The organism is Kitasatospora sp. NPDC050543 (assembly GCF_044457565.1).
Lineage (GTDB): Bacteria > Actinomycetota > Actinomycetes > Streptomycetales > Streptomycetaceae > Kitasatospora.
Genome location: NZ_JBITGZ010000010.1, coordinates 1 through 57,671, shown reverse-complemented (window position 1 = coordinate 57,671; position 57,671 = coordinate 1). Strand labels below are relative to the sequence as shown.

Genomic DNA, 57,671 nt, shown 5'->3' with positions numbered 1-57,671 from the left:
GCGATGCTCGGCGCCCTCGCGGAGGCGCACGGAGCGGGGATCGTCCACCGGGACATCAAGCCGGACAACATCCTGCTGTCCAAGGACCGGGTCGTCCTCACCGACTTCGGCATCGCCCATCTCGCCGACGCCTCCACCAGGCTCAGCCACAGCGGTGCCGTCATCGGCACCCCGATGTACATGCCGCCGGAGCAGCTGGAGGGCAAGCGCCCCACGCCCGCCAACGACCTGTGGGCCCTCGGAGCCACGCTCTACCACGCGGTGGAGGGGCGTCCGCCGTTCGACGCGGAGGGCCTGCACGCCCTCGCCATCGCCGTCTTCACCCGCCCGCACCGGCCGCCGACCGAGGCCGGCCCGCTCGGCCCGGTGCTGGAGGCGCTCCTCACCAAGGACCCGGCACAGCGCGTGAGTCTCGCCGGGGCGGTCGGGCTGCTGGCGGAGGCGCTCCGGGAGTCGGGCACGACCTCGACGCCCCTTCCATCGCCGACGCCCCTCCCACGGCCGGCTCCGGTCCCCGTCCCGACCCCGCACCCCGCCCCGGAGCCCGTGGCGCCGGACCCCGACGACAGCCCCGCTTCGCACCTTCCGCCGCCGGAGAGGCGCGGGACCCCGCCGGTGCCTCGCGCATCCGATCCGGCGCCGCCGCCGCTCGGCACGCCGGCGCCCGGCCCGCACGGCGCGCCACCGGAAGGCCAGCGTCCCGACGCGGGCACGCCGTCCATTGCGTCGACGCCGTCCATTCCGTCCACGCCGTCCAGGCCCTCCCCGGCGGTGGGCGGCGCGGGGTCGTTCCCGTCGGTGACCTACCGCCGGCCGGACCTCACGGCGGCTGCGTCACGGCGGCCCTCCGTGGCTCGGCGGGCAACCGTCGTGGCCGTGGCCCTGGTCGTGGCCGCCATCGGCGGCATCGTGGCCAAGACCTTCGCCGGGGACGACTCGGCGGGTGCGAGCGGCGGGACGGGTGGGGCGAGCAGCGCGGCCGCGAACGGCGGCGGCCCGGCCGCCGCCGTCACCGTGGCGATCGGGCTGGACGCGCCGCTCAGCGGCAGCCTGGCCGCGTTCGGGCTGAGCCTCAAGAACTCCGCCGAGCTGGCGGTGAGGACCGCCAACCAGACCCGGTACGTGCCCGGAGTGACCTTCGAGCTGAAGGCCCTGGACGACCAGGCGCAGCCCGCGAAGGGCGAGCAGAACGCGGGCCAGTTCGTCGGCGACAACAAGGTGCTCGGGGTGGTCGGGCCGCTCAACTCCAGCGTCGCCCAGTCCATGCTGGGCGTGCTCGACCAGGCGGGCCTGGTCGACGTCTCGCCGGCGAACACCAACCCGGTGCTGACCCAGGGCGCCGACTGGGCCAAGGGCAGCAAGTCCCGCCCGTACAAGACCTACTTCCGTACCGTCACCACGGACGCGGCCCAAGGGCCGTTCGCCGCCCAGTACCTCTACAAGGAAGCCCGGAAGACCAGGCTCTTCGTCATCGACGACAAGAAGAGCTACGGCGCCTCCCTCGCGGCGGGCTTCAGCAGCGAGTTCACCAGGCTCGGCGGGTCGGTGGTGGGCACGGAACACACCAACCCCGACGACCGCGACTTCCCGACCCTCGCCGCGCGGGTCAAGACCTCCGGGGCCGACGCCGTCTACTACGGCGGGGACTACCCGGCTGCGGCGGCGCTCTCCCAGCAGCTCAAGCAGGCGGGCGCGAACGTCCCCCTGATGGGGGGCGACGGCATCTACGCCCCCGAGTTCATCAGCCTCAACCCCAAGGCCGAGGGGGACCTGGCCAGCTCCGTCGGCGCCCCGCCGCAGGAGCTGCCCAGCGCCAAGTCGTTCCTGTCCCAGTACCGGGCAGCCGGCTATCCGGAGGATCCCGGTTCGTACGGCGGCTACGCGTACGACTCGGTCTGGGCCGTCATCGAGGCGGTCAGGAGCGTGGTGGCCGCCAACGGCGGCGCGCTGCCCGTCGACGCCCGGGCCAGGGTGGTCAAGGCCATGGCCGGTGTGGCGTTCGACGGCGTCACCGGCCGCGTCGCCTTCGACGAGTACGGCGACACCCTCAACCGGCAGCTGACGGTGTCCACCGTCAGGGGCGGCTCCTGGGCCACCGTCAAGACCGGTACCTACACGCCCTGACCACGGCCCCCGGGACCTGCCGGGTCCGCGGCACCCGGATCCGGCAGCGATCGGGTGGGGGACGGACAGGAGTGGGTACGCGCTGGCGCCGGATCACGCGGATCGTCGCGGAGACCTACGAGTTCGAGAGGGCCTCCGGATCGCGGTAGACGCCCGGTGCGCCCATGACGACCCGCGCGCCGCCGGCGGGCGCCAGGATCTCCCACTGCGCCGCGTCGAAGCTCATCGGCGTCTTCTGCAGCACGGTGGCACCGGTACCCAGGTGTCCGGCGGCGACCAGCCAGCGCAGCTGGGACACGATGCTGTGGTGCTCGATCATCACGCCCTTGGGCCGGCCGGTGCTGCCGGAGGTGTAGATGACGTACGCCAGCGACTCGGGGCGGGGGCCGGCGGCGGCCCGCCCGGGCCATGGCTCTGGTACGGGATCGGGTGCGCGGCGGCGAGGCCACTCTCGCCGGGCCCGCCGTGTGCGTCGTGCCCGTCGTTCGGTGTGACGATCAGCGTGCCCTGCGGGGTCAGCTCGGCCAGCCGGGCCCGCAGGTGCTCCTGGGTGACGATCACCCGGGTCCGGCTGTCCTCGATCATGTAGCGGACCCGGTCGGCGGGGTACTCCGGGGACAGCGGCAGGTAGGCGGCGCCCGCGTACAGGATTCCCCAGGCCCCCATCATCAGCTCCAGGGACGGTTCGACGTACAGGCCGACGCAGTCGTCGGCGCGCACGCCCAGGTGGTACAGCTGGGCGCCGAGCACACCGGCGGCCTCCCCGAGCTGCCGGTAACTGAGGCGTTCGCCGCCACCGGTCACGGCCGTGGCGTCCGGCTGCGCGGACACCTGCTGCTGGAGCAGGTCCGGCAGGCAGACGGCGCGACGGGTGTCGTGGCGGGCGAGGACGGACTGTCCGGACATGGCGGCTCCCCTTGGTCGGCGATGGCGATGAGGTCACCCGGTGAACCGGGCTCGGTCTCCACCGCCACCCGTCGTCCCGGACGCCTGGGGCACGGGCCGTCTCTGCGGCCCGTTCCGGTCCCGGGCGCCGAGCCTTGGGAGCGCCCGGATGTCCCGGTACCGGAGCCGGCGGCGGGCCACAGGTCCCGGTGCCGGGCCGGGCCCGACCCGGCAGCGGGTGGGCCCACGCGAGCGGGCCGGCACCCGGGCGGCGCCGGGTGCCGGACACGCGGCCTCGGTGCGGGCCGCCCGGCGCGCCGGGGTGAGAGGCTGGCCGGATGGAACAGCGCGTACTCGGCCGCACCGGCCGACCGGTCTCCGTCGTCGGACTCGGCACCTGGCAGCTCGGCGCGGACTGGGGTGACGTCCGTGAGGAGGACGCCCTCGCCGTCCTGGACGCCTCCGTCGAGGCCGGTGTCACCCTCTTCGACACCGCCGACGTGTACGGCGACGGCCGCAGCGAGCAGCTGATCGGCCGCTACCTGAGGGGCCGTCCGGACGCGGGCGTGTTCGTCGCCACCAAGTTCGGCCGCCGGGCCGAGCAGCGGCCGGAGCACTACAACCTCGCGAACTTCCGTTCCTGGTCGGACCGTTCACGGACCAACCTGGGCACGGACCGGCTCGACCTGGTGCAGCTGCACTGCCCGCCGACCCCGGTGTACTCCTCCGGCGAGGTGTTCGACGCCCTCGACGTCCTGGTCGCCGAGGAGCGGATCGCCGCGTACGGCGTCAGTGTGGAGACCTGCGCGGAGGCGATGACCGCGATCGGCCGGCCCGGCGTCGCGAGTGTGCAGATCATCCTCAACGCGTTCCGCCTGAAGCCGCTGGAGCAGGTGCTGCCGGCCGCCGCGGCGGCCGGGGTGGGCATCCTGGCCCGGGTCCCGCTCGCCTCCGGGCTGCTCTCGGGGCGCTACACCACGCAGACCGCGTTCGCCCCGGACGACCACCGCACGTACAACCGCCACGGCGAGGCCTTCGACCAGGGCGAGACGTTCTCCGGCGTCGACTTCACGACGGGCGTCGAGGCGGCGGCGGAGTTCGCCGCCCTCGCCCCCGAGGGCGCCACCCCGGCGCAGACCGCGCTGCGCTGGATCGTCCAGCAGCCGGGCGTGACGACGGTGATCCCCGGCGCCCGCAACCCGGGCCAGGCCCGCGCCAACGCGGCCGCAGCCGCCCTCGATCCGCTGCCCGGACCGACCCTCGACGCCGTACGCGAGCTGTACGACCGCCGGATCCGCCCGCAGGTCCACGACCGCTGGTGACGCCGCCTCGCCACCCCCACCACCTCGCCACCCCCACCGCCTAGCCACCCCCACCACCCCACCACCTCGCCACCTCGTCGGCCCGGGCCACGGCCCGGGCCGACGTGTGTGCGGGGCACGGCGAGGGCGGAGAGGGCGTCGCGGAGGGCCGCCCGCCCGTAGGAGCCCGGGTGTTCGCCCGACGGCGGTGGTCACCGTGCCACCAGGTGATCTGTCGTCAAATCCGGTCAATTCACAGAACATTGCGCTCCGGATGTGGCCGATCTCCGGAGGATTTACGGCGCGTTCGCGCTCTTCCGCTCACGATCGCCGACTGACAGGCTGAGCCCGCTTCTGCAGCAACCGAGGAGGTTCCTTGTCCCGCATATCCCATCTGACGGTCGCGTTCGCCTGTACGTTAGCCCTCGTCACCGGTACCGCCGCCGCGGCCTCGGCGGCTCCCGCGCCGACCGCGGAGATCGCGGCGGCCGCCGAGCAGAGGGCCGAGCCGGTGGTCTGGACACCGTGCAACCCCGATCCCTCCAAGCCGGATCCGCAGATCTACGACTGCGCCGTCTACCCGGTGCCGCTCGACTACGACCACCCCTCGGGCGAGAAGATCGGCATCGCCATGATGCGCCGCCGGGCCGGCGACCCGGCCAGGCGGATCGGCTCGCTGTTCCTCAACCCCGGTGGCCCGGGCGGCAGCGGCTACCTCTGGGCGACCACCGGCCGGTTCGACCCCCAGGTCCAGGAGCGCTTCGACCTGATCGGCTTCGACCCCCGCGGTGTCGCCCGGAGCAACCCGCTCAGGTGCTTCGGGACCCAGGAGGAAGCCGACGCGGTGTTCAACCGGATGACCGGGGTGCCCGTCACCCGGGCGGAGATCGAAACCACGCTGGACGCCACCGAGGACTACACCGACTCCTGCAACAGCCACGCGGGCCCGCTGATCGAGCACATGTCGACCATGAACGTGGTCCGTGACCTCGACCGCATGCGCCAGGGCGTGGGCGACGCCAAGCTCACCTTCGCCGGCTTCTCCTACGGCACGCTGATCGGCGCCACCTACGCCAACATGTACCCCGGCAAGGTGCGCGCCGTGATCGTCGACGGCAACGTCGACCCGCAGCTGAGGCTGAGCAACGGCCTGGAGTACGACCGGCAGCGGGCCGCGGGCGGCTTCGAACTCGCCCTGGACGAGTACCTGAAGCGCTGCAAGGCCGCGGGGGCGCCGCGCTGCGCCTTCGGTGACGGAGACACCCGGGCCAAGTTCGACGCGATCCGCGACCACCTGCGCACCGGCCCGGTCGCCCTGGCGGACGGCTCGCAGGTCACGCTGAGCAGCTTCACCAGCCAGGTCGCCAACGCCCTGTACGCGCAGAGCCGGCTGGCACCGCTGGCCACCTCGCTCCAGGCGCTGTACGAGGTGATCCACCCCAAGGCCGCCTCGCCCAGCCTGACGGCCCCGCAGAACCCGGCCGACGCGAGCGTGCTGGCCAGGACGGTCCAGGGGGCGCTGCGGGAGGCCCCGGCGGACACGCCGTACACCGCCGACGACTCCTACTTCGGGGTCAACTGCCAGGACAAGCCGTACCCGTCGAACCCGAGGGTGTTCGCTAACCTGGCCCGGGCCTGGGAGCTCCAGGCGCCGACCTTCGGCCGGTACCAGGCGTTCGACGCGCCGGCGTGTGCGAGCTGGCCGGCGCCCGCCCGTGACGCGGAGCGGTACGCCGGCCCGTGGAACAAGAAGACCGCTACTCCCGTGATGGTGATCGGCAACCTCTTCGATCCGGCCACCCAGTACAAGTTCGCCGAGCGCATGCAGAGCCAGCTGGGCAACGCCGTGCTGGTCACCGTCGACTCGATCGAGCACTGCGCGGTCGGCCGGAGCAAGGCGCTGAACGCACTGGTCACGTCCTATCTGGTGGACCAGGCCGCGCCCAAGCCCGGTCAGCTCCTCAAGCCCGACGCCGAGCTGTTCCCGGCCGTCTGACGGGCGGACGGACTTCATACGCGCCCGTGCCGGCCGGGGAACGCCCGGGCCGGCACGGGCGCGTGCGGTCGTCCCACCAGGGAAGTTCGACCGCCGCCCTGAGCGGCTTCTCGGGACCGCCGGTGTCCGGCGTCCTTCGCTGTTACTGTCACGCCATGTCCAAGGTCGAGATCGATGTGGTGACCGCCGAGTTCTTCGGCGCCTTCGACAACCGGGGCGGCCGGGCCGCCGACGTGGCCCGGATCCGCAGGCTGGTCGTTCCGGGCGGCGTGATCGTCATGACCGGCCCGCAGTTCACGGTCTACACCGTGGACGAGTTCATCGAGCCTCGCCAACGGCTGCTGAGCGACGGCCGGCTGGTCGAGTTCAACGAGTGGGAGACCTCGGAGCGGACCGAGATCGCGGGTGACATCGCCTCGCGCTTCGGCGAGTACCGCAAGTCCGGGATCCTGGACGGCAAGCCCTTCGAGGGAGCCGGGACCAAGTCCATCCAGTTCGTCCGCACGTCGCAGGGCTGGCGGATCGCGTCGTTCACCTGGTTCGACCGGCCCTGACGCAGAGGTGCTCGGCTGCGGCCAGGGCAGCTCGGCCCGGTGCGCCGACGGGTACGACCGCGAAGCGTGGTGCCACGTCGACTCCGGGCCGACTGTCCGGTGTAATGGAAGTCAGCAGGATTCCTTGCAGGGCCGGAGGTGTCATGGGCACGCGAGATGCCCTGGCAGCCGCTCGGACGGCGCATCGCAAGCAGGAGTGGCAGGACGCGTACGAGACGTTCGCCGCCTGCGACCGGCTGGCGGCGCTGGGCGTCGACGACCTGGAGGCGTACGCCGAGGCTGCGCAACTCCTCGGCAGGGGAGAGGAGGCCGCGGACGCCCTCCAGCGCGCCTACCTCGTGCGCGCCGGGGCCGCGGACATCGGCGAGGCGATCCGCTGCGCCTTCTGGCTGCACGAAGTACTGCTGATGCGCGGCGAGTTCGCGCACGCGGGCGGCTGGCTCGCACGGGCCGCGCGGCTGGCGGAGTCGGACCCGGGGTGCGCCGAGGCCGGCTACCTGCTCATTCCGGAGGCCGAGCGGCAGTTCGACGACGGGGACTGGACGGCGGCCCACGCGACGGCGGCGAGGGCGCTGGAGGCGGCCGACCGGTGCGGTGACCGCGACCTCGCGGTCGTCGCCGCCCACCTCCAGGGCCGGGTGCGGATCAAGGAGGGCCGCGTCGAGGACGGGCTCGCGCTGCTGGACGAGGCCATGGTCGCCGTGACGGCCGGCGAGACCTCACCGCGGGTGACCGGATGGGTCTACTGCAGTGTCGTCGCCGCCTGCCAGGAGCTCCAGGAGGTACGCCGGGCCCGCGAGTGGACGGCTGCGCTGGACGCCTGGCTCGAAGCCCGGCCGCAGTTCACCGGCGGCTACTCCGGGCTCTGCCTCGTCCACCGCTCGGAGCTCCTCCAGCTGACGGGCGACTGGCCGCGAGCGGCCGTCCAGGCGCGGAACGCGTGCGAGCGGCTGACCCAGGGCTTCGGCGAGATGCTGGCCGGGATGGCCTACTACCAGCTCGGAGAGATCCACCGGCTGCGCGGCGACGAGGCGGACGCCGAGGAGGCCTACCGCCAGGCCTGCCGCTACGGCTGCGACGCCCAGCCGGGCCGGGCCCGGCTCAGCCTGGCGCGCCAGCAGCCGGAGGCCGCCGTCGCCGGGCTGCGCCGAGCCATGGCCGAGACGGCTGACCGGCTGCTCAGGGCCCAGCTGCTGCCCGCCTACGTCGAGGCCGTGCTGGAGGCCGGAGACAGCGAGACGGCGCGGGAGACGGCGGGCGAGGCGGCGGCGGAGCTGGCCGCGATCGCCGAGACCTACGACCGGCCCGCCCTGCACGCCCGTAGTGCCTACGCCCGGGCCGCCGTCGAGCTGGCGGAGGGAGCGGGGGCCGCGTCCCTGACGGCCGCGCGGCGGTCCTGGACGCTGTGGCGGGATCTCGACGTCCCGTACGAGGCCGCGCGAGCCCGGGTCCTGGTGGCCCTGGCCTGCCGGGCACTCGGTGACGAGGACACCGGCGACCTGGAGCTCGACGCGGCGGTGCAGACGTTCGCCGGGCTGGGCGCGAAGCCGGACCGGGCGCGGGCGCAGCGGCTGGTCCGCCGGCCCCGGGCGGCCGTCGGCGGCCCGGCCGGCCTCACCCCGCGCGAGCTGGAGGTGCTGCGACTGGTCGCGGCCGGGAAGAGCAATCAGGCCATCGCCCGCGAGCTGGTCCTGAGCGAGAAGACCGTCGCCCGGCACATCAGCAACATCCTCACCAAACTGGACGCCGGCTCGCGCACTGCCGCGGCGGCCTACGCCTATGAGCACGGCCTGACGCGGTGACGGCCGCGGCCCGCCGGCGCACCGGGCGGGCCGGCATCCGGGCCGTACGCGCCGCTTCCCGCAGCCCGCTCCTGCGCGTCTCCTGCGCACAATGACCCATGCCGTCCGGGGCCGATGTGCATGAATCTCCCGAAGCCGTGCGCCACCCAGCCCCGTAGCGTCGATTCCGAAGCCACCGAGACCGGGAACCGACGATGGACAGCTACGGAAGCCCCACGACGAGCGGAACGCCCGCCGAGCGCGGACTGCGCCGACTGGTCCTGCTCCTCGAAGCCGCCCACGGCCCCGACGATCCACGCCTCGCGCCGGCGCTTGAGGCTCTGGGAGCCTCCTGCGCCGCGCACGGCCGCCTCGCCGAGGCCGAGCGGCTGTACCTGCGGACGATCGCTCTCCTCGAAGGCCGCCGAACACCCGACGACCGCCGGAGCACCGACGATCCGCCGAGCACCGGTGGCCAGCGAAACCCGGACCGGCCCGACCCGGCCGGCCTGCCGGAGGAGGAGTGATGCACACCGAACGCCACGAGACAGTGATCATCGGCGCCGGCCAGGCGGGTCTCTGCGCCGGCCACCACCTGGCGCGGCAGAACAGGCAGTTCGTGATCCTGGACGGCGGCCGGCGGATCGGCGACAACTGGCGCAGCCACTGGGACTCGCTGCGCCTCTACAGTCCGGCCCGCTACGACGGCCTGCCCGGCATGCGCTTCCCCGCGCCCGGCTGGTCGTTCCCCGGCAAGGACCAGGTCGCCGACTTCCTGGAGGCCTACGCGCGACGCTTCCGGCTGCCGGTCCGGACGGAGACCCGGGTGCAGCGGGTCACCCGGGACGGCGACGGGTACGCGGTCACGACCGCTGACGGCCTGCTGCTGGCCGAGAACGTGATCGTGGCCACCGGGACCTTCGGCCGCACCCCGTACGTCCCCGGGTTCGCCGCCCGGCTCGACCCCGCCATCCGGCAACTGCACTCCAGCGAGTACCGGAACCAGGCCCAGCTGTGCGACGGGCCCGTCCTCGTCGTCGGAGCCTCACACTCCGGCGCGGACATCGCGTACGAGTCCGCGGGCGGCCACGCGACCGTGCTGTGCGGCCGGGACACCGGGCAGATCCCGTTCCCGCTCGAATCCCGTGTCATGCGCGTCCTCTTCCCGCTGCTCTGGCTACTGGCCGACCACGTGCTCACCACCCGCACCCCGATCGGCCGCAAGCTGCGCCCCGAGATCCGCACCCACGGCGGGCCGCTGCTCCGGGTCAGGGCCCCAGACCTGGCCGCGGCCGGTGTCGAGCGGGTCACCGCCAGGACGACCGGGGTGCAGGACGGCAGGCCGGTGCTGGAGGGCGGCCGCGTACTGGACGTGGCGAACGTGGTCTGGTGCACCGGGTTCCGGCAGAACTTCGACTGGATCGACCTTCCGGTGTTCCGGGAGGACGGCTGGCCGCAGGAGGAGGCCGGCATCGTGTCGGGCTCGCCGGGGCTGTACTTCACCGGCCTGGCCTTCCAGCGCGCGTTCAGCTCGATGCTGATCGGCGGCGCCGGCCGGGACGCCGAGATCGTGGTGGACCATCTGGTGGCGCGGGAGCGCGCCGCCCTGCCGAGCACCGCGGCGCAGGGCGTGGCCGCGGGTCGGTAGGCGGTAGGCGGTCGGCGGCGGCACCTCCGCCGGTGGTGCCGGCGGAGGCGGCCGCCTGAGCGGTCAGCTGGTGCGGCCGGGCGTCGGGTACTTGGTGGCGGGTGCGGCGGCGGGCGAGGGCACCTGGCGGTAGAAGATGTCGATGTCGACCTCCTCGCCGCCGACGATCATCGTGTCCCAGGCGCCGCTCGCGAGCAGGGTGCGGAGGGTCTCGCCCTTGAGCTTCCGCAGGTGGTCGCGGAGCGTCGCGTCGTCCGGCATCCCCGGGACCCGCGGTGCCAGGCGGTCCCGGATCCCCCGCAGCTGTTCCATCAGCGCGTCGATCCGCGATTCGCCATCCGGCCCGCCGTCCAGCCCGCCCTTCGCCTCGCCGTCGGCGGCAGCGTTCACCTTGCCGTTCGCCCGGTCGCCCGTCTCGCCGGCCTCGATGCTCCGGGCGATCTTGTCCTTGATCGCGCAGCTGTCGCCGTTCTCGTCGGTGGTCACCATCGAGTTCCAGGCGCGGCTCTTGTGCCGGTACTGGAGCATCGACATCGCCGCCTCGTGGCGGACGAAGTCGGCGTCGCGGAAGGGGTGCCCCCGCCAGGCGTTGCCGAGTGAACGGGCCAGCGAGATGGCGGACGCCAGGCCGCTGTTGAGCCCGCGCCCCGGCCAGAAGTGGATCGCGTTGGCGGCGTCCCCGAGCAGGAATCCGTACGTCCCGGGGGTGCCGGACGTGGCGGAGTAGAGCCTGGCGGTGAACCGCGGTCGCTGCACCATGTCGAGCCGGAACCCCGTGACGGCGCTCAGGTTCTCCTCGGCGACGCCGAAGAGGACCAGGCCCTCCAGCACCCGCTTCCACAGCGCCGAACCCTTGACCAGCGCGGGCAGGAACAGCGTGCCGTGGGTCGAGCAGCGGAAGTCGCCCTCCTCGTTGCGGCCCATCAGGCAGGGCCGCGAGGCGACGCACTGCTCGAACACCTGCCGGACGGGGTCGACCCCGATCACCTCCCGGGCCTCGGCGTCGGTGAGACGCATGTTCAGGAAGCCCTCGCCGCGCAGCGAGTTGAGCAGGAAGCGGTTCTGGGCCACGGTCAGCAGGACGGCCATCGGGTCCGGCAGGTCCGACTTCACCCGCAGGCCCAGCACGACGTCCTGGACGTGGTGGCCGTTCAGCGAGTAGATCGACGTGTCGGGGGTGCCGAACTTGTCGGTGAAGTGCTCCCTGGTCCGGGAGCGGCCGCCCTCGCAGATGGCGAGCACGTGGTCCTTGACCACCTCCTCGCGCTGTTCGGTCGGGTCGAAGTTGTCCGGAACCAGGCGGATCCGGCCGGACTTCTCGTTCGCCAGCTCCAGCAGCACGTCCTCGACGTAGGCGATCCGGATGTTGCGTGGCCCGTAGCCGCGCACCGAGTCCGGCCCGGCCGGCCACATCTCGGAGTACGAACCGGCGGTGAACAGCCGTGTCTGCACCTCCTCGGGGAGGTTGAGGTACTGGCGGCTCTGGACGGTCACGACCTGCTGGCGGCGGACGTTGCCCTGCGCCTCGCTCTTCCAGACGACCCGTGAGCCGTCCTGGGTCCAGCGCCCGTCGTAGATCGTGATGGCCACCCGCCGGCCCATGAGGTGCTCCAGCAGCAGGGCGAAGCCCAGGCCCACCGGACCGCCGCCCGAGACGGTGACGCTCAGGACGGGCTCCGGGGCGAGGGCCGTGGCGGCCAGGACATCCGTGACCGTCTCCATCGCGTCGGCGAGCTCGAAGCTGAAGACCTCGCCGCCGATGGTGATCAGGTCGCCGGACACCAGGACGTGGGAGGTCACCTGCTTCCCGTTCACCAGCGTCCCGTTGCGGCTTCCCCGGTCGTACAGCACGTAGCGCGCGCCCTCGCGGAGCACCTCCGCGTGCAGGCGCGAGGCGCTCCCGCTGGCGATCACCACGCGGCTGTCGCTGCTGCGGCCGAAGGTGACCGGTGTGTTGCCGACCGGGAACCGCCGCCCGGCCAGGGGCCCCTCACGTCCGATGATCGCAGCTGGCATGCTCACTCCGCTTCTTGGGTCTGTCGGTACTCGTCCTCGGTCGGCGGCCGGCCATCGGTGGGCCGCCGAAGGCGGCTGGCCAACGCTGGTGCTGCGGAAGGGGTTTCGGTGGGCTCGGGGTGGGTGCCGGGCGCGGGCCGGAGGCCGGTTGCGGCGGCCGCGCCCGGGAGGGGCACGAAGTGGAGGGGCGCACGGGACCCCGGGAGATCGTCGGGAGGCGCGGACGTCGTCGGGACGCCCGGCTCAGCGTGCCGTGCCGGCCCTGGTCACCATCGCAGGGGCCGGCGGCGCCGGCGGGGCCGGTCGGCCGGTTGACTCCAGGTGTGTGGGTGCCGCCTCATCGGCGAGTACGGTCCCGACAGTCGACAGCTCAACACAGACAGCCATGGCCCCCACGCCCGTCACTCCGTGCATCAACCGGTGACTCCAGGTTGTCGCCCCGGGCGGCCACGCGCAAGACCGTTTCGCCGGAAGTTGCAGACCGGTTGCACGGTGGTTGCACAGTCGCGAGGGCGATCCCCGCCGGACGGGTGTGGGCGCACGCCGCACGGCGCACCTCCCGCTGCGGCACGGCGAACCTTCGCTACGCCACGTCGGGCAGCGGCTGTTCCGTCCAGATGCACTTGCCGTCGAAGGCGTAGCGGGTGCCCCAGCGCTGGCTGAGCGCGGCCACCAGCTGGAGTCCGCGGCCGCCCTCGTCGGTGTCCCGGGCGCGGCGGATGTGGGGCGTGGTGAGACTGCCGTCCGAGACCTCGCAGATCAGGGTCCGGCTCCGCAGCAGGCGCAGCTGCACCGGCCCTCGGGCGTGCCGCACCACGTTGCCCACCAGCTCGCTGGCGATCAGCTCGGTGGTCATCAGGAGCTCGTCCAGCTGCCACTCGGTGAGTTGGCGCCGGACGTGCTCGCGGGCCTGGCCGGCGGCGACCGGGCCCTCGGGCAGCGGCCAGGACGCCACGTTCTCGGCGGCGAGCAGATGGGTGCGGGCCACCAGCACGGCCGCGTCGTCGTTCGTCCGCTCCGGCGCGGGCAGCAGCGCGGTGACGAGCGATTCGCAGAAGCGGTCGAGGCGCTCGGCCTCGGCCCGCTGGTCGCCGACGCCCGCGCCCCGATCCCCGGGCGGTCCGTGCCCGGGCGGTCCGTGCCCGGGCCGACCGTCCCCGGGCAGGCCCTCGGCGGGCGGACTCCCGGCGTCCGGGCTCCCGGGCGCCAGGCCTCCTGCGGGCGCGCCGGCGCGGCCGTCGGCGAGTGCCCCGGCCAGCTGCGCGACGCCGCTGTCGATGTCGCGCTCGGCCGACTCCACGAACCCGTCGGTGAACAGCACCAGCAGGCTCGCCTCGGGCAGGGTCAGTTCCGTCGTCTCGAAGGGCGGGGTGGCCGCGCCCAGCGGCGGGTTGACGACCAGGTCGGGGATGTACACCGTGCCGTCGGGGCGGACGATCGCGGGCGGCGGGTGGCCGGCGCTGCCGAAGGTGCAGGCGCCGGTCGCCGGATCGTAGAGGGCGTACAGGCAGGTGGCGTAGAAGTCGTCGCCGAGGTCGATGACCAGGTCGTTGAGGTGGGAGAACAGCTCGTCGGGCGGCAGTTCGAGCCACGCCAGCGTGTGCACGGCGGTGCGCAGCCGTCCCATCGTGGCGGCCTCCGCCAGGCCGTGGCCCATCACGTCCCCGATGACCAGCGCGACCCGCTCGGCGGAGAGCGGGATGACGTCGTACCAGTCGCCACCGAGCATGCCCTCACCGGCCGGGAGGTAGCGGGCGGCGGTGGTGACGGCGGGCAGCCGTGGCAGCGCGCTGGGCAGCAGGCCGCGTTGCAGCGCCTGGGCGCGCAGGTGCTCGGCGTCGAACAGCCGGGCCCGTTCCAGAGCCTGGGCGATCAGTCCGCTGAGCGCGATCAGCAGGGTGCGTTCCTCCGGCGCGAGGCGGCGGGGGCGGTCGAAAGAGAGCACGCAGCCGCCGACCTGACGGCCCGAGACCGCCAGCGGCACGAAGGCCCAGGCCCGCTTGCCGGTCTGCGCGACGAGTGCGCCCAGCCCCGGGTACTGCGACTCCAGCTCCTCGGGCGAGGCGATGAACTTGGGTCTGCCGTCGCGCAGGGCGTCGTCGATGGGGGTGCCGCGGGGGAAGACGTCCCGGGCCAGCCGGTCCAGGAAGGACGGCGGGTACCCGACCGCTCCCACGGCCCTGACCCGGTCGCCTTCGAGCGCCTGCACGATGAGACCGGAGGCGCCGAACAGCGGGAGCACGCGCTCGGCCGCGGCCACCACGTCGCGGGCGGTGAGCGCCTCGGCGAGTGCGACCGTCAGCTGCCCGATGTGGACGGACCGTTCGGTGGCCGCCCGCTCCTCGGCCGCATGCTCCAGCTCCAGCTCCCGCTTCTCGGTGATGTCGGCGAGGTAGACGGTGAGCCCGTCGGGCACCGGGATCAGCCGCAGGTGGTACCAGTGCCCGCCGCTCGGCAGTCGCCGCTCCAGCTCGGCCGGCCGGCGGTCGACGACGGCCTGTCGGCACGGCGCTTCGAGACCGGCCGCGCGGATCGCCGGGATGTCCCACAGGGTCCGCCCGACCAGCTCGCCGGAGGAGCCCAGGAGGTCCTCGGCCCGCAGGTTGAGGTACAGGATCCGCCAGTCGGCGTCGACGGCGATGAAGCCGTCGCTCATGTGCCGCAGGGCGCGACCGGCCGACTCCATGGAGGCCTGGGCCTCGGTGGTCTCCCAGAGCCGCCCCATCATGTGCGCGGGCCTGCCGTCCTCGCCGACGACGGTCCGGCCACGCACCTCCACCCACCCGACGGTGCTGTCCGGGCGGCGGATCCGGTGCCGGACGCTGTACTCGGCGCCGTTGCGCAGCGACTCCTCGGCCTGCGCCAGCACGGCGGGCAGGTCCTCGGGGTGGATCAGCGCCCGCCAGGTCTCGATCCGGCCGTCGAACGCGTCCGCGGGTATGCCGATCACCCGGGTCATGGTGTCGTCCCAGAGCAGATCGCCGGTGCGGATGTCCCAGTCCCAGGCACCGACCCGGACGGCGTCGAGCGCCTGCCGGAGCCGCGCGGCGTCCTGGTCCCGTCCAGGCCCGTGGGCGGCGGGCTCACCGTTCGCCGCGAGATTCGGCTCGCGGCGGGAATCCGGCCGGCGGGGCTCGGTGGGCTCCTCGGGTCGCTGCACGCCGGAGGCGGGTGTCGTGCCCACTCTCATGCCTCCGATCTGCCGGCATGATCCCTGGTGGCCGCCGGGAGCGGCCGAATCCCCCTGGAAGCCCCAGATTGCACTATATCCCCGTAACCAACTGTGCAGTCCGGCTACGGAGGGTGTCCGCGAGCCGGCCGAGGGGGCGGCCGAGGGACGGCCGCGCTGCCCGGCATGCGCGCGGGCCCGATCCGTGCGTCCCTGAAGAGACCGCAACAGAGGAAGGGACCGCGTCGTGGGCGAGTACGTGATGGTGCATCTGAACGGTGGCACGGACCGGACGGCGACCGCCGTCCACCGGGCGCTGGGCGGAGCCTTCACGCCGCGGGCCGACGGGCCCGAGGGCCCGGCCGCGGACGCGCCCGGACCGGACGCGCCCCGATCGTCCTGGAGCCGCAGCTACCGGGTCGACGGACCGGGGCGTCCGATCGGCCCCGAGGACCGCCTGACCGGCGAGATCGACGCCGAGCTCGTCGGCGCGGCCGACCGCGTCGAGCAGGTGCTCGCCGCGCTGCGCACCTTTGCCGACGTGGGGGAGCCCACCGCCGCCGACCGGGGCGGGGAGGTCCGGACGCTGGTCCACCTGGGCCCGGCCTGAGCGCGAGGGGCGGGGGACCGCCGGGACGTCGTGCGCGCCGGCGCCCGCGGGTGACCGGCCCGGCTCCCTCAGCCGGCGGCGCGCCGGTGCTCCAGGATGTCGATCGCCTCGCGGTCGGAGACCTCGCGGAAGTCCTCGTACCAGGGGCCGACCGCATGGAGGTACCGGCCGCGGTGGAGACAGAGCAGGTCGTCGGCCTCCGGGGCGAGCTCGTCGGCCACCCGGGCGTCGCACACCGGCACGGCGAGGATCAGCCGCGCCGGCCCGGCGCGCCGCACGAAGCGCAGCGCGGCGCGCGCGGCGGCACCGGCGGTGAGGCCGTCGTCGACCAGGACCACGGTCCGCCCTTCGAGCGGTGGGGCGGGGCGGCCGTGCCGGTAGAGGCGCTCGCGGCGGTGCAGCTCGGCCCGCTCGCGGGTGACGTCGGCGTCCAGATCGCGCGGCCGCAGGCCGAGGGTCCTCAGGGCGCGCCGGTTGAACAGCGGCGGGTCGCTGGCGGCGATCGCACCTATCCAGGCGTCCGGCTGGCCCGGCGCGCCGATCCTGCGGGCGATCAGGACGTTCAGCGGGGCCCCGAGGGCGCGGGCGACCTCCGCGGCCACGGGCACGCCGCCGGGCGGCAGGGCCAGCACGATCGGGTCGGGCAGCCCCTGGCCGGCGGCCACCTCGGTGAGCCTGGCGGCCAGTCGGCGGCCCGCGTCCTGGCGGTTCGCGAAGCGTGTGGGCATCTCGTCCTCCGCACCTGGCGATCGCGGGGTGCGGTTGTCCCGGCGGGTCACGAGCGGTTGTCGAGCGCTCGCCGAGCGGTCACCGGCCGGGGCGACCCAGCGGTCGGCCGGCCCGGTCGGGCGGCCGACGGGCCCGGTGCGGGACATCCGTACCGCGCCTGTGCGCCTGCCCTGGGCTCCCGCGGTTGAAACCGGCGCCGAGCCCGGGGTGAGCCGGGTGCCGGGGCGGCCGCGGGCCGGGCGAGGCACCCGGGCGCGGCGGTGCGCGGTACGTGCTTCCGCCCCCGCCCGGTGCTACTCGGCGTCGCGGGCGATCGCCAGGGCGAGCGTCTGAAGGACCTCCTCCGTCGGCTCCACGGGGTCGGTCTCGTCGTACGCGTCCGCGACCGCCTCGAAGGCCAGGACGAATCCGGTGATCAGGGCGCTCAGCGGCTGGGACAGCTGGCCCAGCACGGACAGCCCCACCTCCTCGGCGTCCGCGTCGACGGGCACGAAGAAGTGGTCGGGGATCACCTCGCCGAGCAGGTCCGAGACGTAGTCGGCTCCGACGCCGCTGCGCAGGGCGGTGAGTGCCGCGATGGCCTTCAGCTTGATCTCGTTCTCGGTCATGGAGCGAGGGTAAGAGCTATCGCCCGGGATCCGGTGGCGGCGCAGTGGCTGCCCGGCCGTGAGCCGATCACGGCTAGTTCCCAAGATCGGCTTTCGAACACATCACGCCCCCTTATGGCCCAATTCACACCTTCGAGTGAGTTTCGCCGAGTGAAGGTCCGATGCTGCGCACCGGAACCATCGGGGCGTAATCGAACGTGCTCGCGCCGGTGCAACGGTGCCGCAACAATCGGTCCGGAACAGCGTGAAGAGGTAGATCTTCCCTCTGCCGCAAATGCTCTGACGTCTCGTCAGTTCTCTCGTCCAAGGACAAGGACCCGGATCAGCCATGACCACTGAGACCGTTCAGCAGGCCCCGCAGAACCAGCAGAGCCTCAGTACCTCCGCCGCGAGGAACCTGGCCACCACCACCAAGACCGCGCCGCAGATGCTCGGGATCACCCCCCGCTACCTGCTGCGCGCCCTGCCGTGGGTGGACCTGGAGGCCGGTGTCTACCGGGTCAACCGCCGCCGGGGCTTCATCCTCGGAGACGGGCTGATCACCACCTACACCGACGGTGGCGGCGAGGCCCGGGTGGTCGCCGAGGACCTCCGCGAGATCGCCTTCCTGCGCGAGCTGACGAGCCCGCTGCTGAGTGCCCTCGCCGGCGGGTTCGTCCAGCGCGAGGTCGGGGCCGGCGAGCTCATCGCCGATGCCGGCGCCCCCGCCGGGCAACTGCACGTCATCGCGTTCGGCCGCGCCGAGAAGCGCGCCACCGGCCCGTACGGCGACGACGTCCTGCTCACCATGCTCGGTGACGGCGACTTCTTCGACGCCGCCGCCTGGGCGCGCGGCGAGACGATGCCGTACCAGGTCAAGGCGGTCACGCCGTGTACCGTGCTCTCGCTCGACCAGCGGATGCTCGCCGAACTCGCCGACCGGGAGCCCGCGTTGCGCGCCCAGCTGGAGGCGTACGCCGCCAACGGCCAGGGCCCGGCCGACCGCGAGCACCCGATCAACCTGACGTCCGGCCACAGCGGCGAGCCCGAGCTGCCGCAGACCTTCGTGGACTACGAGGAGAGCCCGCGCGAGTACGAGCTGAGCATCGCGCAGACCGTGCTGAAGGTGCACACCCGGGTCTCCGACATCTACAACTCCTCGATCGACCAGGTCCAGGCGCAGCTGCGGCTGACCGCCGAGGCGCTGCGCGAGCGCCAGGAGTGGGAGATGATCAACCACCCCGAGTTCGGCCTGCTCGGCAACGTCGTGCCCAGCCAGCGGGTGCACACCCGGACGGGTGCGCCGACGCCCGACGACATGGACGAGCTGCTCGCCCGGGTCTGGAAGCAGCCCGCCTTCTTCCTCGCCCACCCCAGGGCGATCGCCGCGTTCGGGCGCGAGTGCACCCGGCGCGGGGTGCCGCCGCAGATCGTGGACCTGTTCGGCAGCCCGTTCCTGACCTGGCGCGGGGTGCCGCTGCTGCCCTCCGACAAGCTGGACCTCAAGGGCTCCGGCGACGCGGCTCCCGGGACCACCAACATCCTGCTGATGCGGGTCGGCGAGGCCGAGCAGGGCGTGGTGGGCCTGCGCCCGGCGAAGGTCCCCGACGAGGTGGAGCCGGGCCTGTCGGTGCGCCCGATGGGTGTCGACCGCCAGGCCATCACCTCCTACCTGGTGACCAGCTACTTCTCCACCGCGGCGCTGGTGGACGACGCCATCGCGGTGCTCCAGAACGTCGAGGTGTCGAACTACTATGACTACTCCTGACGGATTCGGGCGCAGTGCCGGAGCGGGTCAACTCGCCGCTGCCCCCGCGGGGTTGGCGGGCCTGGCCCCGGCGCATGGTGCTACGCCGGCCGGCTCGGCACCCGGGGGAGCGGGCCTGCCCCCCGGACTCCCGCAGGCCGGGACGCTGCCGCGGCCGGACTCCTGCCCGCCGCCCGCGGCGCTCGCCCACGCGGCGGGCGGCAGCCCGTACTGGCTGCCGCAGCAGCAGGCCGCGCCGCCGACCGTGACGCCGCCGACGGCTCCACCGTCGGCGCCGCCGACCGGCTTCGACGTCGAGGCCGTCCGGCGGGACTTCCCGCAGCTGCACCGGGAGGTGAACGGCCGCCCACTGGTCTGGCTGGACAACGGGGCCACCACCCTCAAGCCCCGCCAGGTGGTCGAGGCGGTCGCCGAGCACTATTCGATGGGCACCTCCAACGTCCACCGCGGCGCGCACAGCCTGGCCAAGCAGGCCACCCAGGTGTACGAGGAGGGGCGGCAGGCGGCGGCCGGCCTGCTGGGCACCCGGGACGAGGGCGAGATCGTCTTCGTCCGGGGGACGACCGAGGCCGTCAACCTGGTGGCGCAGAGCTGGGGCCGCGCCAACCTGGGGGTGGGCGACGAGATCCTGGTCTCGGCCGCCGAGCACCACTCCAACCTGGTGCCCTGGCAGCTGATCGCCGAGGAGCGCCGGGCCAGGATCAGGCCGATCCCGCTGCTCCCCGACGGACAGCTCGACCAGGACGCGTACCGGGATCTGCTCGGTTCCCGGACCAGGATGGTCGCGCTCACCCACGCCTCCAACGTGCTGGGCACCGTGCCGCCGGTGGCGGAGATGACCGCGCTCGCCCACCGGTACGGCGCCAAGGTGCTGGTCGACGGTGCGCAGGCGGTGAGCCACTTCCCGGTGGACGTCACCGCGCTGGACGCCGACTTCTACACCTTCTCGGGGCACAAGATCTTCGCCCCGACCGGGATCGGCGTGCTCTTCGGCAAGCGCGAACTGCTGGAGGCCATGCCCCCGTGGCAGGGCGGCGGTAACATGATCGACTCGGTGGGGTTCGAGGAGACCACGTACGCCCCGATCCCGCACCGGCTCGAAGCGGGGACGGGCCATATCGCGGGGGTCGCGGGCCTGCGGGCGGCGCTGCACTACCTCGCCGGACTGGACCGGGAGGCCGCCGCCGCGCACGAGGAGCAGCTCACCGCCTATGCGATGGGCGCCCTGGCGACGGTGCCCGGGCTGCGGCTGATCGGCCACGCGCCGGGGAAGATCGGGGTGCTCACCTTCCTGCTCGCGGGAACCGACCCGATGGCGCTGGCGGGCGAGCTCGACCAGCAGGGCATCGCCGTGCGCGCCGGGCACCACTGCGCGCAGCCGGCACTGGCCGCCTTCGGCCTGCAGAGTGCGGTGCGGGCCTCGCTGGCCCTGTACAACACCGTGCAGGACGTGGACGCCCTGGTGGCCGCGCTCCAGGGCATCCAGGTGAAGTCGGCAGCCGAAGCCGGATAGTCGGGCCCGGGTCGGCCGGTCGCGGCCGGGCCCCGCCGGTGGTCGACGCTCCGCCCGGCACGTCCTGTGCCGGGCGGAGCGGCCGTCGAGGGGCCGGCTCGGCGGGGCGCCGTGCTGTGCTGCGCGGCGCCGTACGGCGACCGGATCACCGGTGCGGGCGGCGGTGCGGCGCTGCGGCCTGCGATCATAACGACCATGGTGGAACGAGTGATCGCAGCATGTGACGGAGCGGCCAAGGGCAACCCGGGCCCGGCGGCCTGGGCCTTCGTGGTGGCCGACGGCGCCGGGGTGCCGCAGTTCTGGCGGGCCGGACCGCTCGGTCACAGCACCAACAACGTGGGTGAACTGACCGCTCTCGAACAGCTGTTGGAGGCGACGGACCCGGCCGTCCCGACGGAGGTGCGCCTGGACAGCACCTACACCCGGGACGCCGCCACCAAGTGGCTGGCCGCCTGGAAGCGCAACGGCTGGAAGACCGCCGCGGGCAAGCCCGTGGCCAACCGGGAGCTGATCCAGCGCATCGACGCCCTGCTGGAGGACCGCGAGGTCACCTTCGTGTACGTGCCCGCCCACCAGGTGGACGGTGACCCGCTGAACGCGATCGCCGACAAGGCCGCGAGCGATGCCGCGCGCACCCAGCAGGCGGCCGGCGGTACGGCGGCCGACCTCCCCGTCCCGGACCCGGCCCGTGTCCCCGCCTCCCGCGGTGCCCGGCGCGCCCCGGCCTCCGCCGCCACCCGCTCCGGCGGCGGGCCGACCCTGTCCGCCCGGTTCCCCGGCACCTGCCCGTGCGGCCGCGCGTACGCCAAGGGCGAGAAGATCACCAAGGTGGGCAAGAGCTGGGGCCACCCGGAGTGCGTCACCGCCCAGCCGTGACGGACCAGGTGGGGATGGTCCCACCGGAGGCCCGCCCGGGGCCTGTTGACGCCCCCGCAGGTCAGAACAGCGGGACCGCTGGCTCGTCCTGGGCGTGCCCCGGGAGGGGCAGCTGGTAGATCAGCCCGGCCGGTTCGACGGACTGGAGCGAGCCCGAGCAGGACACCAGGGCGCCGCGGTGGTCGCGGTGCACGTCCGGTTCGTCGTGTCGGGAGGCACGCCACTGGCCGGGGCCGTGCGGCAGGGCAGCGACGTTGCGCCGGCAGTGCGAGCAGAGGACCCGGGGCATCTTCGTCATGCCCTCCATGATGCGGGTCGGCTCGGACAGTCGGCACGGGCGACTACGAGGCCTACGCCGTGGCCGAGTTCGGGGCCCAGGCGGCGGCCGGCCGCTCCGTCTGGGCGGAGGCCGCCCAGGCGTGCGTGAATTCTCCTTCGTTGCACCGCTGTTGCCGGCGGGTTGCCGTGTGCTCACGGCGTGCGTGAGCGCATCACGATTTCTGTCAGAACAGTTGACCGCCTTGATGAGGGCATGGCATTTTCATGCGGCCCGGGCGTGCGCAACCGGTCGCACGCCCGGCAATCCCCCACAAGGAGACCCATGTTCAAGGGACTTGCCGGCGGACTCGGCACGGCCGTGCTCGTCGTGGGCGCGTTGATCCCCGCCGCCACTCCGGCGCACGCCGTCCAGGCGGGCGATCTGACGTCCACCATCGCGCTGAGCAACTGCTCGGCCGCTCTCGTGCGCTACCCCTCCTCGGTCGACACCGACCGGGCCATGATGCTCACCAACGGGCACTGCCTGCCGACCATGCCGCCCGCCGGCCAGGTGATCCAGAACGCCAGCAGCAGCCGTACCGGCACGCTGCTCAGCGGTTCCGGCTCCTCGCTGGGCACCGTCCAGGCGGACAAGGTGCTCTACGCGACCATGACCGGCACCGACGTCGCGCTCTACCAGCTGACCGACACGTTCGGGTCCATCGGCACCAAGTACGGTGCCACGGCCCTGACGATCAGCGACACCCACCCGGTCAACGGGTCCTCGATGTACATACCCTCCTCGTACTGGAAGCAGGTGTGGAACTGCTCCGTCAACGGGTTCGTGGACACCCTGCGTGAGGACCAGTGGACCTGGCACGACTCGATCCGTTACAGCGCCGGCTGCAACACCACCCACGGCACCTCCGGTTCGCCGATCGTCGACGCCGCGACCAAGAGGATCGTCGGTATCAACAACACCGGGAACGACGACGGCGCGATGTGCACGCTGAACAACCCCTGCGAGGTTGCCGCCGACGGCACCACGACGGTCACCAAGGGTCAGAGCTACGGCGAGGAGACCTACTGGTTCACCACCTGCCTCGGCGCGGGCCGGGTCATCGACCTCGGAGTCAGCGGCTGTCTGCTCACCAAGCCGGCCGGCAGCTCCAACGTCACGGTGACCAACCCGGGCAGCCAGACCACCACCCTGGGCGGTGCGGCGGACCTGCAGATCGCGGCGAGCGGCGGCACCGCCCCGCTGACCTTCACCGCCACCGGTCTGCCGACCGGCCTGACGATCGGCTCCGGCGGCAGGATCACCGGTACGGCGACGGCCGCGGGCACGTACAACGTGAGCGTCACCGCGAAGGACGCCACCAACAAGACCGGCTCCACCGCCTTCACCTGGACGGTCAGCGGCGGCGGGGGCGGCACCTGCACCCCGGCCCAGCTGCTGGGCAACGCCGGCTTCGAGACCGGCGCCGCGGCCCCCTGGACCACCACCAGCGGCGTGGTCGACAACGGCGGCTCCCAGGCCGCCCACTCCGGCTCCTGGAAGGCCTGGCTGAACGGCTACGGGTCCACGCACACGGACAGCGTCGCGCAGACGGTCACCATCCCGGCCGGCTGCAAGGCGACCCTCAGCTACTGGCTGCACATCGACACCGCCGAGACCGGCTCGACGGTCTACGACAAGCTGACCGTCACCGCCAACGGCACGACGCTCGCCACGTACTCGAACGTCAACGCGGCCGCCGGCTACAGCCAGAAGACGATCGACCTGTCCTCCTACGCGGGCCAGTCGCTCACCCTGAAGTTCAACGGCGTCGAGGACTCCTCGCTCCAGACGAGCTTCGTGATCGACGACACCGCGCTCCAGACCGGCTGACCGCGGTCCGAGGCCAACCGGGTCACCGGCGTCCTGCGTTGCGAGGGCAACGAGCCGGCGTCGGACGGGACGGCAGCACCGTGCTCGGTGCTCGGTCCGGACAGTGCCGGTGACCCGGCGATGAGGGGCTGACCGGGCGCGGGACGGCTCTCCCGGACCGCCCGGAGAGCCGGCTGCCGCGTCTCCTCCTCCCGGCCCAACGGTTCCGCGTCCGCGGACCGTTGGGCCGTCCGCGTGACCTGCGGGTGCGCCGGTGTCAACTCCCGTGTCCCGAACGCTACGTTCTCCCCCGGAAGATGGTTCGATCACGGAGGTTCCTGTGGGTGGAAGCCAAGTGAAGTTCAAGATCCATCCGGCGATCGGCATCGCGCGGGTCGGCAACAGCGGGGAGGACTTCGTCGGCCCCGAAGTCCCGGAACAGCCGGTCGGTGCGGCCGGCAGCCTCAAGGACGGCGCCGGCCAGATCAGGCGGCAGGCGGCGCGGTTCCGGATCTACGAGTACGACGCCGACGGCAAGGCGGTCCGCGAGGTCACGGTCGGCAAGGACGGTGTCAAGGACATCTCCTGGACGGTGCACCTGGCGAACAGGAAGGCCGCCTGGTACCAGTTCTACGTCCCGCTCGACGTCCCCGACGGCAGGCGGCTGAAGCAGAAGCAGTACGGCCGGCGCAACGCCGCCTTCGAGGGCGACCGCAAGAAGCTGGTCAACGACCCCGGCCCGCGGACGGTCTCGTCCAAGGACAAGCAGAAGGAGCAGATCCTCGGCGAGATCATGGGGCAGAAGCCCCACCTCGGGGACCTGCGCGGCGAGGAGACCGGCTCGCTGCTGGTCCTCGGGGGCGCGGGCGCGTCCGGGTCCTGGGCGAGCCCGCCCAAACCGATCACCGGGATCGCCAACAACGACACCTGGTACGACGACACCTCCGACGGCCCGGTCACCGCGAAGATCATCCTGGACGACGGCAAGGAGATCGAGGTCGCGGGAGCCTGGGTGGTGGTCGCACCCCCGCACTACGCGCCGGCCGTGAAGACCATCCGCACGATGTACGACCTGCTGCTCGACCTCTTCGTCGGCAACGGCACACTGCCCCGCCCCACCGCGATCACCTACGCCGAGCACATCGAGCCGCTCCTGGCCCGCTTCTGCGGCCTGCAGTGGGTGAACCGCGGGTTCGCCGCCCAGTTCGGCTGGGGCGGGCCCAACGACTTCCTCGACGAGCGGATGCGGGTGCGCCTGTCCGATCCGTCGGTGCGCAACAAGGAGTTCCGCACCCAGATCTACAACTCGCTGCGGGACTACGACCGTGACGGCCGTTCACCCCAGCCCTGGCCGTGGATCTACGGCGACGGCATGGCCGTCCCGCCGAAGTCAGACCTCCAGCACATGGCCCTGTCCGCGACCCAGGTCTGGCTGATGGAGCAGTGGGCCGCCGGGAACTTCACCGCCGGGGTGAGGAAGCCGGTCCTCAAGCTCGCCGACGCCCCGGTCGCCGACCGGCCCGCCCTGCTGGACCGGGCCGCGCTGGAGCACTGCGCCGCCGACGCGTTCCACCCCGGCTGCGAGGTCACCTGGCCGATGCGCCACGACACCATGTACACGGAGCCCTTCCGCATTCGCCACCGCACCGTCCAGGACGGCCCGGAGCCCGACTACGGGCCCTTCCTCACCCCGGACATCGCGCTGTCCGCGCACGGTCCGCTGCACGCGCAGGAGCCCGGCGGCCTCACCCGCTGGATGGCCGCGCCCTGGCAGACCGACACCGCCGGCTGCCGCTCCGGCTACGAACTGGCGGCCAACATCGACGCCCGCTACAGCCCGTACCTGCCCACCTTCTGGCCCGCCCAGGTACCCAACCAGGTCCTCAAGGCGACGGACTTCGAGGTCGTCAACAAGCCGGGAGACGACGAAGCCCGGGCGGAGGCCTTCGAGCACCGCGCGGTGTGGCTGCGCGGGCTCACCGCCGTGGACAAGCTCGAACAGCTCCAGCAGATGACCACCCGGTGGTGGAAGTTCGGCGTCGTCGAGGAACACCCCTACACGGTGGGGGACAAGAGGTTCCCCGACCGGATCCTGGTGGAGTCCACCCCGCTGCCGCCGCTCGACCAGGCCCACGACAACCACAACCTGGTCAACGTGCACGTACCGCAGGCCGGGGTGCCGCAGATGTCCGACAGCGAGGCGGGCGCGCTGTTCAGCCGGGCGGTGGAGGTGGCCATGGACGGCACCGACTTCCGGCCGGAGGAGATCTCCGCCGGCTACCTGGAGAAGGTGGACCCCTTCCAAGAGTGGCAATGACCGACGCGCGGTACGAGATCGTGATCGCGGGCGGCGGACCCGCCGGGTGCGCCGCCGCGCTCGCCCTGACCCGGGCCGGGCGCAGCGTCCTGCTGGCGGACGCCGGCACCGGACCTCCCAAGGTCGGTGAGTCGCTGGTCCCGGTCGCCGGGCGGCTGCTCGCCGACCTCGGGGTCGCCCGGCAGGCCCTCGGCTCCGGGCACCTGCCCTGCTACGGCAACCTGTCGGCCTGGGGCTCATCCGAGCTGCACGAGGTGCACTCCCTCAGCGACCCGTACGGCCACGGCTGGCACCTGGACCGGCAGCTGTTCGACCGCCGGCTGCGTACGGCCGCCCGGGCGGCGGGTGCCGACGTCGCCGAGCGCACCACCGTCCGCCCGCCGCTGCGCACCCCGGACGGCGGCTGGCGGGTGGAACTGCGCGGGCCGGCCGGCGCCCGGAGCGTGCGGTGCGCGTGGCTGATCGACGCGACCGGGCGCCGCGCCGCAGTGGCCACCCGCTGCGGCGCCCGGCGGCACACCCGCGACCGTCTGACGGCCACCCACCTGACCCTGGCGCCGCTGCCGGACGCGGCCGACGGCTGCTCGCTGGTGGAGTCCGGGCCGGACGGCTGGTGGTACACCACCCTGCTGCCCTGCCGGCGCCGGCTGATCGCCTACTTCACCGACGCGGACCTGCCCTCGGCGCGGGTGTGCGGAGCCGAGCAGCTGTGGCAGCGGATGCTGCGCACCCGCCACGTCCGCGCCCGGGCCGAGCCGCACGGCCTCGCCCCCGGCAGCGTGCCGCGCCGAGCTCCGGCGTACGGCGCCCACCTGGACCGGCTCCGGGGCGACGGCTGGATCGCGGTCGGGGACGCCGGCACGGCCTTCGACCCCCTCTCCTCGCAGGGCGTCCTGACCGCGCTCGTCACCGGGCTCAACGCGGCCCAGGCTCTCGACGCCCACCTGCGCGGGCGGACCTCGGCCCTGGCGGACTACCAGCACCGGGTGCGTGCCGCGTACGCCGCCTACCTCGGCGACCACCACACCGTCCACCAGCAGGAGGGCCGGTGGGCCGAGCGCCCGTTCTGGGCCCGCCGCCTGGTGGGAGCCACCACCAGACTCACCGAAGGAGTACCGGTATGACCCCCCAGCACGAGACCACCGGCCACCAGCCGGCCGCACACGAGACGGCCCGGCCCGGGAGCGGCCAGAATGCGGACCGGCACGGCCACCGCTTCCTGCTGATCGGCGAGCAGACGATCTTCGCCTACCACCTCGGGCTCTACTTCGTCCCCGTGCACGCCTTCCAGATGATCACCAAGTTCGGCCTCGACGACCGGCTGCGCACCAAGTACCTGGAGGACCTCGGGGCCCACCGGGACCAGCGGGTGTACTACTCGCTGTTCTCCGAGGGGCACTGGCCGCTCCAGGAGATCGTGGACGGCACGCGCACCTCCCTGGACGTCGAGCTGGAGCGGGTCACCGTCGACCAGAACGGCAACCGCACCTTCACCACCCTGATGGCGGTGACCACCGCGACCTGCCGCAAGGGCGATGTCGTGCACTACAAGCCGCTCGACGCCAAGACCTACCCGGACTACCTCACCTGCCTGGCGTTCGGCCAGGGCGCGGAGGTGCACCTCGCGCACCAGCTGGCCGCGCCCAAGAACTGGGACGAGGTCATCACCGTCACCGACCCGCAGGGCTTCCAGCAGGCGGACCTCGACCACGCCGCCGCGGTCACCATCCCGTCGATCAAGGACGCCAAGGGCGTGCTGGACAAGAGCCCGCTGATCACGGGTCAGAAGTACGACGGCGAGATCGGCCAGCGCAGGGTGAGCTTCCGGGCGGGCCGGCAGGGGTGGTGGAACCACACCAGCCTGAACGCCTCGTGACGTCCCGGGTCTGTCCCGTCCCGCGGCGGACGGGGCAGGCCCGGCGGGTCCGGCGGGCTCTGGCCCTCCTCAGCCCCGGCGGCGGGCGCCCAGCCGGCTCAGCCAGCGGGCGGGGCCGCGCTGTACGGGCACCTTGATGACCTGCTCCGGGCGCCGCGGTGGGGGTGGCGGGGGCGTGGCCTGCGCCGTGCTGCGTGCGGTCTTACGCCCGGCCCGCGCGGCGTGCCACTCGGTGTTCCGCTCGGCGGTCGGTGAGGCGTTCCCCGCGGTGTTGCCACCCGCGGTGTTGCCCGCGGGCTTGGGCCGGCTCTCCGGCGGGCGGGCGGCGGCGAGCGCGGCCTGCCGCTTCTTGATCTGCCGCCACGTCCCCGCGGGGCACCGGCCCTGCGCCTGGCGGGCCAGGAAGTTCTCGTAGCGCACCTTGCGCGGCGGCGCTCCCGCCTCCACCCAGCAGGGCTTGCCCGTCCGGCTCCAGCCCTTGGGGGACATCCGGATGTGGTCCGCCCGGTCGTCCTTGTTGCGGGTGGTGATCTGCACGACCTCGGCGTGGTCGTCACAGGTGCGCAGGACGACGCAGTGGCGCCTGCCCTCCTCGGCCCGCTCGCGGTAGGGCACCATGGCCAGCCAGACCTCGCCCGGGGCCGGCTGATCGGGGGCGTGGACCGACGTCGCGGCGACCGCGGCGGTGCGGGCCCAGGCCCGTACGCTCCTGGACCACACCCAGGCCACGACGCCCACCACCAGGCTCTGCACGGTCGCCGCTCCGGCCCAGCCCGGATCCTGCTGCCCGAAGATCCTCGGTACCAGGAGGTCGCCGGCCAGTACCGCGGCGAGCGAGCACAGGGCGGCGAGCCCGCCCGCCCGCAGGAGCAGCGCCCACAGCGGGACGCGACGGCTCCGCCCGGCGTGGCGGTCCACCAGCAGTGCCACCCCGTACGAGATGGCGATCAGCATGGCCAGCTGCGCCGGCGTGGTGTGCTGCGGGGGCTGCTGGGCGGCCAGCAGGGCGGGCATCAGGACGGGCTGGGCGAGCAGCTCCCCCAGCACCGTGAAGCGGATCGGCAGCGAGACGAGGATGAGGCAGCCCAGGCTTCCTCCCCGTGAACTGCCGTACCGATGCGCCATGTTCGCCGCTCCCGCCGTTCGTCCGGTCGGGCGCAATGTAGCGCAACGGGGCCCGCGACGTGCCGGAACCGGACGGTAGAGGCCGGAATCGACCGCTGGTGTGCCCGTGCCCCACGGGACCGGCGACAGCATCGGGTGATTCTCGTTCCTTCCCGCCCCGGCCCGGCCGCCGCCGTGGTAGGACCGTAGGCGTCAACGACTCACGGGCCCGCGCCGGCTCGGCCCCCTGCCGGGCCCCGCGTGGTGGCGGCGCACCGGCAGCACGCCTCGGAGGACCAGCACATGACCGCAGCGGAGCCGCGCCCATGACCCTCCCCGCGCAGTCCCCCGGCCGCGCGGAGCCCGGTGCGGTGGTGGACGTCTCCAACGTCTGCTGGTCGCCGGAGCTCGCACCCTTCGGGCGTCACTTCCCCCTGCTGGAACGCCTGTTCGCGATCCGCGGGGCCTGGCACCGGCAGTACGGCGCGCACGCGTCGCTGGCGCTGGTCGCCGACAACTCCCTCCGGCGCGCGCTGCACCCCGACGACCGGCGGGAGCTGAACCGGATGGAGCGGGCGGGCGAGGTGGAGTTCGCCCCGACCGCCGACCCGGTGCTGCTGGAGCTCGCGCGGGACCGCGGCTGGTACGTCATCAGCGCAGACCGGTTCAAGGACCTGCGCAGGCTGCACCCGTGGATCGACGGCGCGCCCGAACGGTTCCTGGCCTGGGAGGTCGCGGACGGCACACCACGGCTGCGCCCCAGCGGCATCCGCCCCGTACCGGAGCAGGTGGTGTCGCGGCTGGCGGAGCGCAAGGACCTCCGGCGCGAGCAGCACATCAGCGTGGACGTGGCCGCCCAGAAGCGCCTGCTGCGCAGCTACTGGCGCTGCACCGACCCGGGGTGCCTCAAGGCGATGATCTGGCCGGCCCGGCTGCTGGACTGGCCCACGCTGCGCCGCGACGGCACGGTGGTGTGCACCTGCGGCGGGCCGCTGGAGGAGGCCGGACCGCGAGGTGTCACCCGGATGTTCGTGGCCGCCGACGCCCGCACAGGGAAGGAGTTCCTCCGCTTCCCGATCAGCGTGGGCAGCGCCCTGCTGCTGGGCCGGGGCGATCTGAGCCACGGCATCAACCTCGCCGGGCAGGGGCTCGACGCCCCGCCCGAGGTGGACCGTACGAGCCGGCGCCACCTGATTCTCTCGCTGGAGGACCGGCCCGGCGGCCCGCGCGCCTTCGCCGTGGACCTGGGCTCCGGCAACGGCACCGTGCTGCTGCGCGGAGGTGCGCAGCGCCTGGCGGAGGGCGAACCGGTCGGACTTGGCGAGCAGGACCGGCTGGTGCTGGGCGACGTGGTCAGCATCCGGTTGTCCGGACGCAGGTACTTCACCGGCGACGAGGAGCGGGTGCCCGACCACGGCACCGCGGGCGGCGGAGTGACCCGGCAGGGGTGAGCGGAGCCGGGTTCGCGAAATCAGCTGACCCTGCATCATGTCATCGTCCTGCCAGGAGCTTCGACGATTGGGTAGCCTCGGGGCATGTTGGTGAGTCTGACCAGGGTGGGGCCTACGCGGCAGTCCCTCGCCAAGGCGGTCGCCGTGACGGGCGTGGACGCCCTCCAGCTACTGCGCCGGCCACAACTGCCGCCTGCTCCACCGTCGTTGCCGATAGTGGAGCTCGTGCCCGATGAGCGGACCCCGGAGCTGCTGCACGTGCGGCTGCCGGGGGTGTGGCTGGGCACGCCCGGGGCGCGCGAGGCGGGCTTCGGCTACCTCGGCGCGGTGCTCGCGGCGCTGTCCGGAGCCGCCCGCACCATGGGGGGCCTGCTGCATCCGCCCGGCGTCCAGGTGAACGCCAAAGCGGCCAAAGCCGCCAAGGCGGCCGGCGCCGAGGCTCCTCAACCCGCGCTCGGCGGGGACGTCCACGGCCTGCACACCCTGGACGCCGCCGAGCAGGAGGTGCTCGCCAACCTCCTGCGCCGGCACAGCCCGACCCTGATCGCCCTCACCGGCCGGGTCCGCGTCGGCGGCCCCGCCGACCTGGTCGGCTCACGGCGCCTGGCCGACTCCCGCGAGCACCTGGCCGCCCGCTACCTGGCCTCCGCCGATCCGCGCCACCTGCGCCACGTCCGCGCCGACATCCGCCGCCGGTACGGCATCGCCGACCTGTCGCGGATGGACATCGCCCCGGCCGCCGGGCCGGCCGGGGACGGTGAGGTGCTGGTCCGCTGCGTGGACGCCCAGGTCTCGCTCGCCGACCTGCGGGCCCAGGCCCTGCTCTTCGCCGCGCTGGCGCTCAAGGCCCGGCGGATGGTCAGGAACGGGGAGCGGGAGTTCGACGTCCCCCAGCACGTGATCGAGGCCAACCGGGCCCGGGCGGTGGTGCAGGGCCTGCGCGCCCAGTTCGTCCCGGAGATGTCCAAGGCACGCACCCCCCGGCCGCTGGCCGCCCGCGAGGCGGCCCGGCGGCTGCTGGGCGGCCTCGCCGCCGAACTCAGCCTGCTCGACGCGACGGCCGAGGAACTCCTGCCGCTGCTGGCCCCCGTGGAGCTGCCCGCCCTCGGCCTGCCCGCGCTGCGCACCCAGGACCTGCTGCTGCGCGCCGCCCGGCAGGGCATCCCGGCGCTGGCGCAGCAGGCCGAGCGCGAGCTGTACGACCCGCGCCCCGGCGGCGGGCTGCTCGCCCACCTGGCACAGGAGGCACCCGGCCGGGTCGAACTGCTGCTCGGCGAGTGGCGCCGCACGCTCGCCGACGGCATCGCGCCCGCGCCGCGCGCCGACCGGCCGCAGAAGCCGCAACGGCCGCAGCGGCCGGGAGGCGACGCCCGGCGCGAGCGCCCGCAGCACGGCAGCCGGCGCAACCCCCAACGGAACACACCGCGCGACGATCCGCGCGACACCCCGCGCAAGCCGGGGCGGAGGGACACCCATGAGTGACTACCTCGCGGGCCAGGTCGAAGCCGCCCTCGACCTGCGGTCCTGGGGCGCGGCCATCGGCGGGCAGGACGACCTGGTGGCGCTCTGGTCGCAGCTGGAACCGACCCTGTACGGACGCCCGCTGCGCGGCGGGGCCGTCCACTCCTGGGACGCCGACCACGGCACCATCCGGCTGGAGATCCTGCGGGTCGCCCCCGGTGTCACCGTCCTCGCCGCCGACACCCGCATCGACCTGGTCGCCGTACGCGAGCCCGCCCGGCTGGTGCACCGCTGCGCCACCTGCGACCGGGCCGGCCGCGCCGGCTACGGCGTGTTCCACTGCCGGGCCTGCGGCGACGCCGGGCAGCCGGACCAGGTGTGCGTGGACCACGCCGTCATGCTGGACGGCGCGCTGACGCCGAGCTGCCCCGAGCACCACCCGCGCTGCCGGGACTGCGACACCGCGGCGGTGTTCTGGTGCGCCGGCGTCAACTGCCGGGCCCGGGCCGCCTGGTGCGCCCGGCACCGGGCGCGCCACCCGCAGGACCCGGACACCGACTACTGCCCCGGCTGCTACCGGCTCGCCTTCCCCGTCTGCGAGGAGCAGGGCTGCTCCTCGGTCGGCACCGTCACCTGCGACTGGCTCGGCCCGCACGGCAAACCCTGCGGCCAGCAGGCCTGTACCCGGCACGCCCGGCGCTGGCAGGTCTTCGGCGCGGAGCGCGTGGGCCTGGGCCTGTGCCGCAACCACAGCCGGATCGCCGGCCGGCCCGCGGACGAACTGCTGTACCAGATCTGCGCCGGCGCGGCCCGTACCCGCGGCGTCCGGGTGCCCTCGCTGCCGGCGTTCGGGCACAACCTGCGCAACTGCGGCCACCGCGAACTCGCCGTCGACTACCGGACGATCCGCGCGAAGCTGGAGGCCGTGCGCAGCCGCAGCGCGGCCGGAAACGGCTCGGCCGCCCTCACCGCCGCCCTGGAGCGCGCCGCGGTCGGCTGGGAGCGCGAACTCCAGCAGCTGCGTGGCCACGCCGCCGAGGGCGAGCAACTGCTGCAACGGCTGCAACGGCTGCTGCTGGACCAGGACCCCCGCTGGGGACGCGAGATCGCCGCGGGCCTGAGCCTGCAGGAGTACAAGCCCGCCAGGACCGGCGGCACGAGCGGTGACCGCGCCGCGCTGCTGTGGGTCCAGCTGCCCGACGAACTGCACCGCTACCTGATCGGCCCGCAGGGCACCCGGATCAAGTCCTACTCGCAGCAGCTGGGCGCTGAGGTCAAGCTGGCCGACCGAAATCGGAGGGGACGGCGATGAGCGCGCCGCTGCTGAGCATGACGAGCCACCGGCTGCTCCGGGTACCCGAGGGCGGGCCGATCAGCGGCCAGCAGGTCGGGGTGAACGCCGCGGACCTGCCGCCGGGCACCCCCGCGACCGGGCTGCCGGTGCTGCTGAGCCTGGACGCGGGCGGCGAGCCACTGTGCGCCGCGCTGCGCCTGTCCGCGCTCGCGGAGGTCCCCACGGGCGTGCTGGCCCTCGGCGAGGAACTGGCCGGATCGCTCGGGCTGGACGAGATCGCGGGGCCGCAGAACTGGCGGATCGACCAGGTCCCGGTGGTGCCGCTGCGCCGCCTGCGGCTGGAGATGGCCACCGAGACCTCGCTGGACGCCGCCGTCCGCGACCTCTCCGAGGCCGGGCTGCCCGGACGGCTGCTGTGGCTGCCGGACGAGCCCGGGCGCGAACTGTGGCTGGAGATCGGCGGACTACCCCACCGCGTCCAGGAGGCGGACGCCGGCGGCCGCCGGGGTGTGCTGGCCGAGATCGGCCCGCAGAGCGAGGTGGAGCTGTTCGCATCGGGGGCGCGCAACGGCGTGGACATCGTGGTGCTGGCCGACTGCAGCGGCTCCATGGACGTGGACGACATCCCCGTGCTCGGTGAGACTGCGGGCGGCGGTCTGTTCGGCGGCTGGCGGCGCGGTGCCCGCCCGTCGGGCCGGCAGAAGCGCGCGGAGGCGCTGCGGCAGGCGCTGCAGTACCTGCTGGAGATGCGGCTACAGGTGAGCGGGCGGGAGTCGCGCCTGGCGCTGGTCCAGTTCACCCACACCACCCGGCAGGTCTTCCCGCGCGGCGGCGGCATGGCCGAACTCGACGCCGGCTCCGCCGGGACCGCGGCCGAGGAGTTCCGTGGCGCCGTGGCGCTGCTGCGCCCCGAGAGCGCCGGCACCGACATCGGCAACGCGCTGCACGAGGCGGCCAACCTGCTCTACCAGCACGGCAAGCCGGGCAACGAGAAGCTGGTGGTGCTGGTCAGCGACGGCGCGCACTGGGCGCCCAAGGGCGACCAGGGCCTGGGCGAGGTGGTCCGGGCGGCGGAGGAGCCGGTCAGCCTGATGGAGCACCTGCACCGGGACATGGGCGTGCGCCTGCACGCGCTGGGCATCAGCACCCCCGCGCTGTACCAGCAGTGGGTGCGCGCCGGCCACGTGGACTTCCCCGACCTGGAGCCCAACCACGGGCTGCTCGAACAGCTGGTGCGCGTGGGCGGCGGGGACACGGCGGCGATCGGCGGTTTCGACGTGCTGGCGCACTACTTCTCCGGCCTCGGCACCGGGACGGTTCGCCGGGTGCCGCTGCACCGCGGTACGGACGGCGCCGCGCGCACCCGGCCGGGCGCCGGGCCGGGCGGTGGCCGGGGCGCGGGGCCCGGCGGCGGCCGCGGGGCCGGGGCGCTGGCCCGCGAGACCGTCGAGCTGCTGCGGGCCCTGAGCGAGCGCCAGGAGCGCGGCAGGCGCCAGGCCGAGGCGGACGCCGCCCGTGGCGTCCCGGCGGGCGCACCGGCCGCGGCCGAGTACGCCGGGCGGCTGCGTGAGGCGGCCGGACGCGTGCACGGCCAGTCCCAGCGGGTCTTCGGCCGGCCGCTGCTGGACGTGCGCAACCTCAACCGGGTGGTGACCCGCTCGGTGGTGGGTGAGGACGGGCACGACCCCCGGCACTCCTTCGTCCGGGACCTGACCGGCGCGTTCCGGCCCACCCGGCCCGCCGTGGTGCCGCCCGAGCTGGCGGTGCCGCTGGGGGCGCTTGAGCAGCTGCTGATGGACACCACCGCCCAGGCGGCCCAGGACGCCACGCGGGCGGACAGCCCGGGCTGGCGGGCGGAGCGGGTCGGTGCGCTGACCGGTGTGCTGGAGGCGCTGGCGGCGGCGCTGGCGGCGGCGTCCGAGGTGCCGCAGCCGGTGGCGGCGCAGGCGGCCGGGTCGGCCGGGTCGGCCTCGGGGGCGGCAGCGCGGGAGCGGGCCGTACCGCAGCGCGAGTACGTCTCACCGCCCGTCAACCCGTACGGTGCGGGCGCCACCGCGATCGGCGCCAACTCGCCTGCGGCGCAGTCGGCGTACCCGCCCGCGCCCACCGCCGCACCCACCGCCGCCCCCGTCCCGGTGTCCGCCACGCTGACGCTCCGCTACCGGGGTGAGGAGTGACCGGTGGCCGGCGCTGGGAGGCCGGGCAGACCTTCGGGCCTGACCGCAACCCGGAGCAGTACCGCCTGCTGGACTTCATCCACCGGGGCGGCGAGGGCGAGGTCTGGCAGGCCGAACGGGCCGACCGCGACGGCACCCGCGACCTGTGGGCCGTCAAGATCCTCAGCCCCTTCGACGGCGACGGCACGCCGGAGGAGACGGCGCGGTGGCAGGCCCGCTGGGACGACAGCGTCAGCCGCGCCAACCAGCTCAGCCAGGAGGGGATCGTGGTGCCGCTGTGCTTCGAGTGGGCGGCCCCGCGGTTCCCGCACCTGCCGCCGCACCCGGGGGGCGGCACGGTGCCGTACATGGTCTCCCGCTGGGTGGAGGGGCTCCAGCTCGACGCCTGGGCCCAGCAGGGCCCCGCCTCGCCCGTCGAGCGTCTCGACGTCCTGGTCCGGCTCTGCCGGACGGTGGACCGGCTGCACGACTCCGGCTGGGTGCACCGCGACATCTCCCACGCCAACGTCCTGGTCGACCGGGCCGGGGAGCCGCACCTGATCGACCTGACGTTCCTGGCCCGCGTCGGCCGCCCGCTGACCGTACCGGTGAGCACCGAGGGCTACGCGATCGGCGACGAGGAGCAGCGGGACCGGCCCCCGAGCCCCGCCAAGGACTGCTTCGCCGTCGGCGCTCTCGCCCGGCTCCTGCTCGTGCCGCACCTGCGGGTGCCCGAGACCGTCCGCCTGGTGGCCCTCGCGGGCGAGCAGGTGGAGGAGGCCGGCTTCGGCGCCGAGGCCGCCGACTGGCTGCTCCGGGCCCTCGCGCTGGACCCGGCCCACCGCCCGCGCCCGCTCACCCCCTGGGCCGAGCGGCTGCGGGACCTCGTCGCGCGCGGGCCCGGCCCGCGGATCGGCTGCCTGGCGCTGGCCGTGGACGCGCACGATCAGCCCGTCGCCGTCCCGGCCGGCCCCCAGGGGCCGGCCGTGCTCACCGGCTCGCCCGCCCCGGCCGGCCGAGGCCGGCCGCCGGCGCTGCCCGGCGCGCCACGCGGGGTGCGCCAGGTCGCCCTCGCCCGCGACGGGCTCGGCGCCCTGGTGATCGCCGCGGTGGACCGCTACGACGTGCTCTGGCTGGGCACCGCCACGGCGGGCTGGGAGCAGGCCGCGCACGGGGTGCGCGGTGTCGCCGCGGCCACCTCCCCGTTCGGCGAGGCCTTGTTCTGGACCTCGCACCGGACGGGCCTGCGCCTGCTGCGGGTGCCGCCGGGCGGTGCGCCGGTGGCGGCCACGGTGCCGGACGGCTGGCCCAGCCGGGTGCTCACAGCGGCCTGGGACGAACTCGGCCGGCCCGCCGTGCTGGTCAGCTCGGAGCAGCGTGTCACGCACTGGACCTGGCCGCTGGAGCCGGGTGCCGAACCCGAGCCGGTCACCGTGTGTGCGAGGCCGGTCGGCTCGGGCGCGCTCGCGCTCAACCGGTGGGGCGAGCTCACCGCCTGGCTGCTGGACGACCGGGGGCAGCAGCAGCGCTTCACCCGCCACTTCTCCGGCGTCTGGGAGAGCGACACCCCGGCCACCCCCGGCATCGACCGGATCGCGCTGCTGAGCATCCGCCAGGGCGCCGTCCGCGCCTCGGCCGGCCCCCGGGGGCTCACCGTGGAGAGCGAGCCGTCCCGCGCCGGATCCACCCCCCTCGTCCTCTGCGACCAGCCCGCCACTCTCCCTGCCCTGGCCCAGGGCAGGGACGGACGCCTGTTCGCCGCGGCCCTGGTCGGCCCGGAGCACGAGGCCGAGCTCCGTTGCTGGCAGGAGGACTGGGACGGCAGCTGGCTCCCCGTCGACCTGCGCCCCGCCTGAGCCGATCGGCCGCCCGGCTCCCGCCCGGTCAGCCGCGGTTGCCGCCGGGCTCGGCGGATTCGTCGGCGCGGACCTCCTGGAGCAGGCCCCAGGTGAAGTCGGCGGTGCAGGCGTGCGGGACGCCGCCGGCGTCGGGGGCGGTGAAGTCGAGCTGCCAGCGTGTCGGGGCGCTGCCCTCGCGGGGCCGGGCGGGTGGGAAGGCCGTCGCGACGTCCGAGACGACGCAGCTCCACGGGGTCAGGTCGGCGAGAGTACGCAGCGGGGGCGGGGGCGCGCCGGCGGGGCGTACCAGCCATTCGTTCCAGACCTGCGCGCCGGTGTCCGGCGGGCCGAGCAGGATTTCGAAGCGCAGCTCCGGCCAGAGCGGGAGGGTCCACCGCAGGGCGGTACAGGTGAGGTCCCCGATCCTGACGGGTTCGCTCTCCTGGGCGGGGCCGAGTACCGCGGTGTGGCGCCGCGCCCCGCGCGGGAAGCGGGCGGAGCGGATCATCGCCTGCCAGCGCCGGTTGGCCTCGCGCAGTTCGGCACGAGAGGAGCCGAGCCGGTGCACCGCCTGCTCGACCGGGCCGGGGTTGAAGTCGGCCATGCGCCGTAGCAGTACGAGTTGGAACTCGGTGGCCCCGAAGCCGTGGATCGCCATCCGGCCAGGCTAGGGCCTGTCTGCCGCGCGGCGGCGAGTCCCGCCCCCGGCCTTCCCGAGGGCAGTGGCGCGGGCCGCCGTCAGGGATGCGTTGGGATCGCCGATCCGATCATCAGGGAAACGTCAACGGGCGGTTCCGTCGTCCGCCCGTGAGCTTGGCTGAGGGCACAGCCGAGGACACGAGCCGAGTACGCGAGGAACGGATATGACGGGCATGGATGAGGGCTTCCACGACGAGCGGCGGGGGCGCCGGATCGTGGTCGGGGTCAGCGGATCGCTCGGCAGTCTGGCCGCACTCCACCAGGCCGTAGACGAGGCCCGCCGCACCGACGCCGAGGTACTGGCGGTACTCGCCTGGCTCCCGCAGGGCGGCGAGCACGGCTACCGCCGCGCGCCCTGCCCGCCGCTGCTGGCCGCCTGGCAGGAGGGCGCCGTGGCCCGGCTGCGGGAGGCCCTCGACGAGGCCTTCGGCGGAGCGCCCACGGGCGTGCGGCTCTCCGCCCAGGTGGTGCGCGGCGACACCGGCCCCGTCCTGGTGCAGTGCGCGGACCGCCCCGGCGACCTGCTCGTGCTCGGCGCCGGCAGCGGCAGCGTGCTGCGCCGCGGCCTGCGGGCCTCGGTGACGGCATACTGCGTCAAGCACGCCGGCCGCCCCGTCCTCGCCGTGCCGAGGCCCACCCTCCAGCGCGAGCTGGACGCCCTCCGGCGCCGCAGCGCCTGGCACCTGCCGGCCGCCCTCGTCCCCAGCCACTGAGCGGGCGCGGACGCACCGCAGGCCCCCGCACCCCGGCCCCGGCCGGCGCACAGCGCACCCCTGCGCCTGCGGCACCGAGCCTGCCGGAGCGCCACGCCCGGGCCTGTCCGCCGCGCCCCCTGAGCGGCGGGCGGCGCGGCGGGCGGCCGGGGTGCCCGGGCCCGGCAGCGGGCGTAGCGTCACAGGTATGGGCGTTGTTCGGACCGAGCTGCGGGCTGCACCGTCGGACCGGTGGCCGGCGACGCTTCGGCATTCGGGAGAACCCCGTGCCGGCCGCCGGTGACGCGGCCGGGTGGGATGCGCACCTGGATGAGGCGCTGACCTCCGCCGTCGAGCAGTGCGGCGCGTCGTCGGGCGCCGTATACCTGTTGTCGGCCGACGAGGACGTACTCCACCTGGCGGTGGTGCGCAGCCTGCCCGCCGAGTTCATCGCCCCGTGGACCAGGATCGCGCTCACCGCCCCGACCCCCGTCGGCGACGCCTCCCGGGAGGGCCGGCTGGTCTGGTCCGGCAGCCAGCAGGACTTCGCCCGGATGTACCCGCGGATCGCGGTGACGATGCCGTACCACTTCGCGCTGGCCGCCGCCCCCATCCGGTCCGACGGGCGCCGCCGGGGCGCACTGCTGCTGCTGTGGCCCGGCAACCGGCCGCCCGAGCTCGCCCGGGCCGAGCAGGACCGGATCGCCACGAGCGGCCGGCGGATCGCCGTGCTGCTGGCCGACGCCGACGCCGCCGGGCATCCGTTCACACCGCCCTCCCGGCCCCGCGTGCTGCCCGTCCAGCTGCCGGCGGCCAAGCTCCCCGAGACCGCCGCGTCCGCGTTCGCGCAGCGGCTCCCGGGCGGCAGCTGCGCGCTGGACCTCAACGGGCGGATCACCTTCCTCACCCAATCGGCCTGCGACCTGCTCGACGCCGGGCGGGACCAGCTGCTGGGCACGATCCCGTGGCAGGCCCTGCCGTGGCTGGACAACCCGGTGTACGAGGACCGGTACCGGGCAGCGATCATCAGCCGTGAGCCGATGGCGTTCACCGCGCTGCGCCCGCCCGACCTGTGGCTGGACTTCAGGCTGTACCCGAGCGCCGACGGGACCAGCGTGCGCATCACCCCGACCGACCCCGACCCGGCGGCGCCGGTCCCGGTCCGGCCCGAGCCGACACCGGTCTCCCGCGCCGGTCAGCTCTACCAGATCATGCACCTGGCGGCGGCCCTCACCGAGGCCGTCACGGTGGACGACGTGATCGCCCTGGTGGCCGAGCAGATCATGCCGGCCTTCGACGCCCAGGGGCTCGCGATGCTGAGCATCGAGGAGGGGCGGTTCCAGGTGGCCGGCTACCGGGGGTACACCCCGGAGGAGATCGAACGGTTCAACAAGATCCCGCTGGACGACCGCACCGCCCCGATGCTGCGGGCACTCATCACGGCGGTGCCCGACTTCTTCGGCGACCCCGGGGAGCTCGCCCGCGCCCACCCGGAGGTGCCGCAGGTGACGGGCAAGCAGGCGTGGGCCGTCCTGCCGCTGATCACCTCCGGCCGCCCGGTGGGCTGCTGCCTGCTCTCGTACGACCAGCCGCACCGCTTCGCGGCGGACGAGCGCACCGTCCTGACCTCGCTCGCCGGGCTGATCGCCCAGGCCCTGGACCGCGCCCGGCTGTACGACACCAAGAGCCGGCTCGCCCACGGCCTCCAGCAGGCCCTGCTGCCCCATGTCCTGCCGACGCTCGACGGCCTGCGGGTCGCCGCCCGCTACCTGCCCGCGACCCGGGGGCTGGACGTCGGAGGGGACTTCTACGACCTCATCCGGCTCGGCCCGGCCACCGCCGCCGCCGTGATCGGCGACGTCCAGGGCCACAACGTCGCGGCCGCCGCCCTGATGGGCCAGGTGCGTACCGCCGTCCACGCCACCGCCGGCGCGGCCCCCGACCAGGTCCTGCTCCGGACGAACCGCCTGCTGTGCGACCTCGACCCGGACCTCTTCAGCACCTGCCTCTACGCGCATCTGGACCTGGCCGGGCACCGCGCGTACCTGGTCAGCGCCGGACACCCGCCGCCGCTGCTGCGTCCGCCGGGCGGGCGGACCAGGATCCTGGACCTCCCGCCCGGCCTGCCGCTGGGCATCGACACCGCCACCGCCTACCCGATCACCGAGGTGCCCTTCGACGTCGGCGCGCTGATGCTGCTCTACACCGACGGCCTGGTGGAGTCCCCCGGCACCGACCTCGACCAGGCGATCACCGACCTCGCCGCCCAGCTCGACCGGGCGGACCCGGACCTGGAGACGGCGGCCACCGACCTCGTCGCCGGCGCCTGGCACTCCCGCCAGCGCTCGGACGACATCGCCACCTTCCTCCTCCAGGCGACGCCGCCGCCGGACCGCACACCCGACCGCACGCGCGGCGTCCCCGGTTGACCCGCCGTCAGCGGCGCCCTGCTCACCGGCCCGGAGCGCCCCGCTCACCGGCGGGGGTGTCGGCGGGTAGGGCATCGAACCAGGCCCTGGCCTGGTCCCGGTGCCCCGCGGCCCGGGCCGTGGGGTGGTCGATCCGCTCCAGGGTGGCCTCCCGCTGGGAGACGAGAGCGGCCCGCAGCTGATGATCGCGCTCGGCCATCGTCTGCAGGACGGTGAGCTGGCGGGCCCCGGCGGCGGCGACGTCCGGCCAGCCGCCGTCCGCCGCGCGCAGTTCCGCCGTGCGGTCGAGATCCGAGGCGCAGGCGAGGGCCACGAAGGCGGCCCCCGGGCTGGGCGGCCTCGCCCCCAGCACCGTGGCCAGTGCCGCCTCCACCGTTCTGCTCGTCCACGGCTGGCGGGGGAGCCAGCGCGTGCCCCAGGCCGTCGCGTAGGCATGGGCGGGGTTCGGCAGCCGGCCCGGCACGTCCATGGCGATCAGCTCCTCACGGTTCATCAGGCGCAGCGTCATGGCCGCCCACCCGATCTCCTTCCAGTGTTCGGCCTCGTCGTACACCACCGGGCGGCGCACCCGGCGCCCGATCGACTCCGCGAGCCCGGGCGCCAGCCGATGGGCCAGTGTGGGGCGGTGGCGACGGGCGAACTCCACCATCGCGTCGGCGGTGCGGAGGTCGAGGGAGCGGACCAGGGCGGCGGGCGCGAACTCCTCCAGGGTGTCGAGGAGGAGGTTCACGCTGTCGCCGGCGTCACAGCTGGTCAGGGCCGAAAGCAGCCTGGGCACGTGCGCCAGATCGCCGATGCGCCCGTGGCCGATCCTGCGGGCGACCGACGCGCCGTCGATGTACGACGCCAGGTCCCGCGCCCAGTCGGGCTTCCAGATCAGAGCCAGGCGTACCAGGTCGCTCAGTGCCGCCGGGCTCGTCACCTCGCGGGCCGTCACGTCCAGCCGCGGCCTGAGGCTGTCCATCCAGGTGGAGTGCGGCTGCTCCGGGCGCAGGCCCAGCCGCACCAACTGCCGCAGCACCGTGTACTGCTGGGTGGGATGCTGGATATGGCCGAGCTCCAGGGTGAAGGCGTTCCAGAGCCTGAGATCCTGCTGAGCCTGCCGCATCAGCTCCTCGCCCTTGCCGGGGGCCAGGCCCTCGACCGCGGTGAGCAGGCCGACGGCGTCCACCGGGTCCCGGTACATCGCCCGGCGCAGCTGGTCACGCAGGACGGTGTTGCCGGACAGCCGTGACGGGACCTTGCGGGTGGCCAGCGACTGCAGGACGGCGGCGGCACCGGTGGCGTCGAGCTGCCGCAGTACGTTCAGCACCTCGGCGACCTCGCTGCTGCTGGAGCCCCGGCGAAGTCGGCCGGCCCAGCGCCGCCCGGCATCCTCGACGCTCTCCTGGCTGCTCTCCAGCAGCACGTACGCCCCCGCCTCGGAGGCCGACAGGCCGGCCGCGACCAGCGTGCGGATGGTCTCCTGGGCGCACTGCGCGGCGCTGCTGGGGGAGGAGGCCCGCACGCGCTCGGCGAACTCCTTGTGCGAGTGGCGCTCCAGGTAGGCCGCCGGGATGCCCGGGTACATCGCGGGCCCGATCCGGTGGAACTGGCGCCGGGTGTCCATACTGGACGCCGTCAGCATGCCCGCCAGCAGGCGTTCCTCCTTGACCTGGCTGCTGAGCCTCTCGACGAATGCGGCGCCGAACTCCTCGTCCTGTCCGATCAGCAGGGCGACCTGCGGGCCCCACGGGCGCATGGAGTAGTTGAGGGCGCGGGCGGTCACCTCCACGAAGAGGTCGAGGCAGTCGCTGCGGTAGGGCGCCTCGACCTCCCAGAGGCCCTTGATCAGGTGGTACTGCACGGAGACTCTGGGGTCCTCGTCGATCTGGCGGATCACCCACTCCTGCCCCAGCGCCTCGGCGAGGTGCTGCGCGAAGCCCTTGCGCTCCGTCACGAAGAGCTCGTCGACCCGTGCGGTGGCCGACAGCAGCAGCCCCGCGCCCTTGGCGTCGTCGGTCGCCCGGATCAGCTCCGCCAGCCGGGCGGCCAGCGCGTGATCGGGTACCGGTCCGGCGGACAGCACCGTGCGGGCGGTGACACTGTGGATCTCGCTCAGTGTCCTGATCAGCTGTGCGGCCTCCGCCGGCATCGCGCTGCGGGTCAGGGCCGTGCGGACGGCCGCGGCGAAGACGCCCGTCGATCTCATCGAGTTCAGCATCTTGGTCACGAACGCGAGGTCGTAGCGTCGGGCTTCGTCCAGCGCGTAGCGCAGCTGCCACGCGTGCGGGTCACCCAGCGCGCGGCGAAGATCGGTGCCGTGCCGCTTCAGTACGACGTCCCAGTCCCGGTAGTCGGGGTCGAAGCGCAGCCGAAGTACGAGGGAGGCCATGAAGAGGGCGATGCCGTCGGACGGCTCCGGCGCGCGGGCGAGCAACTTCTGGACCTCGGGGGCGTGTTCGACCCAGAGCGCGCGTTCGGGGTCGCCACTCGTCCTCCTGGCACGGCGGACGATCTCCTCCACCCGGCAGACCATCCGGTAGTCGAGCGGCCGCTTGGGGTCCAGCCCCACCAGGATCTCGGCTCCGCGCCCCGCGACGAACAGGTCCAGATCGGCGTCGTGGAACCTGCTGAACCAGTCCAGCAGGCTGAAGAGGCCTTCGTTGCCGGTGGGTTGAGCATCGAGGAGCTGGGCGAACCGGTCCTCGCACCAGCCCAGCAGACGGTCCAGCTCCTCATCGCGGATCCGGTGGCGGTAGCGGTGGATCGCCCGGACGGCGGGCAGCAGCTCGCGGGCCGAACCCGGGCTGACGTCCGCCAGGCCGGCCAGCATCGTCTGCAGGAGCTCGGTGAACATGTCGTCGCCCAGTGAGGAGTCGACGGCCAGCAGCAGCACCGCGAGGTCGAGCGGCGAAGCCACCCGCGCCCACTTGCGCACCGCCTCCCGGTGCTGCTCCCACAGGCTGTCGGTGAGCCGGCGGCAGACGGTGTCGTCGTACAGGCGGGCACCGCGCAGTAGGGCCAGCGGCCGGTCCGAGCCGCTCGCCAGCGCCTGGGCGAGTTCCGGTGCCGCGAGCCGGACGAGCAGCTGATGCTTGCCCGGCCGGTCGGCCCGGTCCCGGTACTCGTGCTCGGCGAAGGTGTTCAGGACCAGGTCGCAGTCGGCGGGGCTGGCGAACCGGTAGCGTCCGGTGACCCGTCCCTGCGTCGCGCCGAGGCCTTCCAGCGACTGCGCCAGCTCGGCGTCGGTCGCGGCGCCGTCGCCGCCGAGCAGCGAGATCGCGGCGATCAGCGCGACCCGGTGCAGGGCCCGCGCATCCAGGGTGTCCTTGAGTTGGCCGCGCAGGTCCTCCTCCAGCTCCTCGGGGCTGTCAAAACCCTTCCTGTGCGCCTCGATCAGGCCGCGGCTGAAGCGGGTCAGGTCGTGCGGGTAACGGCGGCTCATGGCAGCGATGAACCGGTCGCTTCCACCGACCTTGCTCGGGTGGGCCGCCATCGCCCGCGCCGCGAAGGCGGCCAGTGCGGCCGGCCGGACGTTGGAACGCACGACCGTGAGCGACTCCGTCTGCCAGTCGTGGCCCGCGTTGATGTCGTACTCGAGGACGGCCAGCAGGCTGACGTCGAGTTCGTCCGCGACGAACGGCAGCACCCTCTCCACGTCCGGCTCCCCGATCGGCCGGATGCCGTCCAGCACCACGACCGGGCGGCCCGTGCTGCCCGCCGGGGCTTCCTGGGCGCCCAGCGCATGGCGCACGACCCGGCGCAGGACGTCCCGGGTCGGGAACTCCCCGCTGTCAGGGGACAGCATGAGGACGAACCGGCCCTCGGCCCGCATCCGCCGCAGGAAGCAGCGGGCGATGCAGGACTTGCCGGAACCCGAAGGGCCGCCGAGTACGGCGACCCGGCGGACGTTCCCCTGGAAGATCTCCCGCAGGGTCTCGACCTGCTCGGTCTCGATGTCCGGCAGCGACTGCCGCTCGGGGGTGTCCCGCCAGTTGTTCGCGGACCAGCGCAGATCGCCGAGCGCTGCCCGGTGCTGGGCCTGCTGCCACCGGGTCCATGCCGGACCCCAGTAGGCCTGCGCGGCGCCGGCCAGGCCCAGGGACGGGTCGGCGGCCGTGCGCACGGACTCCGTGCCGTCGCACGAGGTGCGGTACCAGCCGCCGCGGCCCGGGTGGACGAGCGCCTCACCGGTCGCACCGGCCCGCAGCCGGGCCTCGGCGTCGTCCATCGGTGCGAACGCCCGGCCGGCCGCCTTCGGGGCGAGCCCGCCGGCGGCCAGTACGCCGCCGCCGGGGTAGCTCAGCTCGGGGACGTTGACCGTGCGGGCGAGGATCCGCAGGGCCGCGGGCAGGCAGGCGCTCGGGTCGTCCACCGACAGCGGCGGCAGCAGGCCGACGGCGGACAGCGCCGGACCGGGCGAGAGTGCCCGCCTGACCTCCAGGTCTTCCAGCAGCGCGCGTACCGCGGCGACCGCGCTCTGGCCGGCCGCCTGGTTGGTGCTCCTCGACACCGAGCGCCACTGTCTGGTGCCCGCCACGAGCTCGCGTGCCGCACCGTCGTGGTCGGGCTCCTGCGGCTGGTCCTGGGCAGCGTCGGCGAAGGCCCGCAGACCAGCGACCCATGCGTGCGCCCCGGACAGCGCCACGACGTCGAACAGTCCCTCCCGTGAGCGCGTGCGTGGATCGCAGGTGCCGACGGAGGCGGCGTCGCCGAAGAGCGCGAAGAGCTTCTCGGCGAGGCCGGGGACGGCGTGGACGGCGCTGGTCAGGACCGCCTGGGGGCCGCTCTCGTCGCCCACCTCGGTCAGGGCGCTGACCAGGCGACCCAGCCCCCGGTCGGTGTCGCAGACGAGCCAGGCGGGGAGATTCGCGGGCTCGGCCGTGTCCTTCAGCGGAGCCAGGCCACGCCGGTCGAGGTGGTCGAGCAGGTTGTCCAGGGCGGGCTGTTTGGGGCTCCTTCCCTCCGTGGCCGCATCCATCAGCTGGTCGAGGGCGAGGAGCGCGCCCACGACGACATCGCGGGGCGGGACGGAATCGAGAGCAGTCACAACGGCTCCTCATCATCGATGGAACGACCGGTCGACCGGTCGTCTTGAACTTCAAGGCAGATCAGGCCCCTGGTGTCCGCGACCAGCAGCAGATCGCCGCCTTCGGCGAAGGCGAGAGCGACCGGAGGGTCGAGCAGGGGAAGATCGGCGACCTGCGGCGCCGGCGCGGCCAGGGCGCGCAGCGTGAGGGCCGGGAAGCGGCCGCCGGTGGCCGTCGCCACCAGGTGGTCGCTGACGGCCAGCAGGCCGGGGCCGGCTCGGCCGGGCTCCGCGCTCCGCCCGCCGACGCCGTCGGCCCCGCCCCAGACCTGGACGCGGCCGTCCGCACCGATCGCGGCGAGTGTGCGCCCTGAGGGGGAAGCGGCAAGACCGGAGGGGGCGGCGGCCATGCGCACACCGGCCGGAGCCGGAGCCGGAGCCGGAGCCGGAGCCGGAGCCGGAGCCGGGCCGCGACGGGCCGCGTCGCCGGCGCGTGGAGCCAGTGGCCAGGTCGTCACCACCCCCTGCTCCTCCACCGCCAGCAGCCCGGCGCCAGCGGACGCGCCGACCGGGATCAGCCGGGCCGGGGGGCGGCCCACCAGGATCGGGGCGGCCGCCACCGGCGGTATCGCGCCGAGATCGGTGACCTTGATCTGCGAGCCGCACGCCACCGCCAGCCGGCCGTCGGGGAGCAACGCGAAGACGTCCCCCGGGGCGAGCAGCGCCAGGTGCTCCAGCTCAGGGCCGCCCGCGAACCCGGGGCGCCACAGCAGGGCGCCGTCCCTGGTCAGGGCCACAGCCGCCGGCCGGCCGCCGATGACGGCGAGCGCGATGCCGGACGCGGTCCCCCCGGCCTCCGCGGGATCCAGCACCGCGGTCACCGCACCCGTGGCCAGGTCCCACAGCCGAAGGGAGGCGTCGTGATGGGCCGTCAGGGCGAATCCGCCGGTGACGGCCAGCGCGCCGGTGATCGGGATCTCCCGGTCGGGCCCGGCCCAGCGCACCTCGACCGGGGCACCGAAGCTCCGGATGTCCAGCGCCGCGCCCTGCTCGCGCGCGCCGGACCGCAGCAGTGCGGTCTTGAGCCGGAAGGCCCGGGCCCCGGCCGGGCTGCCGGGAGCCAGCGCCAGCACCGCGTCCTTGAGCTCCGCCGAGCCGAAGAGCTCGGTCTGCTCATGGACCGCGCGGGCGGCGACGTCCGGCGGCAGGGCCAGCCAGAAGGCGGGGAGGTCGAGCTCGGTACGGAAGCGGCGCGGGTCACGCCTGGCCAGGTCGCACAGCAACCAGGCCTCGCGGGCACCGGCCCGCGCCCAGTCGACGGCCGGCCCGTCGGCGGGCAGGCAGTGGCGCACTGCCCGGGCGAAGCCGTTGCGCACCGGTGCCTGCTCATCGGGGTGAGCAAGCCGCCAGGCCCGCTCCCTGGCATCGGCCGCCCCGGCGTCCGGTACGAGCGCTTGGGGACCGAGCAGCTCGGCGGCCTCCAGCGCCTCCCGGGGGGAGTAAGTCCCACCGGACAGGTCCATGGCCGAGGCGAGCGCCGCCCAGTGCGCGGCGGTCAGCCCGGCCTCCGCGCCACAGGCTGCGGCGGCCTCGACGGGCTGGAGCATCGCGCGGGCCCAGTTGTCGGGGCGGCCGCCGGAGCCGAGAAGATCGAGGTGGCGCAGGCTCAGCCGCCTTCCTGCGGCCGCCCGCGCCGCCGCGAGGTCGCCCAGGCTGTCGCGGAACGCCCGCACCGCGTGCGCCGCCGCATCGAAGTGGCCGTTGCACGCGGCGGCGATCGCCTCGGCCTCCTGCGCCCCGCCCTGGCGGGAGAGGGAACCGCCGAAGTGCTCCAGGTAGGTCCGGGCGTAGGCGCGCACGCCTTCGAGGTCCGGGCGCAGCTCCAGCACGGGCACGTCGTGGCGTCGCCAGAGGTCGTCCCAGGCGACGCCGGGGCGGGCGGACAGCACGATCGTCGCGTCGGTGTCCCGGCACAGCGGCTCCAGCAGCTGATCGAAGAGCTCCTGCGGGTCCGCCGCCGCGCGGTGGGCGTCGTCCACCAGGACCGCGCGGCGCGGTAGCCGGTCGAGACCGTCGAGCAGCTCGGCCGGGCCCGCCTGCGGGCCCAGCGGGAGAGCGAGCTCCTGCCCGATCCGCCGGGCGAGCTCGTCGACACTGGCCCGGTCCGCGGTGACGATCGCGTGGACGCAGCCCTCCGGCGGTAGGCCGGCATGACGGCGCACGATCGGGGGCACCTCGCGACGCCACGCGCTGATGCCGGTGATGGCGAGATGGGCGAGCAGCGCACTCTTGCCGCTGCCGGCGGCGCCGCGCAGCACGGACAGACCCGACTCGCCGAAGCCGGCCAGACGGTCCTGCAGTTCGCGCAGCTCGGAGCTCCTCCCGGAGAAGAACCAGCCGGCCTCGGACGTTCGCTTCCCGGTGAGCCCCCGCCCCACGTTGCTCCACTCCACATCGAGGCGCGGCGGTTCGACGGGCATGTGGGCCGGGTCGGGGAGGATCACACAGGAGCCGAGGCCCGAGCGGCCGAGCCAGACCTGCTGCTGCCCGCCGATCCTCGTGTTGACGGCGTCGATCAGACCGTCCGGATCGACGAACTCCCGCAGGCCGTCGCCGGCGGCGAGCGCATCGCGGAAGGCCCGCGCGAACGCCAGCTCGTAGGCCTTCTCGTGGGAGCGCGCGGCCGCGATCACCCAGGCGTCGAAGCCCGTGGCACGCAGCTGCGCGAGGTCGGAGATCTCCTGGATCCCCTTGAGCGCGCCGCTCTGGGAGAAGCACGCGTCGAGCACCAGCATCACCTGTGCGACCGGTGGCAGCGGTTCCCGGTCGCTGCCCAGCAGCGTCTCCACGATCCTCAGGGGCGCCAGCGTCTTGGGATTGTCCGGCGTGTGCTCCGGCAGGACGAAGCCCCAGCCGGAGGACTCGGCGTAGCCGTGCCCGGTGCAGTAGACGAACACCACGGGAGGCGGCTCGCCGCGACGGTTCGCCAGCCCCCGCTGCCAGTTCAGCAGCGCCGGGCGGGCCTGATCGAGACCGCGCTCCCCGGCGCCCGGTACGGGGGGCCCGATCTCCCGCATGCCCAGCGCGGACAGCGCCTCGCGCATCAGGTCGAGTTCGCGAGGCACGTGCTCCAGGCGCGACAGCTCGGTGGCCGTCCCGTACTCGCTCTCGCCGGCGAGGAGGAACCAGCGCTCAGCCAAGAGCTGCGCCGACGGCTCGGACGGTCCGCAGGTTCTGGAGGTACCAGGTGCTGTCATGGCACTCGAGCATCGGGTTCCGGACGACGAAGTCCTCGACGGCGCCGCCGTACCGGCGCTTCAGGGACTTCTCCAACGCGATGAAGTCCTGCTCGGCGGCGACGTTCACCCATCGGCGGACGGATGGGGGGAGCCCCGGATGGCCGTCCCCGGTCACGTCGAGCCGCTTGCGGACGGCCTTGATCCCGAGCGGCGATCCGATGGTCACCAGGGTGTCGATCCGCCGTCCAGGGTGCTCCCACAGCGTCTCGTACGCGGCGACACTGCCCAGGGAGTGCGCGACGATGACACGGGTGTCGGACTTGACCGCCGCGGCCACCTCGCCGCGGACCGCCGCCCGGAGGTCGTCGTCGCTGAAGTACCGGTGCACCTGTTTGATCAGCCGGATGATGCCCGAGGCTCCGAGGGAGCCGAAGAACGGCACACCCAGGAGGATGTTGAGCAGCAGCTGCGGGCTTCGCACCAGCACACCCTTGGCGCCCGGCTCCTGCGGGTCGGCGCCGGAGTCCGGCTTCACCGCGTCGGCCAGGCCCTCCAGCAGGTCCAGCTCGAAGCCGGGCTGCAGGTCGGCGGGCCGGTAGAGCGGCTCACCGGCGCTCTTGCCACCGCTGCCGAGGTTGTAGTGAGACCCGTAGAACGCGGCCTCGAAGGAGACCGTGTCCGCTTGGGGATGGCGGTCGTTCTGCAGGCCCGTGCGGAGCGCCGCGAGCCAGGTCTCGGTCATCTGCGAGCGGGAGGAGAACGCCCACCCGATCCCGTGCACACCGACGATCTGTGCCACCACTGACCTCCAGGACCGATCGGCCGGCCACCCCCGGCGAAGACTCCGGACATTACACCAACTGGGTTGAAAATAAGGCAAATTGGACATGCATTCGAGTGGTGCACGATTGTTCGGTGAGGTGGCTCGACGGCGATGGCGGCCGCCCTGCGGGCCTCGCCGGGCGGCGGTGGGGCTGCGGCCCCGGGTGGTGCGGGCGGCGGGCTCGGCCGAGGGTCCCTACGCTGGTGAAGGGGCTGTGGGGTCGCCGGGTGGGGCGGTCGTCGGGCGGCGTGGGTGCCCTCGCCGGGTGAGGGCTACTCGTGAGCATGACAAGAGGCTCGTGCGGTTCGCCCGTCGGACGGGGCGGGGGTGATTGTCGGGGAGGGGCCCGCACGAGATATCTTGATATCGAGACGTTGTAGACGTGAAGCGGAGTAACGGTGACTGACTCGACCATCATCTATACGCACACCGACGAGGCCCCGGCCCTGGCAACGCATTCGTTCCTGCCGGTGGTCCAGGCGTACGCCTCGACGGCCGGCGTCAGTGTGGAGACGCGTGACATCTCCCTGGCCGGGCGGATCATCGCGAGCTTCCCGGAGCGTCTCGAGGAGGGCCAGCGCATCGCCGACGCGCTCGCCGAGCTCGGTGAGCTGGCGAAGACCCCCGGGGCCAACATCATCAAGCTGCCGAACATCTCGGCCTCCATCCCGCAGCTCAAGGCCGCGATCGCGGAGCTCCAGCAGCAGGGCTACGCGCTGCCGGACTACCCGGACGACCCGAAGACCGACGAGGACCGCGACGTCCGCGCCCGGTACGACAAGGTCAAGGGCAGCGCCGTGAACCCGGTCCTGCGCGAGGGCAACTCCGACCGGCGGGCGCCCGCCTCGGTGAAGAACTACGCCAAGGCGCACCCGCACCGCATGGGCAAGTGGACGGCCGACTCGAAGACCAACGTCGCCCACATGGACGCCGAGGACTTCCGCTCCACCGAGAAGTCCGCCGTGATCGCCGAGGCCGGCGCGCTGCGGATCGAGCTGGCGGCCGCCGACGGCAGCACCACCGTGCTGCGCGAGTCGGTGCCGGTGCTGGCGGGCGAGATCGTGGACGCCTCGGTCATGCACGTCGCGGCGCTGCGTGAGTTCTTCGCGGCCCAGATCGCCCGCGCCAAGGCCGAGGGCGTGCTGTTCTCGGTGCACCTCAAGGCCACCATGATGAAGGTCTCCGACCCGATCATCTTCGGTCACGTCGTGCGGGCCTTCTTCCCCAAGACCTTCGCCCAGTACGGCGAGGTGCTCGCGGCGGCCGGTCTGAGCCCGAACGACGGCCTCGGCGGCATCCTCAAGGGCCTGGACTCGCTGCCCGAGGGCGCCGAGATCAAGGCGTCCTTCGACGCCGAGCTGGCCGAGGGCCCGGCCCTGGCGATGGTCGACTCCGACCGCGGCATCACCAACCTGCACGTCCCGAGCGACGTCATCGTCGACGCGTCGATGCCGGCCATGATCCGCACCTCCGGCCACATGTGGGGCCCGGACGGCAAGGAGGCCGACACGCTCGCGGTCATCCCCGACAGCAGCTACGCCGGCGTCTACCAGGTCGTCATCGACGACTGCCGTGCCAACGGCGCCTTCGACCCGGCGACGATGGGCTCCGTCCCGAACGTCGGCCTGATGGCGCAGGCGGCCGAGGAGTACGGCAGCCACGACAAGACCTTCGAGATCCCCGCCGAGGGCACCGTCCGGGTCCTGGACGGCGCCGGCAACCTCGTGCTGGAGCAGCCGGTCTCCGCCGGCGACGTGTTCCGCATGTGCCAGACCAAGGACGTGCCGGTCCGCGACTGGGTGAAGCTGGCCGTCAACCGCGCCCGCGCCACCGGCAGCCCGGCCGTGTTCTGGCTGGACGAGGGCCGCGCGCACGACGCCAACCTGATCGCCAAGGTCAAGGCGTACCTGCCCGAGCACGACACCGACGGGCTGCAGATCGAGATCATGTCGCCGGAGCAGGCGACCGCGTTCTCGCTGGAGCGCATCCGCCGTGGCGCGGACACCATCTCGGTGACCGGCAACGTGCTGCGTGACTACCTGACCGACCTGTTCCCGATCCTGGAGCTCGGTACGAGCGCCAAGATGCTCTCCGTCGTCCCGCTGATCAACGGCGGCGGCCTGTTCGAGACGGGTGCCGGCGGCTCCGCGCCGAAGCACGTCCAGCAGCTGCTCAAGGAGAACTACCTGCGCTGGGACAGCCTGGGCGAGTTCTTCGCGCTGGCGGCCAGCTTCGAGCACCTGGCGCAGACCACGGGCAACGCGCGGGCCCAGATCCTCGCCGACACCCTGGACCGGGCGACCGGCACCTTCCTGGACCGGGACAAGTCGCCGAGCCGTCGCCTGGGCGGTATCGACAACCGCGGCAGCCACTTCTACCTGGCCCTCTACTGGGCCCAGGAGCTGGCGGCGCAGACCGAGGACGCCCAGCTGGCCGAGGCCTTCGCGGCTCTCGCCAAGACGCTGACCGAGCAGGAGCAGGCCATCGTCGACGAGCTGATCGCGGTGCAGGGCTCGCCGGTCGACATCGGCGGCTACTACCAGCCGGTCGTCGCCAAGGCCGCGGCCGTCATGCGGCCGTCGGCGATCCTCAACGAGGCTCTCGCCACCCTCGGCTGACGGGAACCGCGTGTGCGCGTGAGCGCGTGACCCGCGTGGGCCCGGGCTGGTCGTCCGGGCCCACGCGGGATCAGCACCACGGTGCGGGGAGGTCCCCGGGTCACCGTCGCCGTCGGGCGGCGCGGACCCGGGGACCTCTGCCGTTTCGTGGACCTCTGACGGCAGGGTCCCCTGGCGTCACGGCGCGGCGTACACCAGCGCGCCGCCCACGTAGGTGCGGGTGACGCGGGCCTCGGCGATCTCCAGCGGGGGCCGGGCGAGGATGTCGCGGTCGAGCACCACCAGGTCCGCGAGGTGACCGGCCCTCAGCCGCCCGGTGTCGTCCATGCCGTTGATGCGGGCGGAGCCCGCCGTGTAGGCGGTGAGGGCGGTCTCCAGGTCCAGGCGCTGTTCGGGGAGGAAGACCCGGCCGTCGGTGGCGCCGGGCTCCATCCGGTTGACGGCGACGTGGATGCCCGCGAGCGGGTCGGGGCTGCTGACCGGCCAGTCGCTGCCCGCGCCGAGGGCGGCGCCCGCGCGCAGCAGACCGGCGAACGGGTACTGCCAGCCGGCGCGCTCGGGGCCGAGGAACGGGATGGTCAGCTCGTCCATCTGCGGCTCGTGGGCGGCCCAGAGCGGTTGGATGTTGGCGATCGCGCCGAGCGGGGCGAAGCGCGGCAGGTCCTCGGGGTGGACCACTTGGAGGTGCGCCAGGTGGTGCCGGTTGCCGCGCGGGCCGTTGGCCTTCAGGGCGGCCTCGACGGCGTCCAGGGCCTCCCGTACGGCGCGGTCGCCGAGCGCGTGGAAGTGCACCTGGAAGTCCAGCGCGTCCAGCGCGGTGACGTGTTCGCGCAGCGCCGGCGGATCGACGAAGCTCAGGCCGGAGTTGGCGGTGGCGCAGCCGCAGGCGTCCAGGTAGGGGCTGGTCATCGCGGCGGTGAAGTTCTCCGCGATGCCGTCCTGCATGATCTTGACCGAGTCGGCCCGGAACCGGCCGTGGCGCAACCGGCCGCGGCGCTCGATGAGTTCGGGAATCTGCTCGGCGCCCCGGTCGCGGTCCCACCAGAGCGCGCCGTTGACCCTGGCGGTGAGGGTGCCCTCGCGGGCGGCCGCCAGGTAGGCGTCGCAGGGGTCGGGCTGGCCGTTGAAGACCCCGAGCAGGGCGTCCTGCCAGCCGGTGACGCCGAGCGAGTGCAGCAGCCGCTGGGCGCGCAGCAGCCCGGCGAGGCGCTGCGCGGGCGTGGTCGGCGGGACGATGCGGGCGACCAGGCCGGTGGCGCCCTCCTGGAGGGCCCCGGACGGCGTGCCGTCCGGCTCGCGTTCGATCCGGCCGTCGGCGGGGTCGGGGGTGTCCCGGGTGAGCCCGGCGAGTTCCAGGGCGCGGGTGTTCACCCAGGCACCGTGGTGGTCCCGGTTGAGCAGGTAGACCGGGCGGTCGGGGGCGACGGAGTCGAGCAGCTGCCGGGTCGGCAGGCCGCCCCGGAAGCTCTCCATCGACCAGCCGCTGCCCGTGATCCAGGCCCGCTCGGGGTACGCCTCGGCGAACTCCCGCACCCGCAGCAGGTATTCGTCGACGCCGGTGGTGCCGGTGAGGTCGCATTCGCCCAGCTCGACGCCGCCGTACACGGCGTGGACGTGCGCGTCCTGGAACCCGGGCAGCAGCAGCCCGCCGTCGAGGTCGACGACCTGGGTGCCGGGGCCGATCAGCTCGTGCGTCGCGTCGCGGCCGAGGGCGCTGATCCGCTCACCGGTGACCGCGAGGGCGTCCGCCCGTGGCCGGGCCGGATCGGCGGTGAAGACGGTGCCGCCGGTGAAGACCAGATCGGCGTGGGTCATGGTGGTGCTCCCAATCATGAGGTGGTGCTCTCGGTCACGAGGTGCTGCCCCGTTACGAGGGGGAGGTGGGGGCCGGCAGCAGTCGGCCGGCGTCGGTGCCGCGCCCGTCCGCGAAGTACGGCGACCGGCGCACCCAGCGGGCCCAGGCCCCGGCGAACAGTCCTGAGCCGATCATCAGGGCCGGGACGAGCAGCTGGAACCAGCCGTTGCCGGCATCCAGTTCGAAGTGGTCGGAGGCCAGGTAGAAGCTGCGCACCAGGTAGCCGCCGACGGCGAGCAGGACGACGGCACCGAGCGCGGGAGCGACCACCGCGCGCAGGGCCTCCAACGGCGCGGTGCGCAGCAGGTGGCGGAAGCGCACGGCGGCGGCGAAGGCGGTGAGCGCGTAGTAGAGGGCGACGACGATGCCGATCGCGTTGACCGCGGCGCCGATGAGGTCCGTGACGGTGGGGATGACCAGGGCGAGCACGGCCACGGCCGAGGCGATCGCGGTGATCAGCACGGTGCCGGCGACCGGGGTCCGGTGGCGCGGGTGCAGCCGGGTCCAGACCGGGCCGAGGGTGGCGTCCCGGCCCATGGCGTAGGTGCCGCGCGCGGTGGGGATGACGGCCGCCTGGAGGGAGGCCACCGCGGAGAACGTGAGGGCGATCAACGGGAGCGCGGCCAGCGGCTGGTGGGCGAGCTTCTGCCCGAAGTAGGTCAGCCCCTGGGCGCCGTTGTCGGCCAGCTCGTCGAGCGGCAGGACGCGCTGGAAGGCGGTGGCGGCGAGCAGGAAGAGCAGCATCATCAGGGCCAGGGCGATCAGCCCGCCGCGCGAGGCGTCCCGCGGATCGCGGACCTCCTCGCCGACGCTGAACACCGACTCGAAGCCCCAGTAGGAGAAGACCCCGAGCACCATGCCCTGGGCGAGCGAGTCCAGCGAGGGAATGGTGAACGGGTTGTACCAGTCGAGCGAGAAGGGCTGGTCACCGGCGAACAGGCCGTAGCCGCAGAAGCCGAGCAGCACGGCGTACTCGAAGACCAGCAGGTACCGCTGCAGCCGGGCCGCCAGGCCGAGCCCGCGCGTCGCGACCACGGTGGCGGCGGCGAGCACCACCAGGCCGAGCAGCGTGGTCTGCAGGGTCGACTCCGGGTCGAGCGGGTGGCCGAGGACGCTGTGCAGCCCCGCCTGGCCGACGAGTTGGAGCACCGCCGAGCCGGTGACCGCGGTCGTGTACGCCATGAACACCACGGTGGAGACGATACTGACCCAGCCGGTGAGGAAGCCCAGCCAGGGGCTGAGGGTGCGCCCCACCCAGGTGTAGCTGTTGCCCGCGTTGGGCTCGACCCGGTTGAGCCGGCCGTACCCGCCCGCGATGCCGAGCACGGGCAGGAAGGCGAGCAGCATGATGGCCGGCAGGTGCAGCCCGACGATGCCCGCGGTCAGCCCGAGCCCGATCCCGATGCTGGTGGTCGCGGCCGTACTGGACGCCGCGATCACCACTCCGTCGAGCAGGCCGATGGACTTGCGCATGCTCGCGGGCGCGGTTCCGGCGCCTCCCTGGTCGCGTCCCCGGGGTCTGCTCGCCCCGTCCTTCGCTGTTGCAGTCAACTGGCCACCGCCTTGACCGGGGGGCCTGCGTCGGCCCCGGTGGCTGGAAATGAAACTCCGCCGCCCTTCACACGTCAATGGCGTTGACGTAAGGTGGCGCCACGCTACGGCAAGGGGCAACCGGATGAACGAGCGAGTGGTCGGCGGCGAGAGCGGACGCAGACGCCGGCGCCCGACCAAGCAGGGGACGGTCCTGTCCGAGCAGGTCATCGTGGAGACGGCACTGCGGCTGCTCGGCCAGCACGGCGCCGAGGCCCTGACGGTCCGCCGCCTCGGCGCCGCCCTCGGCGCCGACCCGAGCGCCCTCTACCGCTACTTCCACAACACCGACGACCTGCTGCTCGCCATCACCGACGAACTCATCGGCCAGGCCCAGCACGGCTGGCAGAGCACCGGCGACTGGCTGGCCGACCTGCGGGACATCGGCCTGCGCATCCACGCCGCCTACCGGGCGCACCCCCAGGCGGCCCCGCTCGCCGCCCACCGCACCACCGGACGCCACCACGAGACGCGGGCCGTCGAGACGATCCTCGGCATCCTGCGCGGCGCCGGCTTCCCGGACGAGGAGGCCGTGCAGCTCTACCACGTCTTCGTGGACCACGGACTGGCCTTCGCCGCCCAGGACGCCGCCGCCGACGCGCTGCCCGCCCCCGCCAAGGCCGCCGACCTCGGCGTCTGGCAGGCCCGCTACGCCCGCCTGCCGGCCGCCACCCACCCCAACATCGCCGCCACCGCCGACCTGCTGGTCACCGACATGAAGCGCAGTGCCTACCCGCTCGCGCTGGAGCTGCTGCTGTCGGCCATCGCCGCCAGGCTTCCGGAGAGCCCCGGCCGGCCGGGTGCGGCCGCCGCGCCGCCGCACACCACCGAGGGCTGACACCCGGGCCTTTGACAGCGGGGCCCTTGACAGCAGGGCCTTTGACGCCGGGTCGGCTGGGCGGCTCAGCCGGACGCGCTGAACCGGGGCGGCCCGGTGGCCGGCGGCGGTGGTGACGGCAGCGAGCCGGGGTCGAAGACGGGCATCGCCCAGGCGGGCGGTTCGGGCACCCCGGCGGCCGCCGCGGCTCGCGGCCGGGGCTCCGACGCATCCCGGTACGGGCCCTGGGCGAGCGCGGGCACCAGTTCGGTGGGCGGGCCGGTCGACTGCCAGCACTGCTGCGCGTGGGGCGGTTCCTCGGCCGCGGCGGTGCGCAGGGCGGCGACGAATTCGAGGCAGGTGTCGTAGCGGTCGTCGGGTGCCTTGGCGAGGGCGGTGGCCAGTACGGTGTCCATGGCCGGCGGCAGGTCGGGCCGGTGGGCGGCCAGCGGGGGCGCGGGTTCGTTGAGGTGCGCCCAGAGCAGGGCGAGGTCGCCGTCCTGGCGGAACGGCGGGACGCCGGCGAGCATCTCGAAGACCACGCAGGCCAGGCTGTACAGGTCGCAGCGGCCGTCGACCGCCCAGCCCGAGATCTGTTCGGGAGCGGCGTACGCGAGCGTCCCGACGATCTGGCCGACGGTGGTGAGTCCGCTGAGGGAGAGGGACTTCTTGGTGAGGCCGAAGTCGGCGAGGTAGAGGTGTTCGGGGTGTTCGCT

At 73.8% G+C, this 57,671-nt stretch carries 39 protein-coding genes and 1 pseudogene (1 of these 40 running past the window's edge); 25 read left to right on the top strand and 15 right to left on the bottom strand.

Annotated features, from left to right (window positions below):
* A pseudogene (locus tag ACIBH3_RS15030) lies at positions 1 to 405 on the top strand (serine/threonine-protein kinase) (its annotated part extends 369 nt beyond the left edge of the window); the annotation flags it as partial.
* A 471-nt stretch (positions 406 to 876) separates the two neighbouring features.
* Positions 877 to 2,124, top strand: a complete 1,248-nt coding sequence (locus tag ACIBH3_RS15025; RefSeq protein ID WP_396312526.1) for a branched-chain amino acid ABC transporter substrate-binding protein — start codon at positions 877 to 879, stop codon at positions 2,122 to 2,124.
* Between the two features lie 115 nt (positions 2,125 to 2,239).
* Here ACIBH3_RS15025 and ACIBH3_RS15020 read toward each other — a convergent pair whose 3' ends face one another.
* Both ACIBH3_RS15020 and ACIBH3_RS15015 read right to left on the bottom strand, forming a co-directional pair.
* Positions 2,240 to 2,482, bottom strand: a complete 243-nt coding sequence (locus ACIBH3_RS15020) for an AMP-binding protein (protein WP_396312525.1) — start codon at positions 2,480 to 2,482, stop codon at positions 2,240 to 2,242.
* Positions 2,443 to 3,030 (bottom strand): AMP-binding protein, encoded by a 588-nt coding sequence (locus ACIBH3_RS15015; RefSeq protein WP_396312384.1) that lies wholly within the window; start codon positions 3,028 to 3,030, stop codon positions 2,443 to 2,445. The genes ACIBH3_RS15020 and ACIBH3_RS15015 overlap by 40 nt, the downstream gene beginning before the upstream one ends.
* A 317-nt stretch (positions 3,031 to 3,347) precedes the next feature.
* On the opposite strand from ACIBH3_RS15015, the gene ACIBH3_RS15010 reads away from it, so the two are divergent.
* From ACIBH3_RS15010 to ACIBH3_RS14985, 6 genes are all read left to right on the top strand, one after another.
* Positions 3,348 to 4,331, top strand: coding sequence for an aldo/keto reductase (locus tag ACIBH3_RS15010; protein WP_396312383.1), 984 nt, complete (start codon positions 3,348 to 3,350; stop codon positions 4,329 to 4,331).
* 355 nt (positions 4,332 to 4,686) lie between these two features.
* Positions 4,687 to 6,306, top strand: coding sequence for an alpha/beta hydrolase (locus ACIBH3_RS15005; RefSeq protein ID WP_396312382.1), 1,620 nt, complete (start codon positions 4,687 to 4,689; stop codon positions 6,304 to 6,306).
* Between the two features lie 155 nt (positions 6,307 to 6,461).
* Positions 6,462 to 6,860, top strand: coding sequence for a DUF4440 domain-containing protein (locus tag ACIBH3_RS15000; protein ID WP_396312381.1), 399 nt, complete (start codon positions 6,462 to 6,464; stop codon positions 6,858 to 6,860).
* Between the two features lie 143 nt (positions 6,861 to 7,003).
* Entirely contained in the window at positions 7,004 to 8,662 is a 1,659-nt protein-coding gene (locus ACIBH3_RS14995) for a LuxR C-terminal-related transcriptional regulator (RefSeq protein WP_396312380.1), read from the top strand.
* A gap of 194 nt (positions 8,663 to 8,856) precedes the next feature.
* Entirely contained in the window at positions 8,857 to 9,168 is a 312-nt protein-coding gene (locus ACIBH3_RS14990) for a tetratricopeptide repeat protein (RefSeq protein WP_396312379.1), read from the top strand.
* Positions 9,168 to 10,289 carry a flavin-containing monooxygenase gene (locus ACIBH3_RS14985; RefSeq protein WP_396312378.1) on the top strand — a complete coding sequence of 374 codons (1,122 nt, stop codon included), beginning with the start codon at positions 9,168 to 9,170 and terminating at the stop codon, positions 10,287 to 10,289. The genes ACIBH3_RS14990 and ACIBH3_RS14985 overlap by 1 nt, the downstream gene beginning before the upstream one ends.
* 63 nt (positions 10,290 to 10,352) lie before the next feature.
* Here the strand turns inward: ACIBH3_RS14985 and ACIBH3_RS14980 are convergent, their stop codons facing one another.
* Entirely contained in the window at positions 10,353 to 12,305 is a 1,953-nt protein-coding gene (locus ACIBH3_RS14980; RefSeq protein ID WP_396312377.1) for an FHA domain-containing protein, read from the bottom strand.
* A 583-nt stretch (positions 12,306 to 12,888) separates the two neighbouring features.
* Positions 12,889 to 15,489, bottom strand: coding sequence for a SpoIIE family protein phosphatase (locus tag ACIBH3_RS14975; protein WP_396312376.1), 2,601 nt, complete (start codon positions 15,487 to 15,489; stop codon positions 12,889 to 12,891).
* A 232-nt stretch (positions 15,490 to 15,721) separates the two neighbouring features.
* Between ACIBH3_RS14975 and ACIBH3_RS14970 the strand changes: the two genes are divergently transcribed.
* Positions 15,722 to 16,084 carry a hypothetical protein gene (locus ACIBH3_RS14970; protein ID WP_396312375.1) on the top strand — a complete coding sequence of 121 codons (363 nt, stop codon included), beginning with the start codon at positions 15,722 to 15,724 and terminating at the stop codon, positions 16,082 to 16,084.
* A gap of 68 nt (positions 16,085 to 16,152) precedes the next feature.
* On the opposite strand, the gene ACIBH3_RS14965 is transcribed toward ACIBH3_RS14970, so the two are convergent.
* Positions 16,153 to 16,812, bottom strand: coding sequence for a phosphoribosyltransferase (locus tag ACIBH3_RS14965; protein WP_396312374.1), 660 nt, complete (start codon positions 16,810 to 16,812; stop codon positions 16,153 to 16,155).
* A gap of 294 nt (positions 16,813 to 17,106) precedes the next feature.
* Positions 17,107 to 17,421, bottom strand: a complete 315-nt coding sequence (locus ACIBH3_RS14960; RefSeq protein ID WP_396312373.1) for a hypothetical protein — start codon at positions 17,419 to 17,421, stop codon at positions 17,107 to 17,109.
* A gap of 328 nt (positions 17,422 to 17,749) precedes the next feature.
* On the opposite strand from ACIBH3_RS14960, the gene ACIBH3_RS14955 reads away from it, so the two are divergent.
* The 3 genes from ACIBH3_RS14955 (at position 17,750) to ACIBH3_RS14945 (ending at position 21,557) form a co-directional block, all read left to right on the top strand.
* On the top strand, positions 17,750 to 19,168 hold the full coding sequence (locus ACIBH3_RS14955) for a family 2B encapsulin nanocompartment shell protein (RefSeq protein WP_396312372.1): 1,419 nt from the start codon (positions 17,750 to 17,752) through the stop codon (positions 19,166 to 19,168).
* A complete protein-coding gene (locus tag ACIBH3_RS14950) occupies positions 19,155 to 20,681 on the top strand; it encodes a SufS family cysteine desulfurase (RefSeq protein WP_396312371.1) in 1,527 nt (508 codons plus the stop codon). The genes ACIBH3_RS14955 and ACIBH3_RS14950 overlap by 14 nt, the downstream gene beginning before the upstream one ends.
* A 195-nt stretch (positions 20,682 to 20,876) precedes the next feature.
* The gene (locus ACIBH3_RS14945; RefSeq protein WP_396312370.1) at positions 20,877 to 21,557 is read left to right on the top strand and encodes a ribonuclease H; all 681 of its coding nucleotides are present in this window, start codon (positions 20,877 to 20,879) and stop codon (positions 21,555 to 21,557) included.
* A 61-nt stretch (positions 21,558 to 21,618) separates the two neighbouring features.
* Here the strand turns inward: ACIBH3_RS14945 and ACIBH3_RS14940 are convergent, their stop codons facing one another.
* On the bottom strand, positions 21,619 to 21,855 hold the full coding sequence (locus tag ACIBH3_RS14940) for a hypothetical protein (RefSeq protein WP_396312369.1): 237 nt from the start codon (positions 21,853 to 21,855) through the stop codon (positions 21,619 to 21,621).
* A 303-nt stretch (positions 21,856 to 22,158) separates the two neighbouring features.
* Between ACIBH3_RS14940 and ACIBH3_RS14935 the strand changes: the two genes are divergently transcribed.
* The 4 genes from ACIBH3_RS14935 to ACIBH3_RS14920 all read left to right on the top strand — a co-directional run bounded on the left by ACIBH3_RS14935 (position 22,159) and on the right by ACIBH3_RS14920 (position 27,878).
* Positions 22,159 to 23,706: a putative Ig domain-containing protein gene (locus tag ACIBH3_RS14935; RefSeq protein WP_396312368.1), complete on the top strand. Its 1,548-nt coding sequence runs from the start codon at positions 22,159 to 22,161 to the stop codon at positions 23,704 to 23,706.
* Positions 23,707 to 24,040: 334 nt separating this feature from the next.
* The gene (locus ACIBH3_RS14930; protein ID WP_396312367.1) at positions 24,041 to 26,002 is read left to right on the top strand and encodes a LodA/GoxA family CTQ-dependent oxidase; all 1,962 of its coding nucleotides are present in this window, start codon (positions 24,041 to 24,043) and stop codon (positions 26,000 to 26,002) included.
* On the top strand, positions 25,999 to 27,126 hold the full coding sequence (locus tag ACIBH3_RS14925; protein ID WP_396312366.1) for an NAD(P)/FAD-dependent oxidoreductase: 1,128 nt from the start codon (positions 25,999 to 26,001) through the stop codon (positions 27,124 to 27,126). Before ACIBH3_RS14930 ends, ACIBH3_RS14925 begins: the two co-directional genes overlap by 4 nt.
* Complete coding sequence (locus ACIBH3_RS14920) at positions 27,123 to 27,878, top strand: hypothetical protein (protein WP_396312365.1); 756 nt, start codon at positions 27,123 to 27,125, stop codon at positions 27,876 to 27,878. The genes ACIBH3_RS14925 and ACIBH3_RS14920 overlap by 4 nt, the downstream gene beginning before the upstream one ends.
* Before the next feature lie 69 nt (positions 27,879 to 27,947).
* Here ACIBH3_RS14920 and ACIBH3_RS14915 read toward each other — a convergent pair whose 3' ends face one another.
* Positions 27,948 to 29,003 carry a hypothetical protein gene (locus ACIBH3_RS14915; RefSeq protein WP_396312364.1) on the bottom strand — a complete coding sequence of 352 codons (1,056 nt, stop codon included), beginning with the start codon at positions 29,001 to 29,003 and terminating at the stop codon, positions 27,948 to 27,950.
* Between the two features lie 305 nt (positions 29,004 to 29,308).
* Between ACIBH3_RS14915 and ACIBH3_RS14910 the strand changes: the two genes are divergently transcribed.
* From ACIBH3_RS14910 to ACIBH3_RS14890, 5 genes are all read left to right on the top strand, one after another.
* The gene (locus tag ACIBH3_RS14910) at positions 29,309 to 30,433 is read left to right on the top strand and encodes an FHA domain-containing protein (protein ID WP_396312363.1); all 1,125 of its coding nucleotides are present in this window, start codon (positions 29,309 to 29,311) and stop codon (positions 30,431 to 30,433) included.
* A gap of 84 nt (positions 30,434 to 30,517) precedes the next feature.
* A complete protein-coding gene (locus ACIBH3_RS14905) occupies positions 30,518 to 31,915 on the top strand; it encodes a hypothetical protein (protein ID WP_396312362.1) in 1,398 nt (465 codons plus the stop codon).
* Complete coding sequence (locus tag ACIBH3_RS14900; protein WP_396312361.1) at positions 31,908 to 33,206, top strand: KH domain-containing protein; 1,299 nt, start codon at positions 31,908 to 31,910, stop codon at positions 33,204 to 33,206. Before ACIBH3_RS14905 ends, ACIBH3_RS14900 begins: the two co-directional genes overlap by 8 nt.
* Positions 33,203 to 35,365, top strand: a complete 2,163-nt coding sequence (locus ACIBH3_RS14895; RefSeq protein ID WP_396312360.1) for a vWA domain-containing protein — start codon at positions 33,203 to 33,205, stop codon at positions 35,363 to 35,365. The genes ACIBH3_RS14900 and ACIBH3_RS14895 overlap by 4 nt, the downstream gene beginning before the upstream one ends.
* Positions 35,362 to 37,200, top strand: a complete 1,839-nt coding sequence (locus ACIBH3_RS14890; RefSeq protein WP_396312359.1) for a serine/threonine protein kinase — start codon at positions 35,362 to 35,364, stop codon at positions 37,198 to 37,200. The genes ACIBH3_RS14895 and ACIBH3_RS14890 overlap by 4 nt, the downstream gene beginning before the upstream one ends.
* A gap of 28 nt (positions 37,201 to 37,228) precedes the next feature.
* Here ACIBH3_RS14890 and ACIBH3_RS14885 read toward each other — a convergent pair whose 3' ends face one another.
* Positions 37,229 to 37,840: a hypothetical protein gene (locus ACIBH3_RS14885; RefSeq protein WP_396312358.1), complete on the bottom strand. Its 612-nt coding sequence runs from the start codon at positions 37,838 to 37,840 to the stop codon at positions 37,229 to 37,231.
* Between the two features lie 205 nt (positions 37,841 to 38,045).
* Between ACIBH3_RS14885 and ACIBH3_RS14880 the strand changes: the two genes are divergently transcribed.
* Positions 38,046 to 38,594: a universal stress protein gene (locus tag ACIBH3_RS14880; RefSeq protein ID WP_396312357.1), complete on the top strand. Its 549-nt coding sequence runs from the start codon at positions 38,046 to 38,048 to the stop codon at positions 38,592 to 38,594.
* A gap of 266 nt (positions 38,595 to 38,860) precedes the next feature.
* Positions 38,861 to 41,002, top strand: coding sequence for a SpoIIE family protein phosphatase (locus ACIBH3_RS14875; protein WP_396312356.1), 2,142 nt, complete (start codon positions 38,861 to 38,863; stop codon positions 41,000 to 41,002).
* Positions 41,003 to 41,024: 22 nt separating this feature from the next.
* Here the strand turns inward: ACIBH3_RS14875 and ACIBH3_RS14870 are convergent, their stop codons facing one another.
* The 3 genes from ACIBH3_RS14870 to ACIBH3_RS14860 are packed head-to-tail and all read right to left on the bottom strand — an operon-like array spanning position 41,025 to position 50,051.
* Positions 41,025 to 46,034 (bottom strand): hypothetical protein, encoded by a 5,010-nt coding sequence (locus ACIBH3_RS14870; protein WP_396312355.1) that lies wholly within the window; start codon positions 46,032 to 46,034, stop codon positions 41,025 to 41,027.
* Complete coding sequence (locus ACIBH3_RS14865) at positions 46,031 to 49,213, bottom strand: AAA family ATPase (protein WP_396312354.1); 3,183 nt, start codon at positions 49,211 to 49,213, stop codon at positions 46,031 to 46,033. Before ACIBH3_RS14865 ends, ACIBH3_RS14870 begins: the two co-directional genes overlap by 4 nt.
* Positions 49,206 to 50,051 carry a hypothetical protein gene (locus tag ACIBH3_RS14860; RefSeq protein ID WP_396312353.1) on the bottom strand — a complete coding sequence of 282 codons (846 nt, stop codon included), beginning with the start codon at positions 50,049 to 50,051 and terminating at the stop codon, positions 49,206 to 49,208. The genes ACIBH3_RS14865 and ACIBH3_RS14860 overlap by 8 nt, the downstream gene beginning before the upstream one ends.
* A 422-nt stretch (positions 50,052 to 50,473) precedes the next feature.
* On the opposite strand from ACIBH3_RS14860, the gene ACIBH3_RS14855 reads away from it, so the two are divergent.
* Complete coding sequence (locus ACIBH3_RS14855) at positions 50,474 to 52,693, top strand: NADP-dependent isocitrate dehydrogenase (protein WP_396312352.1); 2,220 nt, start codon at positions 50,474 to 50,476, stop codon at positions 52,691 to 52,693.
* Positions 52,694 to 52,870: 177 nt separating this feature from the next.
* On the opposite strand, the gene ACIBH3_RS14850 is transcribed toward ACIBH3_RS14855, so the two are convergent.
* Both ACIBH3_RS14850 and ACIBH3_RS14845 read right to left on the bottom strand, forming a co-directional pair.
* Positions 52,871 to 54,508, bottom strand: coding sequence for an amidohydrolase (locus tag ACIBH3_RS14850; RefSeq protein WP_396312351.1), 1,638 nt, complete (start codon positions 54,506 to 54,508; stop codon positions 52,871 to 52,873).
* 52 nt (positions 54,509 to 54,560) lie between these two features.
* On the bottom strand, positions 54,561 to 56,021 hold the full coding sequence (locus ACIBH3_RS14845; RefSeq protein ID WP_396312350.1) for an APC family permease: 1,461 nt from the start codon (positions 56,019 to 56,021) through the stop codon (positions 54,561 to 54,563).
* A 202-nt stretch (positions 56,022 to 56,223) separates the two neighbouring features.
* Between ACIBH3_RS14845 and ACIBH3_RS14840 the strand changes: the two genes are divergently transcribed.
* A complete protein-coding gene (locus tag ACIBH3_RS14840; RefSeq protein WP_396312349.1) occupies positions 56,224 to 56,976 on the top strand; it encodes a TetR/AcrR family transcriptional regulator in 753 nt (250 codons plus the stop codon).
* A 65-nt stretch (positions 56,977 to 57,041) separates the two neighbouring features.
* On the opposite strand, the gene ACIBH3_RS14835 is transcribed toward ACIBH3_RS14840, so the two are convergent.
* On the bottom strand, positions 57,042 to 57,671 hold a 630-nt coding region (locus ACIBH3_RS14835), incomplete at its 5' end, for a serine/threonine-protein kinase (protein WP_396312348.1).

Coding starts and splice junctions, on each gene's coding strand:
- ACIBH3_RS15015 (WP_396312384.1), bottom strand. CDS start 3,030: ATGTCCGGACAGTCCGTCCTCGCCCGCCACGACACCCGTCGCGCCGTC.
- ACIBH3_RS15010 (WP_396312383.1), top strand. CDS start 3,348: ATGGAACAGCGCGTACTCGGCCGCACCGGCCGACCGGTCTCCGTCGTC.
- ACIBH3_RS15000 (WP_396312381.1), top strand. CDS start 6,462: ATGTCCAAGGTCGAGATCGATGTGGTGACCGCCGAGTTCTTCGGCGCC.
- ACIBH3_RS14995 (WP_396312380.1), top strand. CDS start 7,004: ATGGGCACGCGAGATGCCCTGGCAGCCGCTCGGACGGCGCATCGCAAG.
- ACIBH3_RS14990 (WP_396312379.1), top strand. CDS start 8,857: ATGGACAGCTACGGAAGCCCCACGACGAGCGGAACGCCCGCCGAGCGC.
- ACIBH3_RS14985 (WP_396312378.1), top strand. CDS start 9,168: ATGCACACCGAACGCCACGAGACAGTGATCATCGGCGCCGGCCAGGCG.
- ACIBH3_RS14980 (WP_396312377.1), bottom strand. CDS start 12,305: ATGCCAGCTGCGATCATCGGACGTGAGGGGCCCCTGGCCGGGCGGCGG.
- ACIBH3_RS14965 (WP_396312374.1), bottom strand. CDS start 16,812: ATGCCCACACGCTTCGCGAACCGCCAGGACGCGGGCCGCCGACTGGCC.
- ACIBH3_RS14960 (WP_396312373.1), bottom strand. CDS start 17,421: ATGACCGAGAACGAGATCAAGCTGAAGGCCATCGCGGCACTCACCGCC.
- ACIBH3_RS14955 (WP_396312372.1), top strand. CDS start 17,750: ATGACCACTGAGACCGTTCAGCAGGCCCCGCAGAACCAGCAGAGCCTC.
- ACIBH3_RS14950 (WP_396312371.1), top strand. CDS start 19,155: ATGACTACTCCTGACGGATTCGGGCGCAGTGCCGGAGCGGGTCAACTC.
- ACIBH3_RS14945 (WP_396312370.1), top strand. CDS start 20,877: ATGGTGGAACGAGTGATCGCAGCATGTGACGGAGCGGCCAAGGGCAAC.
- ACIBH3_RS14940 (WP_396312369.1), bottom strand. CDS start 21,855: ATGACGAAGATGCCCCGGGTCCTCTGCTCGCACTGCCGGCGCAACGTC.
- ACIBH3_RS14935 (WP_396312368.1), top strand. CDS start 22,159: ATGTTCAAGGGACTTGCCGGCGGACTCGGCACGGCCGTGCTCGTCGTG.
- ACIBH3_RS14925 (WP_396312366.1), top strand. CDS start 25,999: ATGACCGACGCGCGGTACGAGATCGTGATCGCGGGCGGCGGACCCGCC.
- ACIBH3_RS14920 (WP_396312365.1), top strand. CDS start 27,123: ATGACCCCCCAGCACGAGACCACCGGCCACCAGCCGGCCGCACACGAG.
- ACIBH3_RS14915 (WP_396312364.1), bottom strand. CDS start 29,003: ATGGCGCATCGGTACGGCAGTTCACGGGGAGGAAGCCTGGGCTGCCTC.
- ACIBH3_RS14910 (WP_396312363.1), top strand. CDS start 29,309: ATGACCCTCCCCGCGCAGTCCCCCGGCCGCGCGGAGCCCGGTGCGGTG.
- ACIBH3_RS14905 (WP_396312362.1), top strand. CDS start 30,518: ATGTTGGTGAGTCTGACCAGGGTGGGGCCTACGCGGCAGTCCCTCGCC.
- ACIBH3_RS14900 (WP_396312361.1), top strand. CDS start 31,908: ATGAGTGACTACCTCGCGGGCCAGGTCGAAGCCGCCCTCGACCTGCGG.
- ACIBH3_RS14895 (WP_396312360.1), top strand. CDS start 33,203: ATGAGCGCGCCGCTGCTGAGCATGACGAGCCACCGGCTGCTCCGGGTA.
- ACIBH3_RS14885 (WP_396312358.1), bottom strand. CDS start 37,840: ATGGCGATCCACGGCTTCGGGGCCACCGAGTTCCAACTCGTACTGCTA.
- ACIBH3_RS14880 (WP_396312357.1), top strand. CDS start 38,046: ATGACGGGCATGGATGAGGGCTTCCACGACGAGCGGCGGGGGCGCCGG.
- ACIBH3_RS14850 (WP_396312351.1), bottom strand. CDS start 54,508: ATGACCCACGCCGATCTGGTCTTCACCGGCGGCACCGTCTTCACCGCC.
- ACIBH3_RS14845 (WP_396312350.1), bottom strand. CDS start 56,021: ATGCGCAAGTCCATCGGCCTGCTCGACGGAGTGGTGATCGCGGCGTCC.
- ACIBH3_RS14840 (WP_396312349.1), top strand. CDS start 56,224: ATGAACGAGCGAGTGGTCGGCGGCGAGAGCGGACGCAGACGCCGGCGC.